The 42,853-nt window shown below is 47.1% G+C and carries 30 protein-coding genes and 1 pseudogene (1 of these 31 only partly in view); 14 read left to right on the top strand and 17 right to left on the bottom strand.

Annotated elements, in window-relative coordinates:
- The first annotated feature begins 243 nt into the window (after window positions 1-243).
- Window positions 244-570, top strand: coding sequence for a hypothetical protein (locus tag ACK8OT_RS02165; protein WP_410194854.1), 327 nt, complete (start codon window positions 244-246; stop codon window positions 568-570).
- A 35-nt stretch (window positions 571-605) separates the two neighbouring features.
- On the opposite strand, the gene ACK8OT_RS02160 is transcribed toward ACK8OT_RS02165, so the two are convergent.
- From ACK8OT_RS02160 to ACK8OT_RS02135, 6 genes are all read right to left on the bottom strand, one after another.
- Window positions 606-3,059: an SEL1-like repeat protein gene (locus ACK8OT_RS02160; RefSeq protein ID WP_410194853.1), complete on the bottom strand. Its 2,454-nt coding sequence runs from the start codon at window positions 3,057-3,059 to the stop codon at window positions 606-608.
- Between the two features lie 345 nt (window positions 3,060-3,404).
- Window positions 3,405-4,667, bottom strand: a complete 1,263-nt coding sequence (locus tag ACK8OT_RS02155; protein ID WP_410194852.1) for an AAA family ATPase — start codon at window positions 4,665-4,667, stop codon at window positions 3,405-3,407.
- Entirely contained in the window at window positions 4,664-5,305 is a 642-nt protein-coding gene (locus ACK8OT_RS02150) for an RNA ligase family protein (RefSeq protein ID WP_410194851.1), read from the bottom strand. The genes ACK8OT_RS02155 and ACK8OT_RS02150 overlap by 4 nt, the downstream gene beginning before the upstream one ends.
- 168 nt (window positions 5,306-5,473) lie before the next feature.
- Entirely contained in the window at window positions 5,474-5,818 is a 345-nt protein-coding gene (locus tag ACK8OT_RS02145) for a low molecular weight protein tyrosine phosphatase family protein (protein ID WP_410194850.1), read from the bottom strand.
- Window positions 5,818-6,471: a peptide chain release factor H gene (gene prfH / locus ACK8OT_RS02140; protein WP_410194849.1), complete on the bottom strand. Its 654-nt coding sequence runs from the start codon at window positions 6,469-6,471 to the stop codon at window positions 5,818-5,820. Before prfH ends, ACK8OT_RS02145 begins: the two co-directional genes overlap by 1 nt.
- Complete coding sequence (locus tag ACK8OT_RS02135) at window positions 6,468-7,658, bottom strand: RNA ligase RtcB family protein (RefSeq protein ID WP_410194848.1); 1,191 nt, start codon at window positions 7,656-7,658, stop codon at window positions 6,468-6,470. The genes prfH and ACK8OT_RS02135 overlap by 4 nt, the downstream gene beginning before the upstream one ends.
- 400 nt (window positions 7,659-8,058) lie before the next feature.
- Here ACK8OT_RS02135 and ACK8OT_RS02130 point away from each other — a divergent pair, with 400 nt between their 5' ends.
- Window positions 8,059-8,928, top strand: coding sequence for a hypothetical protein (locus ACK8OT_RS02130; RefSeq protein ID WP_410194847.1), 870 nt, complete (start codon window positions 8,059-8,061; stop codon window positions 8,926-8,928).
- Window positions 8,929-8,994: 66 nt separating this feature from the next.
- Here ACK8OT_RS02130 and ACK8OT_RS02125 read toward each other — a convergent pair whose 3' ends face one another.
- Both ACK8OT_RS02125 and ACK8OT_RS02120 read right to left on the bottom strand, forming a co-directional pair.
- On the bottom strand, window positions 8,995-9,318 hold the full coding sequence (locus ACK8OT_RS02125) for a hypothetical protein (RefSeq protein ID WP_410194846.1): 324 nt from the start codon (window positions 9,316-9,318) through the stop codon (window positions 8,995-8,997).
- Between the two features lie 171 nt (window positions 9,319-9,489).
- A pseudogene (locus ACK8OT_RS02120) lies at window positions 9,490-9,786 on the bottom strand (2-nitropropane dioxygenase); the annotation flags it as partial.
- Window positions 9,787-10,025: 239 nt separating this feature from the next.
- Between ACK8OT_RS02120 and ACK8OT_RS02115 the strand changes: the two are divergent.
- On the top strand, window positions 10,026-10,718 hold the full coding sequence (locus ACK8OT_RS02115) for a hypothetical protein (RefSeq protein WP_410194845.1): 693 nt from the start codon (window positions 10,026-10,028) through the stop codon (window positions 10,716-10,718).
- A 102-nt stretch (window positions 10,719-10,820) separates the two neighbouring features.
- Here ACK8OT_RS02115 and ACK8OT_RS02110 read toward each other — a convergent pair whose 3' ends face one another.
- Complete coding sequence (locus ACK8OT_RS02110) at window positions 10,821-11,933, bottom strand: DUF6708 domain-containing protein (protein WP_410194844.1); 1,113 nt, start codon at window positions 11,931-11,933, stop codon at window positions 10,821-10,823.
- A 201-nt stretch (window positions 11,934-12,134) separates the two neighbouring features.
- On the opposite strand from ACK8OT_RS02110, the gene ACK8OT_RS02105 reads away from it, so the two are divergent.
- Complete coding sequence (locus ACK8OT_RS02105) at window positions 12,135-12,938, top strand: hypothetical protein (protein WP_410194843.1); 804 nt, start codon at window positions 12,135-12,137, stop codon at window positions 12,936-12,938.
- Between the two features lie 202 nt (window positions 12,939-13,140).
- Here the strand turns inward: ACK8OT_RS02105 and ACK8OT_RS02100 are convergent, their stop codons facing one another.
- On the bottom strand, window positions 13,141-13,773 hold the full coding sequence (locus ACK8OT_RS02100) for a helix-turn-helix domain-containing protein (RefSeq protein ID WP_410194842.1): 633 nt from the start codon (window positions 13,771-13,773) through the stop codon (window positions 13,141-13,143).
- Between the two features lie 88 nt (window positions 13,774-13,861).
- Between ACK8OT_RS02100 and ACK8OT_RS02095 the strand changes: the two genes are divergently transcribed.
- Window positions 13,862-15,022: a benzoate/H(+) symporter BenE family transporter gene (locus tag ACK8OT_RS02095; RefSeq protein ID WP_410194841.1), complete on the top strand. Its 1,161-nt coding sequence runs from the start codon at window positions 13,862-13,864 to the stop codon at window positions 15,020-15,022.
- A gap of 54 nt (window positions 15,023-15,076) precedes the next feature.
- Here ACK8OT_RS02095 and ACK8OT_RS02090 read toward each other — a convergent pair whose 3' ends face one another.
- From ACK8OT_RS02090 to ACK8OT_RS02070, 5 genes are all read right to left on the bottom strand, one after another.
- Window positions 15,077-16,615, bottom strand: coding sequence for a PfaD family polyunsaturated fatty acid/polyketide biosynthesis protein (locus tag ACK8OT_RS02090; RefSeq protein ID WP_410194840.1), 1,539 nt, complete (start codon window positions 16,613-16,615; stop codon window positions 15,077-15,079).
- 6 nt (window positions 16,616-16,621) lie between these two features.
- Entirely contained in the window at window positions 16,622-21,991 is a 5,370-nt protein-coding gene (locus tag ACK8OT_RS02085; RefSeq protein ID WP_410194839.1) for a hotdog fold thioesterase, read from the bottom strand.
- A complete protein-coding gene (locus ACK8OT_RS02080; RefSeq protein WP_410194838.1) occupies window positions 21,991-24,360 on the bottom strand; it encodes a PfaB family protein in 2,370 nt (789 codons plus the stop codon). The genes ACK8OT_RS02085 and ACK8OT_RS02080 overlap by 1 nt, the downstream gene beginning before the upstream one ends.
- Window positions 24,357-31,787 carry an SDR family NAD(P)-dependent oxidoreductase gene (locus ACK8OT_RS02075; RefSeq protein ID WP_410194837.1) on the bottom strand — a complete coding sequence of 2,477 codons (7,431 nt, stop codon included), beginning with the start codon at window positions 31,785-31,787 and terminating at the stop codon, window positions 24,357-24,359. The genes ACK8OT_RS02080 and ACK8OT_RS02075 overlap by 4 nt, the downstream gene beginning before the upstream one ends.
- A 68-nt stretch (window positions 31,788-31,855) precedes the next feature.
- Window positions 31,856-32,590: a terminase gpP N-terminus-related DNA-binding protein gene (locus ACK8OT_RS02070; RefSeq protein ID WP_410194836.1), complete on the bottom strand. Its 735-nt coding sequence runs from the start codon at window positions 32,588-32,590 to the stop codon at window positions 31,856-31,858.
- A 227-nt stretch (window positions 32,591-32,817) separates the two neighbouring features.
- Here ACK8OT_RS02070 and ACK8OT_RS02065 point away from each other — a divergent pair, with 227 nt between their 5' ends.
- Window positions 32,818-33,609 (top strand): 4'-phosphopantetheinyl transferase family protein, encoded by a 792-nt coding sequence (locus ACK8OT_RS02065; protein WP_410194835.1) that lies wholly within the window; start codon window positions 32,818-32,820, stop codon window positions 33,607-33,609.
- 107 nt (window positions 33,610-33,716) lie between these two features.
- On the opposite strand, the gene ACK8OT_RS02060 is transcribed toward ACK8OT_RS02065, so the two are convergent.
- On the bottom strand, window positions 33,717-34,148 hold the full coding sequence (locus ACK8OT_RS02060) for an acyl-CoA thioesterase (RefSeq protein ID WP_410194834.1): 432 nt from the start codon (window positions 34,146-34,148) through the stop codon (window positions 33,717-33,719).
- Between the two features lie 215 nt (window positions 34,149-34,363).
- Here ACK8OT_RS02060 and ACK8OT_RS02055 point away from each other — a divergent pair, with 215 nt between their 5' ends.
- Genes ACK8OT_RS02055 through ACK8OT_RS02040 form a run of 4 tightly spaced genes read left to right on the top strand, consistent with a single transcriptional unit; the run spans window position 34,364 to window position 39,017 of the window.
- Window positions 34,364-35,413, top strand: coding sequence for a 3-oxoacyl-ACP synthase III (locus ACK8OT_RS02055; RefSeq protein WP_410194833.1), 1,050 nt, complete (start codon window positions 34,364-34,366; stop codon window positions 35,411-35,413).
- Complete coding sequence (locus tag ACK8OT_RS02050; protein WP_410194832.1) at window positions 35,413-36,306, top strand: alpha/beta fold hydrolase; 894 nt, start codon at window positions 35,413-35,415, stop codon at window positions 36,304-36,306. The genes ACK8OT_RS02055 and ACK8OT_RS02050 overlap by 1 nt, the downstream gene beginning before the upstream one ends.
- 34 nt (window positions 36,307-36,340) lie before the next feature.
- Window positions 36,341-38,002, top strand: coding sequence for a fatty acid CoA ligase family protein (locus ACK8OT_RS02045; protein WP_410194831.1), 1,662 nt, complete (start codon window positions 36,341-36,343; stop codon window positions 38,000-38,002).
- 16 nt (window positions 38,003-38,018) lie between these two features.
- Entirely contained in the window at window positions 38,019-39,017 is a 999-nt protein-coding gene (locus ACK8OT_RS02040) for an NAD-dependent epimerase/dehydratase family protein (protein ID WP_410194830.1), read from the top strand.
- A gap of 32 nt (window positions 39,018-39,049) precedes the next feature.
- On the opposite strand, the gene ACK8OT_RS02035 is transcribed toward ACK8OT_RS02040, so the two are convergent.
- Window positions 39,050-39,535, bottom strand: a complete 486-nt coding sequence (locus ACK8OT_RS02035; protein WP_410194829.1) for a hypothetical protein — start codon at window positions 39,533-39,535, stop codon at window positions 39,050-39,052.
- Window positions 39,536-39,821: 286 nt separating this feature from the next.
- Between ACK8OT_RS02035 and ccoN the strand changes: the two genes are divergently transcribed.
- The 4 genes in view from ccoN to ccoP are tightly spaced (at most 14 nt apart) and all read left to right on the top strand, a layout consistent with a single transcriptional unit that may run on beyond the window.
- Window positions 39,822-41,249 (top strand): cytochrome-c oxidase, cbb3-type subunit I, encoded by a 1,428-nt coding sequence (ccoN, locus tag ACK8OT_RS02030; RefSeq protein ID WP_410194828.1) that lies wholly within the window; start codon window positions 39,822-39,824, stop codon window positions 41,247-41,249.
- Window positions 41,250-41,262: 13 nt separating this feature from the next.
- Complete coding sequence (gene ccoO, locus ACK8OT_RS02025) at window positions 41,263-41,901, top strand: cytochrome-c oxidase, cbb3-type subunit II (protein ID WP_410194827.1); 639 nt, start codon at window positions 41,263-41,265, stop codon at window positions 41,899-41,901.
- Between the two features lie 14 nt (window positions 41,902-41,915).
- On the top strand, window positions 41,916-42,107 hold the full coding sequence (locus ACK8OT_RS02020; protein WP_410194826.1) for a cbb3-type cytochrome oxidase subunit 3: 192 nt from the start codon (window positions 41,916-41,918) through the stop codon (window positions 42,105-42,107).
- Window positions 42,107-42,853 carry the 5' portion of a cytochrome-c oxidase, cbb3-type subunit III gene (ccoP, locus tag ACK8OT_RS02015; protein WP_410194825.1) on the top strand. Its footprint extends 225 nt past the window's final position, so the window shows 747 of its 972 coding nt (coding positions 1-747); it begins with the start codon at window positions 42,107-42,109; its stop codon lies off the right edge, out of view. Before ACK8OT_RS02020 ends, ccoP begins: the two co-directional genes overlap by 1 nt.

Raw genomic sequence — 42,853 nt, 5'->3', positions numbered from 1 at the left:
CGGCCGTTTAAAAGAAGACATATTAAGCCCACCCGCCAAACACGTACGCCTAACTGATGAAGACTCTGACGGGAACTGGGCACGAAATATCGGACAGCCACCTAAGAGCACCAAAGCTGGGCCAGCCAGTATTATGACTACGACCCCCTTGGTCGCGTTAAGCGCTGGCAATTACCGGATGGCCAGCAGGTTGACTATGAATTTCAACAAGGCCAACTAGCTGGTATTAACCTTAACGGTGAAGTGCTCACCCAACACCTGTTTCATCATGGTCAAGAAATCAAACGTAGCCAAGGTGCCCTCACCAGTGAATACCAATACGATGAGCAAGGCCGCTTAACCCAACATGCACAGCTGCAACAACAGTCACAGCATAAGTTCCATCAAGGCACCCGAGCCAGCGTCAAACAGCAGCGCCAATATCAATATTATGTGGCCGGTAACCTCACTCAAGTCACCGACAGTTTAAAAGGCGACAGGCAATACCATTACGACCCCCTCGCCCGCTTGTCTCATGTGCACGGCAATATCGATGAGCATTTTAAACTCAGCTACTATCAACGCGAGTGAAGTTCTTACATCACTCTAGCAAAACGCCCGCCAACTTAGTCAAAACTTAAACACCTTAGATGTGGGGCTTTTTCCTCCTCAAATCCAACGCTATAGCCTTGGTTTTGCGCTGCGAGCTCATTAATGGCGCGCTCATAACCCAGCGCGGCGGACTTTTCTAAATGTTGTCGCGATTGGGTGAGATCTTTAGTGAGCCCTTCGCCCAAATAATACATGCTGGCGAGTAAATAATGACAGAACTTGCAATCCTGATCGGCGCCAGCAAACAAATAGCCGATGCCATGACTGACTCCTGATTCTTCCACTGCATTTTCCAGTAAAAAGCACGCTAGGTTAAAATATGCCTTCAAAGCATGGTTTTTTCCGGCTTGTTCATACCAATGTATCACCTGCTGGACGCGATCTGGATCATCGCTGTCCTCTTGATAATACAAGGCTAGCGTATATTGCGCCGCGACCAGATCATGCTCTGCAGCTAGGGTTAAGTACGGCTTAGCGGCGTGTTTATCTAAAGGTAAAATCTCGCCTAAATAGTAGCGTGTGCCCACCACTTCACAGGCATATGCATCGCCAAAATCGGCCGCTTTAAGCATTAATTCTGAGCTTAGCTTTTGATTGTATTTTGAAAACTCAGGCTGATTATGCAGTAAGGCCAAGTTATACAAAGCCCATGTGTCTTGGGGGTCATCGGATTGAATGTAACCTTGCAAGTAATCATAAGCGCGCTCAGGATCTTGATATCGGTGCAGGTAAATGGCGCCTAAGTATTCCTTGGCTGCACTGACTTGCGCTTTGGCTTGTTCCAAATGATGCACGGCGGGCTCATTTTTTCCCTGCTCGAAATGTAACACCCCTAAATGATAATGGCTAAGCTTATCGCCCTGCTCGGCGGCTAACATCAGCCAGTGAGCCGCTTGTTGATGATTGGCAATCACGCCAATGCCGTATAGCAAACAATGGCCTATGTTCGCTGCCGCTTGAGTCCAGCCTAATTCATAGGCTTGATTAAACAGTTGCCACGTATGAAGCTTGCCTTGAGGATGGTCAAGGTCACAGTACAACCGTGCAAGTAAGTAATGGGCCTCGCCGGATGTGTGCGTTAAAGCTTTAGTCAGGTATATTTGCGCTTTATTAAGTTGCTTTTCACAGCCGCGGCCATGGTAATAGCAAAAACCAAGCTCTAAGCACGAGCTCAAACAATCGGCTTCATCGGCGGCTTTATGAAACCAAACCAATGCCTGTTGTTTCTCTTGTTCATCATCGCTGTTGGTGAGCGCCATCGCGTATATATTTTGACAAACGTGATGACCTAACTCGGCGGCGCGTTTTAACCAGAAGTCACTTTGCTCAAGATCAAGCTCGGTTCCCGTGCCATCTCGGTACATACAATAAAGGTTATGGGCAGCATCTTCGTCTCCTGCCGTCCCTGCTCGTAAATAATACTTAAAGGCTAAGGCGTCATTTTTTGCGACACCGCGGCCTTCATAATATGCAGATCCTAAGGTGTACATGGCATTCGCATCGTTTTTTGCAATGGCTAATGTCAGGTATTTAACCCCAAGCTCAACATTGGCAGGGGTGAGTCCAAGGTAGAGTTTACCCAGCAGCCATTCTACATCGTCAAAATAGCCTAAGGCTTGGTGATATAAGGTGATCGCCTTTTGCGGATCTTTTTCAACACCTAACCCCAGCATGTAGATCCGCGCGAGGTTGTAACAACTTGCCTCATCTTGATCTTGCTCGATAGACATTTCATACCAACGAATAGCTTGTTGGTAGTGATCATCATCTTGGCAATGATTTACACTGTGATAGCCAAGCTGAAATAAAATACTGCCCTGTTGATGGCCATGCTCGTAAGCGTGATGTAACAATTCAAGGGCATACACATTATCTTGCTCGACCCCTTTGCCATCACGATAGCATTGGGCTAATAAAAAAGTCGCGGTGGCATTGCCACCTTTTGCACCTTGCAATGCATGATAACAGGCGCGTTTTGCATCAATCTCAATCTCGTCTTCACCATAGTAAAAAATATGGGCTAAATTTTTGTGCGAAAGCGCATTACCTTGCTTGGCCGAGATTTCGTAATAATAGATGGCAGCCTCTAGGTTTTTGTCTACGTATTGCCCATTTTGATACATGGAACCCAGGTTATTGATGGCCCAAGTATGATGGTCAGCCGCAGCGATGGAATACCACATAAAGACATCTTTAGGGCTGTATTTGGCTTTTAAGCCATGCTCTGCCATCCAGCCCATCGCAAAGGCCGCCCAAGTGTGACCATATTGAGCTAAGGGCAGTAAATAGCTTTCAGCCATGGCAAAATCTTGCTCTACGCCATCGCCGTTGTTATATGCCCAGCCAAGAGAAAACTGCGCTTCAATGTCGCCAAGGGCGTAGGCCAGTTGCAGGCTTTTAATATTCTGGGTTTCGCCGTTAAGGGCAAATTCCCTTAAACCTGACGCAATTAAATCCGTGGTCGACATATTTACCTCTGCAGCAGAAAAACATTGTATTAGGTGCCTCGCTTAGAAGCACACCTTAGGACGAAATGAAGGGCTAACCCTAGCTTGTCACTTTGACCCCGATTAGAGTCAATCAGATAGCTCGGGGATAGAGGGGTCTTAAAAAAGCACAACAGCTCATTTATATCACAAAAACCTCAATAACCATTTAATGAGAAATCATTATTTTGTTACCAATTTTCAATTTTGTGATTTTGCATAATGACGCCAAGAGGCGCTCTAAGCGCTTGCCAAACAAGCCTCAAGTCGCAGCGGGTTTCTGGCAAACTCAAGGCTTACAAACAGCAAAACAGCGTACTTTACTATTTACTCAAACGTCCCTTGTCTAAACAGCTCCTTGCCTTTTTCGCCGATAATCAGCATGCGGTGGCCTTCGGTGAATGAAGGCCACTCTAACTTAGCGAGTTGGCTTGTGATGATGTCATCGCCAACCACATGGCGCCGACTCTTGTTATCCCGGCGAAGCGTACTTTCCTTTACCTGAAAAGCAACTAGGGTGATCAGCGCCCCGTAACTCAGGCCCAGATCGCAAATAATTTGCCTGAAGTCTTTACGGATATTAGTGGCATCCCACACAACATTTTGCTTTTTTGCTAAGGCAGTTTTTAGTCTGGATTTAGCCAGTTGTAACACTTGGCCGCGATGTTTTTGGCAGCTTCGTTTGCCATTGAGCGTTTCACGGATCGTGTCTAACGAAATCACCTCAAACCCGTTTAGGTTTTGCTCAATCCAAGTGGATTTACCACTACCGCTGACACCACACATAACGTAAAGATGGCTATAATCCTGTCCGCCTTGATAATTCTTCGCCACCCCTTGCTCGACCATATTGATCTGTTCAGTGGCAAGCTGGCGCAGGGCATAACCATTCAAATAGACCTGCTCGGCACGAGAGGCCTTGATCTGAATCGGCTTTAAAATCGCCTCAACGACGTCATCCTCACCCCATAGTTGGTACTCTTGGGCAAACATTTTAAACTGATCAAGCAAATCGATTTGTAGCGACTGATCACTGCAAGTTCGCCCTTGCATATCCGCAAGTTCAAGCCAATAGAGAAGCGCTAAATCTAGGTTCAAAGCCAAGTGTAAATAGTGGCTATAACCCATATTTTTGATTACCAGCCTCTTGTTCATCTGATGAAACCCCACCAGCCCAATAATGCCCCTGATGGCTTGGTGCTCAAGGGGCAACTCGGGCAGTTTAAGGGCTAAATAGCTCGCCCCTATCTCCTCGTGTTTTGGCGCGACAACACGCTCAATCCCTGACATTAGCTTACGCTTGGTGGTTATCGGTTTGGCGATGTCATGTAGCAAAGCAGCTAATATCAAAATTTGCCGATTGACGCCGGTGATATGCTTAGCGTCCGTGCTGAGTATGTTATACAGTTGGCTCAGTACCATATCGGTATGAATGGCCACATTTCCTTCGGCATGCCAAATGTTGTCTTGCTCGGTGTCGCTAAATTGGTGCAGTAACGGAAATGTATCCCCTAAATACCCAACACATTCAGCAAAAGTAGGCGTATGCGATATGGCTAAGCTGTTGAGCCAATTAGCAAGTTTGCTCATTTTAACCTCCCAGTTTTATGGCTTAAGCCATTGGGCACAACGTCTGCATGCATCCAGTGCTTATCACAGATCACATGATTTGGCCTCACCCATTTTGCAACACTTTGGTTAAATTGTGAGAAATGAAACGCATCTGCCACCCTCACTACGTAACCTTCTTGATGCTGGGTATCCAGCACTAGGTTTTTTATGGTGGTTTCACACCATGGGCCAAGGTACAACTCTGTTGGTGTGATCAGGCCAAGCTCTGCAAAAAATGCCTTACTGTCTTGCCAACTTAAGCATTCGTTGTGCTCATTCCATAAGGAAAAAGCCATAAAGTAGCTTGCTAATGCGTCATAACTAATCGAATGCCTTGCGTATAGATTTTCGCCGCAAATACGCCACCCCTTTGGTATGCGGTAACCAATCTCAGCTTGTAACCCTTTAACCCAAGCTCTTGATGGGTGAAACCGACTATCTAGCGAGCGGGCATGGATAAAGTCGTGGTAAATAGTGGTATTTTCGCCATCCATTTTTTCCGTAACAACAACTTGGCGATTTGCCAAACCACTTAAATTACCTTGGCGTATGTCATCATAGGTCGCCCCCGGTGACCAAGGTAAATGCGGGGTGCGAGGGTATTTTACTCTCATCATGTAACTCCATTGCTTATTGTTGTGATTGAACGCAACGTTCAATGCTTTGATCGTTTTAAGCACCGCATAGCCGCCCCCCATACTGAAATGGCGAAAAAACATGCGGTGTGGAGATGGAATTACATGGCTCTGTCCTCTACTGATCTGAACTCATACAACTAATACAACTTAGGTTAAGCCTAAATAATGGCTAACACTTTGTTTTATCATGCTTACTAACTCGTCATCCATGTATTGATAATCGTCGGTGATATCTAATACTTGAATGTCCTTATAGATTAATAACTTATTGAAGTTCGCCTGTAACCTCTCTTGGTGTTTTTGCTCCATAACAAAAATAACATCTGCCCATTGAATTATTTTGGCGTTCACCACTTTGTTGGCTTTAGGGCTGGTGCCCGCTGATTTAACGGCTAGCGCAGGATGATTTTTCCATACCTGCTCACCCGTTGGGCTTCGCCATTGGTTACGACTGCAAATAAACAGTACATGGGTAACTTGATGCTCCTTCATTAATTAGCGCCTCCTAGTTCGCCGCGCTCATGGCTTATACGAAACTTGGCGCCTTTAAAGGTTTTTAGCGGATCGCCACGTTCAACTTGCCAATGCTGTTGCCAACGGGCCTTTTCTTGTTGCGTTATTGTCGCCATTTGGCTGGCTTCAACCTTTTGCAGTAACATGGCCCTTGCCAAGCGTTTATTGGCATGTTGGCTGCGCTCACACTCAACCCGCACCGAAATGCCCGTTGCCAAATGCGTTGCTCGCACTGCTGAATCAGTGGTATTGACGTGTTGTCCGCCCGCGCCCGACGCGCGACATGTTTGAAAGGTCACGCTGTTATCCAGTTGGCTATCATCAATGTCGTACACTTGGCCGTTAAAAAACCAGTTTTTTCGTTTATGCTTAGGCCGATACTGACTTTGACATACCCATAACATGGCGCCCTGCCATGACAGTGCCAGTTGTTTCGCGCTCTGCTCTGGCGTTGAATCAAGTTGCAACAAGACTGATTTATAGCAATCACGCTCTGTTGCAGCGATAGCTTCAACCACATCCAGCCTGATACCTTTTTCGGTACTTTGTTTAGCGATCATTTTCAGCGCCAAGCCCACGGCTTGACAGCATTCCATTGGCCCTTGCCCAGCAGATAGTTGCAATAAAATCATCCCGCGCACTCCCCGTTGGTTTTAAAGGTTAAAACGGGGCGCAGTCTTGCCACCACCTCAATGAGACCCGCGTCGACCATATCGCTGATCACAGTTTCACATTTTTTATAGGCTTGCGGGGCTTCGTCAAATAACAGCTCTTTATTACCACACACCACGCGACTGCCTAATGGCGTACGGTATAAGTCTTCACGCTTGTATTTATGACCAAGACGACCATGACATTCACCGCGCTTCCACTTACGCCCCGCGCCGTGTGCGAGTGAAAATAAGCTAATGCGGCCCTTTTCAACTTGGCTTAAGTCATCCCCATTTGAGTTAACAAAAAGGGGGGTAACCAGATAACTGTGATCCCCCCGTGAACCCGGAATAACCACATAGCCTTTGTCACTGGGAGTGGCGCCTTTTCTGTGTAGCCAGCCATCACTGCCTTCGAGGTTTTTGGGCGAGACAAGGTTATGGTTAATGTCTAACGCACAATGGCCATTAGCGCGGATTGCTTCTAAAAATCGCATGGCAATTAATTCTCGGTTTAGCTCGGCAAAACGCACGGCTTCATCATGCTGGTGCATGTATTTTACGAAGTCGGCATCACTTTCAGATAAGCCATCGTGACAGTATTTTGCGATATGCGCCGCTAAAATAGATTGCCCTAATCCGCGTGAGCCCGAGTGCACCAAAAGCTGCAGCTGCTTTTTATTCAGCCCTAACTCATCTAAGACTGCTTGATTGTAAATCTCATCAATGGCCTGAAACTCAGCAAAATGGTTACCCCCTCCGATCGTGCCCAAGGCGTGATCATACCCTTGGATATGGATGTTTTTTTCGGCTTTTCGAGTGTCAATGACCAAGCGCCAACGCTCATCGAGAGGCTGTTCAACATGGGTAAATTTTTTAACTAACTTATCTAGATTGACTTTGGCAACCTTGGCAGAGGTTTGCCACAGCGTCATGCCACAACCTATGTCGTTTCCCACCAGCGCAGGGTAAATTTTACCGGTGGTAAAAAAGGCCGCCCCGATGGGATAGCCTCGGCCAGGATGTAAATCCGGCATACCGGCAACGCGCAGCATGCCCTCTAGCTGTGCTGTTTTGGTCAGTTGTTGTATTGCCAGCCCTTCAATCCACGTATTTTTAGACGCAATCAGGCTAACATTTTCAGAAATGTGTTGGACGGATTTGCCCATAATACCAATTCCTTTTTCTTGATTAGAAAAACAGGATTAAAACGAAAATCGAATTGGCAGGTCTGGATCTATTTTGAAATCAAAGGAAAGGAACGAGATTACGCAGTATTTGGCGAGATATACAAGATGTATAAATACGAATTTAAGCGGCTCGTTTCTTAACGGATAAGACCTGCAAAGGATGCTAATGTCAATGTCATGTTATTTACTCCTTTACAGTTAGTTGATAAATCGAGTTGATATCGAGCATTGTTGATAAGTGCTCATTAATTGCACGGCATGGTAGTCAGTTTTTGTGAGTAAAGCAACTGCAATTTTAGGTTAATTTGATTTATCATTCGGCGGCTTACGCATAGTTTATCCCTTACCCCTCATTACTTGCCCATTGTTGGAGAGCTGTATGCCCTTTAAAACGTTTATTTTTTGTTTTTTCAGCTTTTTCTTGATTAGCTGCGACGCCAGTCCCGACTACTTGGCCGAACTGAGACGCTATAAAGACACGGTAGGCAACTTTGTAGGCAAAGGCTTAACCGTTGCAGAGCGCGATGCGGATCTTGATTGGTATGTCGCAGACTTTCATAGCACAGCCCTAAAAAATGCCTCTCTGTTTGAATTTGCGCCTGATAATGATTTTAAGTTTGTGCGTAGCTACAAATTTTACGACGGCACTGGCCTGCTTTGGTCTTGGACTCATTCAGGTCGCCAGTTCAATATGATTTATAGCTTTGTCGGCCCAGGCACCGATGTCACCATAGTTGAAAACACCCATCACCTTACGGACGATGAAGTCATTATTGCGCTGTACTTTGAAGACAAATATCAAGCCATGTTAAATGTGTTTGAAGCACCTAAATGGCGTATTGTTGATCAGCCAATCACCTACCAGCCCGAAGCGCTGGGCTTTTTACATCTCGTTGGCGACATTTTTCAGGGCAAGGTTGCCACCCTACCTTATGTTCAAATTGAAAAATCGGGCTGTGCCTATTTACAAAACAATCAAGACATATGCACCGAGCTGCCCACGCCTTTCAAGCTATGGTTAAACGAGCATGCAACAAGTTTGTTTGGCGATAAATCCAAAGCCGGATTTGGCCTCAAAGTGGTTTACAACGATAAGGCAGAGTTTAGCGAGGTAATTGCGGCCTATCACTACAGTGAAGTGTACGATGAAAATGGATACCGACTTCTTAGTGACATCCAACTGCCTATTGCTAAAGGCTACCTAAATGAAGGCAGCCGGCTTAAGCTGCCGATTGGATACAGGTATTAGCAAAGGTTTGATTTTAGCTTCTGACGATCTGAGGCTGCTAACCTTATTTATTGAGTGTCATTCTTATTATTCGACAATCTTGCTCCCTGCTTGATGAATACAAGACACGATCTTTCCACCATAAACTTGTTGTTCATCTTGGGTCAGCTCAGTGGGTAAATTTAGTTTGTTAGGCTCTGCCAAACAATTTTGATACAGCTTGTTGATTAACTCTTTACACTTCTTCGTTGTTAGCGCTTTACTATAAAGGTAGGACTGATCCCTAACACTACACAAATGGCTACTTAAGACAGGTTCAAATGAAAGTAACCATTGCTCGGTTGCCAATTTATCAGCGTTGGCGCCACTACTGATTAGTAACGTCATGACTAATGATTTATTCAGTTTCATCGTTTCCCTTATTCACGAATAATCAAATCAATCGGCAACTCATCGTGCTGGTACTCAATAATCTTCAAATGATTAAACAGATAAAGGATATTGCTAAGCACCAACAAAATGGAGCTGACATATCATCAAGTATTCATTACACCCGATACTGCCCTAATTCAGGCGCGAGCATCAGGCCTTGGTTTTCAAGAATTGAATACGCTGTAAATAGGCAGCGCCTGTCATCAAATGACTGACCACATCCACGACCTTGCGGTTTTAGTATTCTGCGAGATACGTTCCCTTGGTCCACGCATTAAAAGCGCCCAGTGCGGGCCCTGCCCATATTTGATAGTCCATTTCACGCCCTACTTTGCCTTGATTTGACCAGCGGCTCGATAGGCCTAAATACCAGCGAAAGATCAGCGCCATTTTACGCTTTGGATTGTCTTGAGCCCGTTCGATTTGTTTCGGGTCGCGGCTATTAAACTTAATTAACTAACTCACTTGACTCCCCTGCTTTAACAACGAAGTGTAAATGGCAATAGTCACAAAAAGATAAAGGATTGTAATCCAACGTTATTGACAATGAAATCCATAAAAACCTATTATCGCGAGCTAACGCATTGAATTAATCGCAGGTCACCTTTTCGGGTTGGCTAATCACCCCGTTCGCAATACACAGGCAGTGAGCCCGCGCCGCCCAAACTCTCCGATAAGGATCGCAAATGCAAAAACGCCTGCTGCTCACCCTATTTATCACCTTGTTTAGCACCCCTATGCTGGCTCAATCCACGGCAAAATCGCGCTATCAACAAGGCCATAACGATGAACTTATCATCACCTTGGCAACCGGCGACACAGTGATAACCAATATCTTCTCAGCACAAGAAACCGGCGCCGAATTCAGCGTTTTGACCGAGTTTAATGGCCAAGACGCGGTTTATTACAGCAGCCGAATGGACGAGCTTTACTTCACCTTCAGCCGAACAAACCCTAAACGTATCGACTGCGTTTACGCCAGTTTACACACCCAAATTAACGTACCGGTGAGAAAGTTTCGCTGTGGCTTAAACGAAACCATCTCACCTAAGCTATTTGAGCAACATCGTGATGACTTTGCCCATACACTGCCCACACTCGCTACCGACCCGAACATTGCGGCGCAAGTTAACAGCAAAGGCAAGGTGATCATTCCCGTTTCACAAGGCAATGGCTTTGAAGTGCAAGCCGTTTACACCACACAAAACCTCGCCGATGGTCAGCCGGATCTATTTATTATTCAACATGGCGAATCAACCAAGATCAACGCCGAGGCGTTTTATGTGGAATACCTTGGCAAGGCAAAAAACCTTAAAGCGAACAGGCTGTTTAAATCCGTTAACAAGGAAAACACCGAGTTCGCACCGGTCACGGAATAATAAAGAGATAAACAACCATCCGAGGCAGTCACCCAACAAAATACAAAGCATCAGCATAGATATAAAGACCCGCCCCATAACCACCTTCATTAAGGGCTTACCTTAATAAACCTTCACATCTTGGTTTTTTTCAGCGTCGTTATTGGCTTTAGCCAGCAGCTCAATATCACCAATGTTTAATAGGTTTTTGCCATAGTAGCGATACTCGCTGTTAACCAGTTTGTTAGCTTGTTGCAGTTCTTCCGAAGGTTTGGCCCATTGGTCGCGCGGGAGCGGCTCGCTCCAAGCTTGCATGGCTGGGGTGACGCCGCGGTGGATAACATATTTAAGGCGGTAGTTGGTTAACAAAATACCAAAGGGGGTGCCGTTCACATACCACCAAATCTTGATCCAAAGGGGAATGTCTTTTTCTTCGCAGTTATGGCTTTCACAATATTCACGGCGAATAGCGGCGAAGCTTTCGGGGCTGGGCTCGGGGATGTCATCGGGGCCGTATTCCATAAAATGTCGGATCATTTCCCATTGCGCCGCCGCTACTAACATATTGCCCGTCCCCACTTGCGCTGCTGACCAAAAATGACCGTGATCGTCTTCATCGTTAGCACCAATAAACAAGGTAGCACTGTGCACCATGGCATGGCCGGTAAAACCACTGCCTTGACCCACTAAGGCCACCACCTTTTCCCAAGGCACCACTTTGTATTCGGTTTGCTTTAGCTTTTCATTCCAGCGAGAAAACATCACCTCGCGGCGCTGGCGGTGAAAGCGAAGGGGGGCGGCGCGAGCTATATCTTTATTACTGCTGATAATTATTCCAAAGGTGAGTACTAGCCCTAAAATAATAACGGGGCTAGCATAAGCAAAAGAAGTAAAGACCTCTCCCCAGATAATAGCATCCCAAGACACGTCTCGGAAAAAATAGGAGTCAGCACCCTCCTTCCATTCAAACCAGTTGTAGAAGCTGATACCAAAAGTAGCACTGTAACTTGCCCAGCCGAATACAATAGCTAAGATAAGTACATATTGCGCCTGAAAAATACTGCCCTTCGCCCCGCCAATATCAATATAATGCTCACACTTCTTTGCTAACAAATCACAGGCATTGGCCTTAGGTATGTTAGTGGCGACCGGCAAGGGGCTTAAGGTGATGCGTTGACCTCTGCCTTGTACTTCGCTGCGCCCCGCTTTAAAAGGCATTTCTTGTTTATCTGTCATGATTGCTCTCGTAAAATGGCGGGCCTTGAGGCTCGACTTACCTCACCTTCCAATATCACAAAAACATAAAATTCTAACTCATTTTAATTGATAGTTATATCTCTATTACTTACTATGGCGACTAATTTATTGAATCTATGAATAAATAATTTTGCGAATACATCGATGTATTCACTACCTAGGGCAAGAGCAAGTCAATCAATGAAACGCCTTCTTAAGCATCGCAAAACGGGGATGATTCAATCAATCCGAGTGCTCTTCTACAAACTACAACCCTATTTAACCGAGAAGTTAAAAACCAAGCAGGGCAAAATTGTCCTTGGCGTTGCTTTAACTACCATTTACTTATCTTATAAGGTGTTTGCCGACGACATTGCTTTTTGGTGGACTAAAGGCATACCAGAGCATTATATAAAAGTAGGCAATGCCTACCTGTCCGACGTATCCACCGAACTCAAAGGCGTTGACCTAGTCAGCAACACCCTTACTTTTCAAGGTGTAAAGCCCAAAGGCTGGCAGGTTAAAGCTGAACTAAAATGGTCTTCATCTGGCCGAAAATGCACTACACGTTCAAGTTGGGCCGAAAATCCGGTATACATCCCCACTCGTTATAATTCAACTTTTTATGGTATCGACTTAGGCGAACGTTATATTATCACCCTGCCACAGACCACTAACTGGCACATCAACCGCTGCGACGATAAATTAAAGCAAGTCTATTTAACTTTTTATAACAGAGAAGCCCATTCACCAGGCACTCGGTTACAGTTTTTTGGTCGTGATATACCGATTAATAAAAAGAAGCATGGGTATATGGCTGATGAACAGTGGTTTTGTACCAAAGAAGATAATAAATACACGTATAGCGAGCAAGCCCCCTATGAACTCAATTGCCGTATCAAAGGCGGTAATTACAAAGGGCAAATTCACCATGATGAGATAACTGACCACACCATCAACTTCGATATCTATATCGATGGTGAAAACTGGGATGCTGATGATTAGTGATCCCTACCACTACTTTTGGTGTGCTACCTAACATCTTGTCGATTTGTAAAATCAGGTTATTAATTGTTTGTATTTTTATCGCTGATTTGGTCAGGGCAAACGCATGAATGTTTTTTGAGCGTTTAGTGGTGTTTTCTTAGACGAAAATCTGTCGCAAGGATGCGGCAGTTAAGTCATCACCAATTATTGAGGGATGATTTCACGACGTTTCGTATAAGAAAATTCCACTTTGTTCGCTTGGTTGATTGCATTTTGTACACTCATGCGCTCGCCCTATGATTTGGTAATGAATCACATTATGAAAAACGGCCTTTTCTGTTCCCAAATTTTTATAGCCATGAGGTTGGTTGGCGTTAAATCGAACGGCTTGACCCGCCGTTAATCTGTGCCACTCACCTGCAAAGAAAACAGCCATCTCACCACTAATGCAAAGTATGTGTTCTGTTACGCCTAAATTATGAGGTTCAGATTGGTGCTGATAATGAGGTGCCAAACTAATTTCAAAAATTTCAAAGCCAAGGGTTTGTTCAAAAGGGAATAATAGGCTGACAAAGAATCCCTTATTTAAGCTTTCTTGGCGCAACTCGGCGGCATCTCTAAACATACTCTCAAGTATTTCTGTGCCTGGCGGGGCAATAAAGCGAGAAAAAGACGTATTAAAACCTGATGCGATTTGCCAAAGCTTAGCCACAGTGGGGCTCGATTCTCCCCGTTCAATTTGACCTAACATCGCTTTACTGACGCCTGTCGCTTTCGCTGCAACGTCTAGACTCCAGCCTTTTTCTTTTCGTAATTGTCGTAGGTTTTCCCCAACTGATTTATCCGGTTGCATATTATTCCTTAATCTTTTCTTGTGCGTTATAACGCACAAGTGTTATGTTGTTTGTATGTTATAACGCACAAACAGTAATGGAGAAAGGATGAAGATTAAATTTTCACACATTAGTACCGGATTTATTGCCGTTTTTATTGGTTATGCCAGTGCCGCAGCCATTATTTTTCAAGCAGCAACCAGTGCTGGCGCCTCCCAGGAGCAGATCACTTCATGGTTTTGGGCCTTAGGCATCGGTATGGGCGTATCGACTATTAGTTTGTCATGGCATTTTAAACAGCCAATTGTTACTGCTTGGTCAACGCCCGGGGCTGCGCTATTAGTGACCTCATTACAAGATGTGACAGTTGGGCAAGCGGTGGCGGCTTTTATGCTTTGCTCGGCATTGATCACTTTGGTAGGCGTGTTAGGCTGGTTTGATAAACTTTTATCGCAGATCCCAACCGCCATCGCATCGGCCATGTTAGCTGGGGTGTTGTTGCAATTTGGGCTGGGGATATTCACAGCGTTACTCGATGAATGGCTGATAGTGGTGGTCATGCTCGCGGTTTATATCATCGCTAAGCTTTGCTGGGGGCATTATTTGATCCCTGGGATCATGGCCATTGCAATTTTGCTCAGTGCGCTAACGGGTAAATTAGATACTTCAATGATGGAAATAGGCCTATCAACGCCAACCTTTATCATCCCTGACTTTCAGTGGCTTACTCTAGTCAGTGTCGGCATCCCTTTATTCATTGTTACTATGGCATCGCAAAATTTGCCAGGGTTTGCGGTATTAAAGGCCAATGGATATCAGGTTAATGCATCGCGTATTATCACTGTAACCGGACTAACTGGTTTAATACTGGCTCCTTTAGGTGGGTTTGCATTTAATCTAGCAGCACTCACAGGGGCGATTTGTATGAGTGACAATACAGATAAAGACCCCAAATTACGCTATTTAGCTGCTATCGCAATGGGCGTATTTTATTTGTTAGCTGGGGTATTTGCAGCCAGCTTTGTATCGCTGTTTACGCTTGTTCCGAGTGCAGTGGTCATAACCTTAGCAGGTTTAGCTTTAATGCCAATTTTGTGCCGCTGTTTAATGAATGCGCTGGTGGATTCCACTGATAAAGAGCCTGCATTAATGGCGTTTTTATTAACGGCGTCTGGCATTAACTTATTGGGGATTGCCAGTGCATTTTGGGGGTTATTGCTGGGGATGATTTGCTACTGGTTACAACAAAAAAGGGTGGCTGTCGTATAGATGTGGCGTGAGCGTTTCAAACCGAAACCCTCACGCTTTTTCTTTTTAAGGCAGTTAGAGGCGATACTGCCCCAACTCAGGCGCTAGCATCAGGCCTTGGCTTTTCAGTAATTGAATACGCTGTAAATAGGCAGCGCCTGTCATCAAATGACTGACCACATCCACGACCTTGCGGTTTTGGTATTCTGCGAGATACGTTCCCTTGGTCCACGCATTAAACGCGCCCAGTGCGGGCCCTGCCCATATTTGATAGTCCATTTCACGCCCTACTTCGCCTTGATTTGACCAGCGGCTCGAAAGGCCTAAATACCAGCGAAAAATCAGCGCCATTTTACGCTTTGGATTGTCTTGAGCCCGTTCGATTTGTTTCGGGTCGCGGCTATTAAAGTGCGCCACCGTGTCTTGCCAAATTTGCTCTAGGGGCTTTCTAAACACTTGCGTTTCTAACTTTTCACGCTCAGCGGCTGGGATAGCGTCGATGCTGTCATATTGCTGATACAGATCGTAAAGCTTTTGTGCGCGCATTGGGAACAAGGTACCGCGTTTAACCACTTGTAGCTGCACGCCCATTTCAAACATATCGGCCGCCGGTGCCATGGTTACATCGGCCATTTCGGTGGTGGCTAATAACTTTTTAGTATGCTCACTGGCGCCCGCCTCAATACAGGCTTGGTTAACCGAGCCGGTCACGATAAAGTCGGCGCCCATAGCAAAAGCGGCTAATGCCGCACTTGGCGTGCCAATACCGCCCCCCGCGCCCACGCGCACAGGCTGAGCAAATTGATATTGCGCTTGGAGCTGATCGCGAAGGCTTATCAATGTGGGCAATAAAGTCACTAAAGGACGATTATCGGTATGGCCACCCGAGTCTGCTTCGGCGGTGATGTCATCGGCCATCGGCACCTGCTGCGCTAATTCAAACTGCACTTGGTTAATCAGGCCTTGAGCCAATAAGCTTTGCAGCATTTTAACCGGTGCTGGCTTGATAAATTTTTCGGCAACTTCGGTTCGTGATACCTTGGCAATTACTTTATTGGCGATCACTACCTTGCCCTGCCCATCTAGGCTTAAACCGGCCGCGCGATAACGCACTATGTGCTCGGTTAGGCCTAAAAACGCCGAGGCTTCTACGGTGTGCACGCCATGGCGAAGGTAAAGATCAACACAGCCTCGCTCCAATGCGGGCTCACTTGGGCTGTGGATCAAGTTAAACGCATAAGGGCCATTAGGCAATGCGGCTTGAATGGTGTTAATGGCTTGCTCAACCCGAGCGGGCACTAAACCGGCTGCGCCAAATGAGGCCAAAAATCCGGCCTTACCTAAGGCAATCACCATCTCTTCTGAGGCAATACCGTTGGCCATGGCACCGGCGTAATACGCATAATTGACGCCGTGACAGGCTTTAAAATCACTGCTGCCTAATTCGGACGCGTCGCCCGCTGGCGCAAACGCTAATAAGGTCGCCGCCTCACAGCCATTGGCATCAGGGCGCAAGCTAATGCCATTGGCATCGTTAAAAATAAAACAGTTTTGCGCTAACTGGCGCAGTGCCGTTTGGTTAGCTTCGTTAAATTCGATGGTATTGGTTGTCATTGTTTATTAACCCTTAACTGCGACAGCGTCTGCTGCGTCTAGCTCGCTTGCTTTAAGGCAAAGCGCAATGTCTGTGACTTCATAAATGCGAAGGCCGTCTTTGGATAAGTCGGCATTGGCCACCAGCGTGACCTGATTTGGCTCGCGAATGATCTTGGTGATATGCACATTGATGTTCATCAGTGTATTCAGTGGATTGATTTGACCACGGTATTTCCACTTCACTTCACTGAGTAGCGCCGTAAACTTAGGCGATGCCAGATCGGCTCCTAAATCTTTTTTCAATGCAAATACTTGCATCACTTCAATGATGGCTTCGACGCCGAGCGAGCCCGGCATCACCGGATCTTGATGGAAGTGAAATTGGAAGAACCAATCACTTGGATCTATGGTGCGCTCGGCGTAGCAATAGCCTAATTGGTGGCTGCCACTGTTTGCCAATAAATACACGGTATCAACAAAATTTAAGCGCCCACCCGCTAAGCGATAATGAGGACGCGCAGGATCGATGGCAAACAAGGCATGCTGTGGATCGGTTAAATCAATGCGCTCAGGCATTTGGCTGGTGCCTAGGGTTTGCGCATCTTGCTCTAAATACCAAGCTTGGCGCACCTTGCCGTTATCTAAACCAAGCTGATGGGTTAATGCTTCGGCTTTAAAGTAGCCAAATACCGCGCTGCCTTGATAGAAAGGCTCACCGTCGGTGGATAGCACAAAATCAAAGCTTTGAATGATGTTGGTGCCCGCAATCACGGTGGATTTAAGCAAGGATTCGTTAACTATGGTTTTGCCGCGCAGGTCAACCTCGCGCAGCAACTTGCCTTGACCGTCCAAGTTTCTAAAAAATAGCTCGGTGCCGGGAAAGCCGAGTGTTGTGCCCATGTAGCCCGAAATAAAGCCATTAGGCTGCAATGAGATTTCCATCAAGATGGAATACGGCATATAGCTGGCATGGGTGTTGGCTTTAAAATACCACGCATCGGCGGGCACGTCGTACTCGGCGACACAAGATGCCGGATTTTTCAAATCACCACGCTGGCCTTGCACATCAATGACGCGAGTGGTCAATTGCAGGTCGCCACACGGGGTGCGCGGTGGGATGAGGCCATCGTAGATGCGGTAATCTTCGCCAAAACACTGACAAATATCGCCGGTCGCAAACTCGAATAGATGATACGGCGTAAATGGCAAGGTATCGGGCGTGCGGTTTTCACCTGCGACGAAAGGTGCTGGTACGTGCTTTAATGGCACCACGCCTTTGATTTTTGCTGCTGTTAAATCGGGGACCTGTGCCATTAATGGCGCACTGGTTAACGGCGCAGTTAAAGTGCGTTTGGCCACGCCCTTGATCATCACGCCCAAGTTTTTAAAGTCCACTACCACCTTGCCGTTTAGCAAAATATCTATGTTGGCTTTGGCATAAGGCATGGGCGTTAGGCCAATTTCGGTCACCTGCATGCGATAGACCAAGGTGCCATGTTGCGGTAACACTTGCCCTCGACAGCGCACTTTTTGCGGCTCATTGGCCATTGGCTGAAAGCGTCCTTGCTCGACTAAGGTGTGCAGGCCTAAATACATCATATAAAATTGCAGTAATTGGCCACAGCCTTCTGCCATTAAGGAGCCCGCCATCACTTGATCATCTTTAAAGTGACAGGGGAAATACCAGTGATCGGGGGCAAGCGCTTTCTCGCCTTGTAATTCCCCTAGCCCCCAAGGACCACCATGAATGTCGATGTTGGAAACTTGTTCGATCATTAAGAATTTTTCAGACGAAAAACAAAGTGATGAGTCTTTGTCGGTGGCGTAATCTGGGCCAAAACAGGCCGCGACATCGCCTTGGATCAGATGACTGATTGCTTTGCGATCAAACGCCTTGGCGCTATGAGTTAACAGCGGCGTAAAGCTTTGCTTTTGTACCTTGGCAAGGGCGTTTAATTCATCTTGGGTTTTGATCACGCCTTTGCCATCGGCCAACTCTTGGTCGGTGAAAAAGCCAGCGCAACCGCCATCCATTTTCAGCACCATTTTCTCGCCGACAAAACACTCGTAAGAGAAGAAAAACAATAAGGTCTCACCGTTGCGCGCAAAGTGGTTAATGCTGATGTCATAGCGCAGCGTATCACCGCCTTTGGGCAAGTCATCTAAAAACGTTAAGGTACAATCAAGCAAGCGATACACCCGCTCGCCTTTGTTTTCAAGATCGATACCCAAGTAGCTGATCAGCATTAAGTCGCATTGGCCCGATTCCACCGCCACCGCCCATGGGATCTGGCCGTCGACCAAATACGGCGCATCCACGGGAATATCGTATTCCGTGGTCATGGTGCTGGGTTTGTATTGATTAAGCTGCGCGTTAAGCTTGGTGACCCGCGACACCAATAAGTAATCCGTGGTGGGCAGGCGCACGCGTCTGGGGTAAGTGTCAATAATGGCGTAATCAGGGCCAAATACCTTAGCGATACTGCCTTCTGAATATTCCACCAAGTCTTGATAATTCCAGATTTCCCCGGCTTTGGGTTGATACTCAGCGCTAGCTTTGTGCGCTTTTTGCAGCTGGCCGCCTCGGCCAAAATTAGGCGTGCGCTGCGCTAATTTTGCAAACGCTTGTAAGCCTTGGCTGCGGGTTTGTTGTAACTGCTTGGCAGCCTCGCTAACGTCAGCGACACCAAAAGCTGCGGATGATTTAAGTTGCTGTGACAAGGTGTTTCCCTGCTCTATGATGGTTTGAATAATCGATGGCCCGCCCAAGGTAACGGCTTTGACTAAGCCGACTTTATCTACCCTTGGCTCAGTAATGACTTTGGGCTGTACAGCCCCTTGAATGTAAACTTGGCTGACGCTGTGATCAATGGCTTGCACGTAGCTCAGCGCGAGCTCACCTTGCGCTGTTTGATTTAGCTTCACTAATTGGCTCAATAGGCTAAACATGCCCGATGCCGCGTAGAGATGGCCCGTCTGCTTAGCACTTTGCATTATATTGGCGTGAGGGTGACGCGCCTGCACGTTTTGCGTAAGTTGCTTGATCCCAGCCGCGCTGTCACTGCCACAGACGTCAACGAAACGGACATCGTCATCAAGATCTTTGCGCGTTTGTTCACTGAGTAACGCCGCTGCGCTGTAGTTTAACCCTGTGATGCGGCCGTACTCATCAGCTTGGCTCATGAGATCACCGCCGTGATCATTTGCCAACCGCAGCACAATCGCCCCTGCGCCGTCACTGACATGGCCGACAAAATCTGCGCTGATTTGCTGGCGCAGCGCAAAGTTTTCAGCGCTGCCCGCTAAATCAACCGCCGCAATCACCACGGCATCAACTTCGCCGTTGACCAGCATGTCCTGCGCCACTTGTAAGCTGTGATAGACCGAGTTTTCTTCGTTGGAAATCGTAAACGCCGGGCCGTTAAAGTCCCATAGCGAGGCAATACGCGACGCCATGATATTGCCAATAAAGCTGGTGTATTGGTTTAGCTTGGCCGCCCCTAATACGCTGTCCATGGCAATTTGTTGCAGCTGCGCTTGTTGTGCTGGGCTTAGCTCAATCCCAGCTTTGGCTAGACTGGCGGGCAGCTGAGTAGATAAATTTACCCGGCCACGAAACTGATGGGTTTCTGGCTCGGCCGTCATGGCCACCAGCACGGCGACATTATCACCGACTTGAATTTGGGCATCACGCAGCGCTTGATCGGCCACCTTCATCATCAATAACTGCTGTGGGATCAAGGCATCATCGTCATTGGGCGGCACTTTAAAATGCATAAAATCGAGCTCAAACTCGCCAATAAAGCCGCCATTGATGTTAGCTGCGCTGCTCAGTAAGGTTTGCTCCATGCCCTTCCAACGCTTTGCTGGCAAGGGCACAAAGACATCTTGCTGCGCCGTAATCATATCGGCAAACACCTTGATATTAGCCGCTTTGCCTACGTGACACGCCATGCCGGTGATCGCTAATTCTGCTTGGTTTTCATACCGAGTGGTAGACGCATTTGCGTCAACGGGTCGATTAGCATCATAGCTCTGTAACACCAAATGAGCATTACAACCACCAAAACCAAACGCTGACACCCCCGCGGTTTTAACTTGCTCAGTACGAGCTGGCCAAGGCTGGGTATGAGTCACTAATTGTGGCTCGCCCCACCCTTGATTGGCCGAGCTAATGGCCTGTTTAATCCCGATACTGGCCGGGATCGTCTCATGCTCCATCGCACATAAGGCTTTGATAATACTTGGCATGCCAGCTGCGGTTAGCAAGTGCCCTATATTACCCTTGACCGAGCCAATGCGCGGCACATCGTCGCCATTACCAAAAAATTGCGACATGGAATTAAGCTCAACTTTGTCACCCAGCGGTGTGCCCGTGGCATGGCATTCAACGTAATCCACATCCGCTGGCTGTAAATTAGCTTGTTGGTAAGCGCGCTGGTACGCCAGTACTTGGCCTTTGCTGTTGGGACTAAGTACAAATTGGCCGCGGCCATCGTTCGACAAGCCCACCCCTTCGATGGTGGCATAGATCTTGTCTTGATCGCGTATGGCATCTTCAAGGCGTTTGAGCACTAACACCCCTGCGCCTTCACCGGCAAACAAGCCTTGGCTTTGCTGATCAAAGGGCGCAGACACGCCATTGGCCGGATAGGCTTGGAAAATCGAAAAACCCATGTTGATAAAAAATGGATCTGAGCCCGACACGGCACTGGCTAGCATCACATCGTTACGACCCGCCAACAGCGCATCACAAGCCAGTTTTACGCTGTATAAAGAAGAAGCACAGGCCGCATCCAAGGCATAATGACCGCCGCCAAGTCCCAGCGCCTGCGCCACTATGGAAGCACTAACCCCCGCGCCGAGAGCTAGCTTTGCTTCGGGCGCACTGACGTATTGTGACTCAAAGCCGGCATCAAAGGGCTCGAGTTTAAAATCAGCGCCAAGCACATCTTGTAGGCCGCGCTCTAGGGCTTGATGATAAAGCGGCAAAAACACCCGATTTGACTGACTGGTTGGGAATGACAGCGCCCCTAGCACTAAGCCGGTTTGTTGCAGCAAGCTTGCATCTGGCTTGATACCCGCATCATTCAGCGCCTGTTTGCATACCTGTAATATCCAGTGCTGGTGACAATCAAGGCCAGCAAGTTGCTCAGGCGAAAGCTGATAGCCTTGGCTATCAAACACAAAGTCATTAATGTAGCCACCGCGATGGCAATAATGCTTGTCGTTTTGTCCTTTTTGCCCAGCAAACAATTGCGGTTCAGCGGTTTGACGTGCAGGTTTTACCTCAGTGCGTGAGTCCTGTTGCTGGATCAGGTTTTGCCAAAATCCATCACTGTCTTGGCTATTAGGAAATACATGGGCGACGCCTACAATGGCAATACTGGTCATTAAATTACGCTGTCCTGTGACTGAGAAATGGATTGATAATCATAGGGGCCAAACAAGGGGGCTAAGTTTATCGCAAAACCTAGACTAATAAGTTGCGCTAGAAGCCCAAGTAGGCTGCGCGACATTGTTTGCCCTTTGCTATTAGTGGCAAGGCATAAGTGGGGTAAATCGGCATAGATTTTATCTAAATAGGTGGTACACGCCCTGCCCGCGCCCACTTCAATAAACACCCGCGCCCCCGCTGCGTGCACTTGTTTGGCCAATTTTTCAAAATCCAGCGGCTGACAAAAACAGTCGCTAATGCTTTGACTGATGGCCGATGTGTTGATGGCCACCCTTTGATATTGGCCGCTTGAAAACAGTTGTATCGGCTTGCTACTGCTTGCCATGGCGTGGCCTTTATCGGCCAGATCTAAGGTAAAAATTGTTTTAATTTCATCGTGATAAAACTGTGCCGCTGGGGTGTGCATGGCCGTGACAAAGCCGACTTTAACCGCGCGACAACCACTTTGGCTAAGTATTTGCGCGCACCGAGCGCTATCACCTTGCAAAATACCGCTGTCGCCGTGATTGATGGCCAACCAAGCTTTATCATTTGGTGCTAGCCAAGGGGCAAGTTTTGCTGGGCTGCGCACCGAATAGCTGGCCCAATTGATTTTTCTATCTAGAGCTTGGCCCCATAATCGCGCCACCCCTTGCAATGCCCCGGTAATACCTTGGGTAAACGCCGCTGAGCTGCGCAATCGCTCGCCCAGTATTTGCGGTGACTGCCACAGACCTAGGCCCGCCCACATACTGACCTCACCTAAACTGTAACCAAATGCAAAGCGCGGACTGATTTGCCACTCGTCTTGTAACCATTGGCTAAGTAGCCAAGCACTGCCCACGCCCGCTTGAGCTAAGGTGGTTAACTGGTCTGTACCTTGGCCATCGCGGCCAAAGTGTTTATCCGCGAGTAATTCGGACAAGTCACCTTGACTGTCTAAGCGCTGATACAAGACGGGAAAATAGCGTGATAAACCATCAAATTGGCCTGCATAACAAGTGCCCACGCCGGGATAGACAAAACACAAATTAGCTGGCGTTAAGCCGTTTGCTAGACTCTGAGCTAAGCTGCGACAAACACTGCCATTGGGCGTAGTGATTGGGTCAAAGGTGATTGGTGCAACATAGCCATCGCAGCCTTGGTTTTGTGACTTTTGTGGCTCCTGTTGTGCTTTATCTTGCTGGATCAGGCGCGCGAGTAAATGAGATATTTCATCGCTCAAATGTTCAACTTGCTTAGCGACAAGCACGGCCACACAAGCTCGCGGCACTGCCTTATCACTATCTGCTTGATTAAACGCAGCGGCAAAAATGGGCTTAGAGGCCTGGCTAAAATGAAGAGCGGCCGATTTCAGCTGCGCCATCAGCTGATGGGGGGCTGAGTCTTGCCATTGAGCTTGTTGCAATTGAGTCAGCAAAGCAGTTAATTTCGCGATCAACTGGGCCTTACTGCTGGCTATGACAGGTAAAAAACCTTGCCAGCCAATCGAGCCTGCGGGTTCAGCTTGAGCGAGGTGATCAGCGCTTGCCAGCCATGGCCAAGGCGTTGGCGCTTTTTGGCCTTGTTCAAATTCTATTTCGACGGCGCCGCCAAGGCCTGTATCCACTATTTCTAATCTCACAATGCGGCTCATTGGCTGGTTAGATGCGTTTTTTGCGTACCAATAGCGGCCATCACTGTGTTGGCGCTGTTTTAAACATTGTAATAAATGAAAAATAGCCTCGGCCAATTGATGAATAGCTGGCTGATGCAGCCTTTGCGTATGCACATCTTGATTGGCTAATTTGTCTGCCGAGTCATTCATCTGTGTTTGCGTAGTGGCTAAGCATAGACGCGCCACAACGGGTAACCCTAGCTTTAACGCCACTGGCATCGGCGCAAAATCAAGGGCTAACGTTAGTTGCAGCGTCTGCGAATTAACCACGTCTGTCTTAAGTTGGCCTAACAACCAAGCCGGTAACTGGGCGGGTTCAAGAGAGATAAATATAGATGATCGGGTGTCATTATCTTTAGCAAGCAGCGCTTGACTATTCCACTTGGCCAAATCAAATGCCGAGCCCAATAACTGAGAACAAAAAGTAAACCACTGCGCTGCGCTGTCAATCACAGGGCCGCCAACATCCGCAGCTGAAACCGGCTCAATACGCTGCCACGCCTTGGCGCGAGCTGGCAATTGGGCTAAAGCCAAGCAAAACTCTTGGCTTAAATCCATGACCCGTAAAGAGTTAAATTTAGCGCCCGATTGGCCATCGCCGCACACGAGTTGCATGCGGGTAATGGCCCATTTGATCCGGCTGCGGCTGTTGCTTGGACTGGCTATCAAGACGTCTGGCTACCTTGTGTGGCCAGTTGCTTAGCTTGATTTCCTTGGTTTCCTAGTGCATCGGTTAACACTACCTTGCCCTGCTCCATTTTAACCAACAATTGTCCCTGCTGATCATAAATGGCCACATCGGCGACAAGTTCACTGCGTTGCACTTGCGGTTCATGCAGATAAACAAACAGTGTCTGATCGGCTGCTGGCCTTTGGTAATAATGCACCTTGGCCGCCGCCACCGGCAGACTGGCTTTACCTAATTGGTATTTAGCCCAAACTAACATCGCCTGATATAACAAATCGTCTGCCAGTAAGGCACTGCCTGTCACTTCAGCGTCCGCTTGGCTAAAATCACCAAAGTAGCCATCTCGACTTGGCGCTATTTTAGCGACAAACACACCTTGGCGTTGATCCAAGTGCAAACAGCGTTTTAAGCCACAAAAGTCATGTTGATGAAACAAGGTGCCATCTTGATACCAAGTATTAGCAACATCATCGCTTGCTTGATCAGCCTGTATTTGCCATTGGCCAACAAACTCAGTGCGCGGGGCCGCTGTTGATTCTGCTTTGCTCGCTAGAGTTAGCGTTGCACCGTAGTGAAACACGGTGCGCATTTGCTGTTGCCCTGTGCGCTGGCCTTGACTTGAAATCCTTGCTTGCAATTTCAGTTGCGGCGAGGTGGCTAACACGGTCAATTCCAATTGCAGAGTCATGTCATCTTGATTTTTTAGGATCACGCCTTGAAATAGCTGATAGTCGCTGATTTCAATTACGCGATGATCCCTTAACCAAAGCTGTGCCGCCTGCGCCATCCAGCCAGTGGCAAACACGGTGGGTAGCACCGCATGGCCAGCTACTTGATGGTCGTTGACAAAAGCATGGCGTAGCACACTGATCGCCTTGTGCTCTGTATGTACATTGCCAAGCGCAGGTTTAACGTGCAACAAGCCACTAGTGTGATTTGCTTGCTGCACCTGTGGCTTTTTTACTGCGATCTCTTCGCCAGCGCTGGCGTTCATGTCCGATCCAACAATCACTTGCACTTGGTGTAAATCGCCTTGCACCATCTGGCTGGCAAACAGATTTGCGCCGCCATCAATCGGGATCACATACACGCCGCGTTGCTCAAACATACGCTTAAGCTCAGGCGTTACCATACCGCCATCCCACGGGCCCCAGTTGAAGCTAAGCACTCGTGTTGTTGGATAGGTTTCCGCTAGGCTTAACGCGGTTTTATTTAAGATTTCATTGGCGATGGCATAATCAGATTGGCCTTTATTGCCATAAAAACCTGCCGCCGATGAAAATAATGCAATGTGCTTAAGTTGGCTAAGATCAAGCGCCGCTAAGATGGCACTTAAGCCCTCAATCTTGGTGTTAAACACCCGCTCATAGTCACCGAGCTTTTTGTTTTCAATTAAGCCATCGGCCAGTACGCCAGCGCCGTGGATCACCCCAGTGATCGCCCCAAAGGTCATTTTGGTTTGCTCAACCACGCGCGCCATTGCCTCGGCGTCGGTGACATCGGCTGCCACATAGTCAACCACACCGCCCGCTTGTTCAATGGCGGCCATGCCCGCGTTTATCTCTAGTTGAGATAGCACCGGCTGGATCATTTTTTTCAAGCTCGCTGGCGTGGCTTTTTCGCCTTGCTGTTGGCAATAAGCTAGCGCGGCTTGTTGTAGTTCATTGGCTTGGCTTAACCCTTGTGCCCATTGTGGGATGCTGATCGGCTCAGAGCGACCCAGTAACACAAATTTCGCGCCGCTGCGCTTAGCTAGCGCCGCCACACACGCATTGGTTACCCCTTTTGCGCCGCCACTGACTAAAAATACGTCATCTGCGCTTACCGGATGGGCTTGGCTATTATCGCTTGTTGCCTCTAGTGCGGACACTGGAATCAGGCGAAAACGGCCTTGACGGTTAACTGCCACTTCACATAATTGGGTGTCTAAATCCAAGATTTCTGCCACCAGCAAGCGCGCAAAATCACTGCCCTCGATGGCGCTGTCAATGTCCACCACGCGACATAGGCTTTGCGGCCATTCTTGCTTAAGGGTTTTACACAGGCCAGCAAGGCCCATTTGCATGCGCTCTTTATTGGCCATACCGGTGTGATAGCCTAGGCCACCGTCGGCGCGGATCACGCTAATAAAGCGCCCCTTGCCTTTCGCTAGCTGCACTTTTAAGTGCTTGGCAAATAAAAATACTCCTTGCAGCACTTGCTTACTTGGCGTAGCGAAATCAACACTGACAAAATCACTTGGCTGCAGGTGAACAAAGCCGTTGACCTGATCATATTGATTGGTGAGTTGCTGGCATAACTCACGAATGCTGTTTTCACTGTTGTCGGCTAAGGTGAATCGCTCGATTTTACTGTTAAGCGCCGAGCGGGCTTTCACGGTTTCTTTCGGAAATGCAATCACCACGGGCGTGAACCCTTTACTCAATAGCTTCTCTGCTACGCGGCCGGTATTATGGCCGTCGTCGGTCAGTAAAATCACCTCGCCCTGATGCGCACTCTCAGCTTGCTTTGGCGCTGAAATCTCGCTCATCAGGGCATATTGAAAAGGGATATTTTGCTCCTCTTCCATGTCTTGTGATTGTGGCTCAGCTGACAATTGGCTTTGCATATACTGAACTATGTCACCTAAGGTGCGCAGCTCTGCTAAATCCTCTGGATTTAACGCGGGTAAACTGGGCAGCTGGTCTTGCACCGAACCCAGAATTTCAACGCGCTTAATAGAGTCGATACCTAGGTCGGCTTCCATGTCCATAGTTAGCTCTAACATATTAGCTGGATAACCGGTTTTATCGGCCACGACACTGAGCATGGTTTGCTCTATGGTGGTGATATCCAAATCATTGCTAGACGCTGGCGCTACTGCGATTGCTTGGGTCAGCGTGGCTGGCAATTTTGCCTGCATATAGCTCACAATTTCACCTAAGGTGCGCAGCTCGGCTAAATCTTCAGGGTTTAGCGCTGGCAGGCTTGGCAGTTGGTCTTGCACTGTGCCAAGGATTTCAACGCGCTTAATAGAGTCAATACCCAGGTCTGCTTCCATGTCCATGCTTAGCTCAAGCATATTGGCGGGATAGCCGGTTTTATCCGCAACGACGGATAACATGGTTTGCTCGATTGTCGCTATATCCAATCCAGCGTTAGCGGTACTTGGGGTAGATGCAATCGCTACCTCGCCCAGTTGCGCCTGCATATAGCTGACGATTTCGCCTAGGGTTCGAAGCTCGGCTAAATCTTCTGGGTTTAACGCAGGTAGGCTTGGCAATTGATCTTGTACCGTGCCTAGAATTTCGACGCGCTTAATGGAATCAATACCCAGGTCGGCTTCCATGTCCATGCCAAGCTCTAACATATTGGCAGGATAACCGGTTTTATCGGCCACTACGCTTAACATGGTTTGCTCGATTGTTGCGATATCCAGTGTTGGGCCATTATCGGCTGTTGCGGATACAGCGGCCACCTCACCCAACTGCGCCTGCATATAACTGACGATTTCACCTAAGGTGCGCAGCTCAGCTAAATCTTCCGGGTTAAGTGCTGGCAAGCTTGGCAGTTGGTCTTGTACCGTACCTAGGATTTCAACGCGCTTAATCGAGTCGATACCCAAATCGGCTTCCATGTCCATGCCAAGCTCGAGCATATTGGCAGGATATCCTGTCTTATCTGCGACAACTGAAAGCATGGTTTGTTGTATGGTCGCTAGATCGAGCGAAGCATTAACTGGCGCTTCAACCGCGCTAGCAGGAGCTAAGTCACCCGACTGCGCCTGCATATAACTAACAATTTCACCTAAGGTTCTTAGCTCGGCCAAGTCTTCCGGGTTAAGCGCTGGCAAGCTTGGCAGTTGGTCTTGGACCGTACCGAGGATCTCGACGCGTTTAATCGAGTCAATGCCAAGATCGGCTTCCATGTCCATGGCAAGCTCGAGCATATTGGCGGGATAACCGGTTTTATCGGCCACCACATTAAGCATGGTTTGCTCAATCTCAGCCAAGGTTAAGGCTGGCGTTGATGACGTCACTGCAGCAGCGCTGCTATTCACTGGCGCAACAGGTACATTCACAGGGTGCGCAGTTGGCATTTTTGGCTCTGGCGCAATAAAAGCTGGCTCAGATGCTGAAACTGACGCAGCAGCCGATGAAGTCTCTTGTGGCTGTATCGCAGGGGCAATCTGGCTAGGTGCAATCGCCGGAGTCGATACCGGCGCTTGACCTGATAAAGTATCAAGCAAGCGGTGACTTAACTGCGCTTGTTGCTCTAAAAATTGCTTTTGCAATTCCATGCTTTGCTGCTGGTATTGCGCCATACTTTGGCTTAACGCTTGCTGCTGAGCCAAGATGGCATCCGCAATTGGATTTATCGCTGACGTAGTTATTGACGTAGTCGCTGACGCATTAACTGGCGCAGCTGTTGTTACGCTTGCTGACGCAGTCTGATTTGCCGCGGCTACGGGCACTTCTTTGATCACTTCTTTTACCACTTCTTTCACCACTTCGATGGTTTTAGGCTCGCTTTGGCTAATTTGGCCTTGGGCTAATGCCTGCTGCATTTTGGTTTGAGTTGCTTCACTTAAATAGTTTTGACCGCCTAACTTGATGGTTAATGGCGATTTCGCCTTGCTTGACTTCTCCTTTGGTGCCAAGGCATAAGTGTCAATTGGGTTTAACGGGGCGCCCAGTACAGCCAGCTGTAAATGCGCGAGCTGTAATTGCTTATCACTGCATTCACTGTTGCCATTTAAGGCAATACAGATCACATCCGACTCGGGTAAGATCTCTTGGACTAAACGGGTGAGTATATTTTTCGGGCCAAATTCGACAAAAATGCGTGCACCTTGGCCATAAAGATCTTTTATTTGATCGGTAAAGCGCACCGAGCTAAGCATATGTTGCTGATAGCTTTGCTTTATCTTAGCAGCCGATTTGGGGTAGTTGTTCCCCGTACTATTAGCGCTAAGGACATTTTTAGCTGGGTTAAACTTAACCGCTTCAATGGCTTTGGCATAGGGGCCTTGTGCAAATTCCACCAGCGGGGTATGAAACGCTGCCGATACCGGTAATTTAACCGCTTTAATGCCTTTGGCTTTTAACTGTGCCAAACCCTCATCGATGGCTTGGCTTGTCCCCGCCACCACAATTTGGCTTGGCGAATTGTAATTGGCAAACCAAAGCTTATCGTTTGCATCAACTATGTCGGTCAAAGTTTGATGATTAGCGGCTAACTCTTCACCGGCTTGGCCTTTAAACACCACCGCCATCATGGCGCCACTATCTTGATCTGCTGGGGTTGCCGCCATAGCACTACCACGTGCAACACACAATTGTAAATAATCGGCTTCGCTGATCACGCCACTGGCGGCTAAGGCTGTGAGCTCTCCAAAGCTATGACCGGCGCAAAAATCCGCATTAAAGCCCGCTTGCTGCATTAGCTTGTGTAAGCTCCAGCTAAATGCGCCAATGGCTGGCTGAGCATATCTCGTGTCTTGCAGCGCCGCCGCTTGGGCTTTTTTGTCGCTGGCATTAAATACCGGGATCGGCATCACCTTGCTCGATAAGCTAGCTTGGCCTTGGCTTGTTAAAAGCGCATCAAACTCGGCTAACACATTGCGATACTCAGGGTAGTTTTGCGCGATGCTTTGGCCCATGTTGACGTATTGTGAGCCTTGGCCGCTATAAAGCGCCGCCACTTTACCGCTTACATCTGTGCCCTGCTGTCGATAAAACACATTACCTTGTTGCCAAGTTTCACCTTGCTGGCTTTGCAGCGCAGTTAATGCTTGCTGTAATTGCGCGGTAACATCTTGGTTAACATCAATAAACAAGCCCAATCTTGCTTGCTCTGACGCCAGCGGCTGAACCGCATATTGCGCTAGTAACTGGCCCAGTTGTAGCTCACCTTGCTGGTATTGCGCGACGACTTGGCTTAGCTCGGTAATCAGAGATTGGCGATCACTGGCGCTAAACAACACGCTGGATCCCGCACGATGTAAACGATACGCCTGCTCATGCTCGCTGGTGTACTCTTCAAGGGCGACATGGTAGTTAGTGCCGCCAAAGCCAAAAGAGCTGATCCCAGCGCGTCTTGGGTGTTCACCTTTGATCCATGGTCTGGTTTCGCTATTAATATAAAATGGCGACTCGGCAATGTTAAGCTTTGGATTAGGCTCATTGACATTGATGGTGGGCGGTAAAATTTTATGGTGCAATGCCAACGCAGCTTTGATAAAGCCAGCCGTGCCTGCGGTGGATTTAGTATGACCGATTTGCGATTTAACGCTGCCTAAAGCGATGCCTTGCTTCACCGGATTGTCTTGTGAAAACACCTGACGCAGGCCTTCAAATTCAGCCACATCACCGGCGGCGGTGCCGGTGCCATGAGCTTCAATTAAGCCTACCGTGCTGGGCGCGAAGCCTGCATCGGCGTAAGCACGATTAAGGGCCTTGGCTTGACCTTCGGGACGCGGCGCATAAATACTCTTGAATTTACCATCCGATGAGGTGCCAGTGCCTTTTACTACGGCATAAATACGGTCACCATCGCGCTCGGCGTCGGCCAAGCGTTTCAGCACCACCATGCCGATACCTTCGCCTATCATCATGCCTTTGGAGTCTTTATCAAAAGGTTGGATCACCGAGTTTTCGGTAAAGGCAGGCGTTTTTGAAAAGCTCATATACATTTGCGGTGAGTTATCGGTACATACGCCACCGGTGATCATCACATCGGCACGTCCTTCCCATAATTCACTTAACGCCATCTTGGTCGCGGCCAAAGAGCCTGCACAAGCGGCATCTACCACACAGTTCATGCCACCTAAGTCAAAGCGGTTGGCGATCCGTCCAGCGATCACATTGCCCAATGAGCCCGGAAACGAGTTTTCTTCCCAATGCACATATTGGCTTTTGAATTTCTCGACCACCATGGTGGCATCGGCTTCACTGACGCCGCTATTAAGCAGGACTTTCTTAAGTACCGGATAATGCAGGCGCGCGTTTAAGCTGTGATTTATTTTTTGACCACCGCCAACACCTAACACCACGCCTATCTTGTTACGCTGCTCGGCACTGGCGTCACTTAAGCCCGCATCGACCAGCGCGTCTTTAGCAACCACAAGTGATAACAGTTGTGAGGTATCGGTTAGCTCGAGGATGTTAGGCGGTAAGCCGTATTCCATCGGGTCAAAATCAATATCGGGAAGAAAGCCACCACGGCGACAATAAACCTTATCGGCTGCTGTTTTATCGGTATCAAAATAGTCGTCTATGTGCCAACGACTTGCCGGTACATCAATAATGGCATCGATTTTGTTTCGAATCAGATCCCAATAGGCATTTAAGTTAGCAGATTCTGCAAACAAAGAGGCCATACCTACAATCGCGATAGGTGATTTGTTGTCTTGCTCAATTGTCGACATTCAGTTTCTCTTTCTCTTGTTCGCAGTGCGAACTTATTCTTATGGGTGCAATTAAGCTGGCTGCACCGTTAATTAAAAATGGTTTGATCGCCAAATTTTTCTTTAAATACATGATAATTTTTGGCTAAGGTGCGCCGCATATGAAATGGCGCATGACGCAACACATATTCCATGTATCGGGTTGAGGCCGCTTTGGCGCTGCCTTGATAGATATCTACATACGCCCAATCACTGTCTGGATCACTGGCCACAAACATATACAAACGCTCGCCGCTGGTGTATTGGTCGGGGATCGGCTGTGCCATCACATGCACCACGGGCTGTTTAGCATCGCCTGTTAACTCCAAGGCATGGGCTAAGGTTTCATGGTTAATGGAAAAATGCTGGCAGTTTTGCGCGGCTTCACCAATATGCAACTGGTCAAATTGGCCCGAACGGATCTGTGGCGGATGGGCATCATCTACTTGCGATACCCCATGGCGTTTTAAGCAACGAGCAAGCCCAGAGCGCGACACTTGTGCATTGATGTGTCGCTGTGTGACAGATAACAGTTTGTTTAAGCTAAATTTTAAGATCAACTTCAGCTGTACCACCACATATTCTTGGGCAGGAGTGAGGGTTGTGTTCAATTTTGACGGAATATTCGATGCGTCTTTAACATTTTCGCGTTTTTTCCATTTACGTACCGTTGCTTCACTGATATTTAACAAGCGAGCAAGTTTTGCAACAGGTAAATCCGAGGTTTGGATAAACTCACGCATTTCAGGCGTGGTGGTCGCATTAGCATGGCGCTTATCTGTCATCAGACTGCTTTACCTGTTGTTTGAAAAATAAATACATCATTCTAGCTATCGAAATCCGTTGGTTTTGCCGTTCTTTGCTAAAGTTAGCTAAGCGGTGGCTTTTTATTGGAATCAGTTGATCATGCCACATTTGGCCGTCAGATTACCTGAGACACCGGCACGAAACAATGTGCCGGAACAATCCTAAGCGACATTCGTCGGATTGGGTGCTTTTCTAGGGAGAAATAATGTCAAAATATGATCTAGATCTCGCCAGAGTAGAAGTTATTTACTCTGATTTGAGCAAAATTTCCGCACAATCATTAGAAGAGCTATCGGCAATTTGGTGCACACCTGAAGAGATAACCGAACTCAACCAATCGCAAAATCAAGGCAAAAATCAATCTCGGTTACTAAGTCGTATGCTACTTCGCTATGCCCTAAAGCTGATGCATCCGAAGATTAATCATTTACATTGGCATATCGAAAACAATGCTATGGGACAAGCGGTTTTACAAGGACGCCTTGATCGGCTCAATAGCCTAAAACTGCCTCGATTTAGTTTTTCTTATAGTTATCCTTATGTTGCTGTTGCATTTCATCGAGAAGCGATTGGACTCGATATCGAAGTGCATGATGCTGAGCTTGATTATCGCAGTATTGCCGAAAACTTTTATTCCCCCAGCGAAATCGCGTTGATGGATTCATTGCCAAAATCAGACAGGCAAACCTTTTTTTATCATTTATGGACGATTAAAGAAGCCAGCGCGAAAGCCCTTGGCAGTGGTTTACGCATGAAGTTAACCAATATCAATGTCGATCACGACCCGAAAGATCTTTTAACCGAATATGGACATGTTCCTGTGCGGATTTTTGACAAAAAAGAAGTGTTTGATAAAAGTACCGGGATGAAATTACGCAAACGCGTGATGGTAAAAGAAATGTACAGCCAATGGTTTATTATTAAACCAAATGTGCACTTTGCCATTACTCAAGATCACGCCAACCCCATTGCACTGGAGTATATCGAGTGGGATTAAGGCTTTAAACAAAGGGCGCAGTTTAATTCCATTGCGCCTTGAGCTTTTTTAACCTGAACTTCGGTTAAGCTAATAGCGGCATGACTGCAGCTCCCACAAAGCTGAGCTTATTTAGATTCCAGCAATTGCAATACTTCTGACGGTAACGGACACAAAGCTCTGGCTTGGTTCATACATACCATTTCAATTTCAGCGGTCACTGCGGGCTTAGTGCCATTGGGGCGCCAAATTTCTTGTAACCAGATAGAGCGGTAGGGCCCGTCAAAGTAAAATTGGGTTCGCACATCTATCACATCAGCAAACTCAACCCCTTCAAAACAGCCCATATTGGTTTTGTAAACGGCAAAGCCTATGCCTTGTTGTTGCCATAGTTGCGCCAGCATTTGCGCCCCGATCACGTGCTCACGCGCCCGTTCAAAGTATTTTAAAAAATTGGGATGATAGACGACGCCAGAAAAATCCGTATCTTCATAATAAATTTGCACCGGGTAGTGATAGATTTGGCTTAACTGAATATGCTCAGGCAAGGTTCGCTTCATAACTAGGTTCAACACCGTGGCCAGTAAAAATAAGTTGACGCTTTATAAACAATCCCCTTCTCCACTGCAAGTGCTGCTTGTTTATGCAGCAATAAATCAAAGAATCTCCATTTGCATTGCATTTAACGGCACAAAACGTTGCATCTTATTTTTTTTCTTGTTCCAATGAGCCGTTTTTTTATCGACCGTAATAAGATAAGGCTTTTTCCACTCAGATGAATTACTCCAAGGTCTACGTTAACAGCATTGCTTACGAACTTGCGCCGATTGCAGTTTCCAGTGAAAGTTTAGAAACTAAACTGGCGCCGATTTATGACAAATTTCGCATCCCGAAAGGGCAATTAGCCGTGTTAACAGGCATTGAAGAGCGTCGCTGGTGGCCAGAGCATACCAAGGTGAGTGACGGTGCCATTAAAGCCGCGCAAAAAGCCATACAAGAAACCGAGATTAACATTTCAGATATCGGCGCTGTGGTTTACACCGGCGTTTGTCGTGACCAACATGAGCCAGCCACGGCATGTCGTATCGCAAGCCAGTTAGGCGTGGCCAATAAAGCCAGTATTTATGACATCAGCAATGCCTGCTTAGGCGTGTTAAGCGGCATGCTCGATATTGCTAACCGCATTGAACTTGGCCAGATCAAGGCCGGTCTTGTGGTGTCATGTGAATCGGCGCGCGATATTGTTGATACCACTATTGCCAAAATGCTAGCAAACCCAAGTATGCAAAACTTTGCCGCGGGTCTAGCCACCTTAACCGGTGGCTCTGGTGCGGTTGCTGTGCTGCTGACCGATGGCAGCCTTAATTTAGCCAATACTCGCCAGCACAAACTTGAATCTGCCACCACCCTCGCCGCGCCTGAACATTTCGATTTATGTTACTGGGGCATGGAAGAAATTGCCAAAGGGGTGTTTAAAGAAAACATGCGCACCGATGCGGTGTCGTTACTTAAGCATGGTGTGGCGCTAGCTCAGCAAACTTGGCAGGAATTTCTATCCAATGCGAGTTGGCAAGCCGAGCAAGTAAATAAAGTTATTTGCCATCAAGTAGGATCGGCCAATCGTAAAAATGTGCTTGAAGCACTTAATATCAATCCCATTAAAGAATTTCCAAGTTACCAAAAGCTGGGCAACATGGGCACGGTTTCATTACCTGCCACGGCGGCCATTGCTCATGAACAAGGCTTTTTACAGTCGGGCGACAAAGTGGGCTTTTTAGGAATTGGCAGCGGCTTAAACTGCATGATGTTGGGGTTAACTTGGTAATGAAAACAGCAGCTCAATACTCGCCTTATCAAGCTCATTTTCTCGATCGAAATGGCCTTAAGTATCATTACATTAATGAAGGCCAAGGCAATCCAGTGGTGATGGTTCATGGTAACCCCAGTTGGAGTTATTACTACCGTGATCTTGTCGCCGCGCTCAAGGATAATTATCAAACGATAGTGCCTGACCATATAGGTATGGGTCTGTCGGATAAACCAAATGATGACGTTTACGACTATACGCTAGACTCGCGCATTGATGATCTTGAAGCCCTACTGAAACACCTTGGCGTTAACAAAAACATTACCTTAGTGGTGCACGACTGGGGTGGCATGATAGGCATGGGATACGCAGCGCGCTATCCTGAGCAAATCAAAAAGATTGTTGCTTTAAATACCGCAGCATTTCACATGCCAACAAGTAAAAAATTACCAACACGTTTATATCTTGGTCGCAATACCAAGCTAGGCGAGGTATTGATCCGCGGCGTTAATGCGTTTAGCTCCCTTGCCTCTTATATCGGAGTCAAACGCAAGCCTATGCCAGCCGAAGTACGCAAAGCGTTTGTTGCACCCTATAACAATTGGCAAAATCGCATCGCGACAGTGCGGTTTGTACAAGATATTCCATTACAACCCGGCGATAAGGCTTACGCGACGGTCAGCAATATTGAAGCCAGTTTGAGCCAGTTTAAGCAATTACCCGTTTTTCTGGGTTTTGGTTTACAAGATTTTGTTTTCGATAAGCATTTTCTTGACCGCTGGCAAAGCTTTTTCCCAGATGCAGAGGTTCATGCCTACCCTGATTGTGGCCATTATGTGTTACAAGATGCGGCGCAAGAGCTTATTCCCCTGATCAGTAACTTTATTCGCCAAGAACATTCATCAAGCTAGGCTCCGGCCTAGCGTGACTCAGCGCGGTAACATTATGACTCAAGCAAGCAATAATGCAGTTAATATTGCTAATCATCTCACCACCATGGCCAATCAACATCCTGATAAGCTGGCCATTGCGATCCAACAGCATTCACTGTTTGGTAAGGTAGCGCATTACACTGAGTTAAATTTTGCTCAACTTGAAGCAGAAGCTGACTTGTGTGCTTGGGCACTTCATCAACACGGGGTGCAAAGCGGTGATAAAGTTGTGTTAATGGTTACCCCCAGTGTGGATTTTTTTGCCCTTACCTTTGCCTTGTTTCGCCTTGGCGCGATCCCGGTTTTTGTGGATCCGGGAATGGGAATAAAAAACCTTAAACAATGTTTTGCTGAGGCTGCACCCGATGTATTTATTGGTATTGATAAGGCGCATATTGCAAGACTGTTATTTGGTTGGGGACGCGCATCAATCCGCATCAATATTACCGTTGGTCAATTGGGTTTTTGTGCAAAACTCGCTAGGTTAAAGGCCAAAGTTAGTGCCACATCTTGCTTCCCCGCGGCTGTTGCCGCCTCGAAACAAATGGCAGCTATCTTATTTACCAGCGGCAGTACCGGCATTCCAAAAGGCGTTGTTTATAGCCATTGTATGTTTAATGCGCAAATTGACGCATTACGACAAGATTATGGCATTAGTCCCGGCGAGCGCGATCTGGCTACTTTTCCATTATTCGCTTTATTTGGCCCTGCCCTTGGCATGGCATCCATTATCCCTGATATGGATGCGAGCCAGCCGATTAAAGCAAACCCAAATTATATTTTTGCCGCCATTGAGCGTTATCACTGTAGCAATCTGTTTGCCAACCCGGCATTAATGGAAGTGTTAGGTCAGGCCGGACAAAAACAAAATGTGCGTTTGACGAGTTTAAAGCGGGTCATTTCAGCAGGCGCACCGGCGACGCCAGCCTCGATTGCACGCTTTGAAACCTTGCTTAATGACTCAACACAAGTGTGGACTTCTTATGGCGCGACGGAATCATTGCCCGTCAGTAAAATAGGCAGTCATGAGCTGTTACGAGATACGCAGGTGATCACAGATCAAGGTGGCGGTATTTGCGTGGGGTATCTTGTCGGCGATTTAAAAGTTCGGATTATTGCCATTACCGACGAAGTGATCCAAACCATGAGCCAAGCGCAACCATTGGCAACCGGCCAAATTGGTGAAATATGCGTCCAAGGTCCCGTGGTATCTGAGTCATACTATCAACGCGTTGGCGCCACTGCGTTAGCCAAAATAGCCGATGGTAAAGGCGGTTTTTATCATCGCATGGGCGATGTTGGTTACCTAGATGATGCTGGACGACTGTGGATGTGTGGTCGTAAAAGCCATCGCGTTACCTTGCAAAATACCGAGCTTTATACCTTAAGTTGCGAGCGCATCTTTAATCTTCATCCGGATGTCAATCGTACTGCCCTAGTAACAGTTAAAGTGGCTGGCATAAGAAAGGCTTATCTTTGTGTTGAGTTAAATCCAGCTGCACAAGTGAACCAAGATGAATTATTCATGCAATTGAAACAATTAGGCGAGCAATATAAGCACACTAGCGAAGTGGAAGGGTTTTTAGTTCACCCTAAGTTTCCGGTCGATGTACGCCACAACGCAAAAATATTTCGCGAGAAATTGACGGTCTGGGCACAGGCTAAACTAGGCTAATAAAATAGGTTGATTAATGAAAAAAGTGTTAGTAACCGGCGCAGGTGGTTTTCTTGGCTTAGCATTGGTGAAGTTGCTAATATCAAGAGGAATTAGCGTTCACGCATTGATCCGCCGTGATAATGACCAGCTTAGTCAACTGGGTGTAACCATCTTCAAAGGAGACTTAACCGATTACGCCGCCGTTGAAGACGCTGCGATTGGCTGTGACACGGTTTTTCACGTTGCGTCTAAAGCGGGTGTTTGGGGTGACGAAGCCGATTACATTGCCTCAAACATCACAGGCACAAAACATGTTATCGAGGTCTGTGAAAAATTAGCCATTTCAAGACTGATTTATACCAGCACCCCAAGTGTTATTTTTTCGGGTAAAGATGAAGACGGCGTAGATGAGTCCGCTCCCTACAGTTGTAAACCTCTAAACCACTATACAGCCACCAAAATTGCGGCTGAAAAAATGGTCTTGGCAGCGAATTCGGCCACTTTATATACCACAAGCTTACGCCCACATTTGATTTGGGGGCCAGCCGATCCGCATTTGATCCCGCGCGTGATCAGCAAGGCAAAAGCCAAACGCTTAGCCTTAGTTGGCCACCAAGATAAATTAGTCGACACCGTCTATGTTGACAATGCCGCACTCGCCCATTATCAAGCAGCGATTGAACTCACTCAGGGAGCTCGCTGCGCTGGTAAGGCTTACTTTATCACTAATGATCAGCCTGTTACCATGGCTAAGATGCTAAATGACATTCTTCACGCTGCGGGCTTGCCGCCAGTGAAAAAAAGAGTTAGCAGCCAATTAGCTTATGCTGTTGGTGCTAGCTTGGAGTGTATATATGGCGCGCTGCGCCTGCGCCAAGAGCCAGCCATGACTCGCTTTGTCGCCAAACAATTAGCGACGGCTCATTGGTTTGATATTAGCGCCGCTAAAAGGGATTTTAATTACCAGCCGCAAATCAGCATGGCACAAGGGATGACATTACTCACCGAGTATTTAGCAGCGCAAGAAGTCTGATCTCACGGCAAACGCCAATCGTATAAAAATGCTTAGTGATTACGCATTTCAAAATCGAACACGGCGCTGCCCGTTTGTTCATTTTGTGTCAGCTCTAGTGTCAGCTGCCAAATCATTTTTTCGGTTATACAAGCACCTAGAAGCAACTCGCCTTGATATTGGTCGGCTTGCTTTTGCTGATTAAAGATAACCGGTATGGTGCCCATAAACATGTCCTTGCCCTTTAAATAGGCTTTACTTATTTGCATGCCCGGAGCGAGCGCCAGTTCAAGTTCAATGGGGGTTTCGGCAATGATCTTGGTCTGCGCGGGCGCTTTAATCTGTATCTCAGTAGCAAACACTTGAGCTGTACAGCCTTGACTAAAATCACACAAGTTAGATGATTGCGCTTGCGTAGCTTGGCCCGTCTGGGTAACCGATGGCGTTAAATTTGGTGTTAAGGTTCGATAGACAAAAGCCGCAATTAACACAGATAAAACCACTAAGATTTGGATGATGCGTTTTAACTCTAACTTCATGTCAAATAATTCCTATTAACCCTATTTTGTGTAGGTTTTAATCAATTGCTGTTTTTGTTAGCAGATTTAGTTAACAAATTTGTTCGCCATTAACAATTTAGCTGCACTGCGGCTGTCATTGTAACGTTTTCTGCAGTAGAATTCGCATCGAATATTGTGTTTACAAAACTCCTTGCTTAACTAAGTAGGGTTAGCCAGTTTTGTAATTCGACACATATTTGCTAATTGTTTCGTGAATAACGCTAATTTACGTGGTAACAATGGACAGCAGCGGAAGCATAATAAAATGACAAGCCATATAGAAAATCAACCTGACTACAACTATACAGTTGTACGCCAATTTACCGTGATGACTATCATCTGGGGTATAGTTGGCATGAGTCTCGGTGTGTTAATTGCAGCCCAATTAATTTGGCCAGCATTAAACTTCGAGACCCCTTGGCTAACTTATAGCCGTTTACGCCCTCTTCACACTAACGCCGTTATTTTTGCTTTCGGTGTCTGTGCTTTGATGGCAACTTCCTTTTACGTGGTACAACGTACCTGTCAAGCAAGATTGTTTGGTGGCCCGCTAGCACAAGTTGTGTTTTGGGGTTGGCAGTTGGTGATCTTATTGGCAGCCATTACTTTACCTTTGGGTTACACCACAAGTAAGGAATACGCCGAGCTAGAATGGCCAATCGATATTTTGATTGCCGTAATTTGGGTGATTTACGCTATCGTGTTCTTTGGCACGATTGTTAAGCGTAAGACATCGCATATTTACGTTGCTAACTGGTTCTTTGGTGCGTTCATCATTACCGTTGCGGTACTCCACATAGTAAACAGTGCAGCAGTGCCTGTGTCTATGATGAAGTCTTACTCTGCCTACTCAGGCGCAGTAGACGCTATGGTGCAATGGTGGTATGGCCATAATGCGGTAGGTTTCCTACTGACCGCTGGTTTCTTAGGTATGATGTATTACTTCGTTCCTAAACAAGCGGGGCGCCCTGTTTATTCATACCGTTTATCGATTGTTCACTTCTGGGCACTGGTTTCTGTGTACATTTGGGCGGGTCCTCACCACCTACATTACACTGCGCTACCTGACTGGGCTCAATCCCTAGGTATGATCATGTCACTTATCTTATTCGCTCCATCTTGGGGTGGTATGATCAACGGTATCATGACGTTATCAGGTGCTTGGCATAAACTTCGCTATGACCCAATTTTACGTTTCTTGATTGTTTCGTTGTCTTTCTATGGTATGTCTACCTTTGAAGGCCCAATGATGGCAATTAAGACGGTTAACGCATTATCACACTACACCGACTGGACTATCGGCCACGTACACTCAGGTGCACTCGGTTGGGTTGCCATGGTGTCTATTGGTGCGGTTTACCATCTGATCCCGAACTTATTTGGCCAAGGCAACATGTACAGCACTAAGTTAGTGAACGTGCATTTCTGGTTAGCAACGGTCGGTACGGTTCTTTACATTGTTGCAATGTGGATTTCAGGTGTTATGCAAGGTCTGATGTGGCGCGCAGTAAACGCTGACGGTACATTGACTTACAGCTTTGTAGAATCACTACAAGCGTCTTACCCATTCTACTTTGTTCGTTTCTTAGGCGGCGCAATCTTCCTAAGCGGTATGCTAATCATGGCTTACAACGCTTACAAAACGATTGTTGCACCAAAAGGCTCTTTGCAGCCAGAACCGCAAGCAGCTTAAGGAGTAGCCTAGAATGAAACATGAATTAGTCGAAAAGAACATTGGTTTAATGGCTATCTTGATTGTGATTGCAATCAGTTTTGGTGGCCTTGCGGAAATCACGCCGCTGTTATTCCAAAAAGAAACGACTCAGCCTATCGATGGTTTACGCCCTTACTCTGCTCTTGAGCTTGAAGGTCGTGACATTTACATCCGTGAAGGTTGTAGTGTATGTCATAGCCAGATGATCCGTCCTTTCCGTAGTGAAACGGAGCGTTACGGTCACTACAGTGTGGCAGGTGAGCACGTTTGGGAGCACCCATTCCTTTGGGGTTCGAAACGTACCGGTCCTGATCTAGCACGTGTAGGCGAGCGTTATTCTGATGAATGGCACCGTGCGCACTTAATCGATCCTCGTTCTGTGGTTCCTGAATCGAATATGCCTGGTTTCCCATGGCTTGAAGAGAATGAACTCAGTGGCGAGCTAACAGCGAAGAAGATGGAAACGTTTAATATGCTAACCAAAGGTAGTTGGCATACTGACGAGCAAGGCAATGCTATCCCACTGTACTCAGCTGAGGACATTGCTGGCGCATCTGATGCGGTTAAAGGTAAGACAGAAATGGATGCATTAATTGCATACCTTCAGTCTCTTGGTCATGCACTTAAATAATTGGGGTGGTTAATATGGATTACGGAACATTCAGTGGCTTATATACCGGATTTTTAATTGTAATCTTTATTGGCATCATCGCCTGGGCTTACAGTAGTAAAAATAAATCGTCTTTCGATAAAGCCGCCAATCTGGTTTTTGCCGATGATGAAGCCATTGCAAGTAAGCCAAGTGCCGACAATAAAAACGCAGGAGCGAATTTATAATGAGTACTTTTTGGAGTATTTGGATAACCGTGATCACCCTAGTGGTCATCATAGGTTGTGCTGTTCTTTTGTACTGGTGTGCAAAAGATAAAATGGGTGTTGAAGAAGGTAAGTCCATGGGACACTCCTTTGACGGCATCGAAGAATTGAACACAGGCTTACCTAAATGGTGGGTGGGATTATTTGTATTTACCATCGTTGGATGTGTAATTTACGTTTTACTCTTCCCTGCTTTTGGTGGTTTTGGTAACGGCCTGCTGGGCTGGACCAGTGCAGATCAAGATATCGTTTCTAAACAAGATTCGATTGAACGTGCTGCCACATCAAACTCGCAGTATCAACGTGAAGTGAACAAGGCAAATGAGCTTTATGGTGAAGTGTTTAAAGCACTGACCCATAATGAGCAAGGCCAGTACATTGCCGTTGAGCAAGTAGCGCAAAACCCAGAAGCTGTAAAAGTAGGTCAACGTCTGTTCTTACAAAACTGTGCTCAGTGTCATGGCTCAGACGCCAAAGGCTCAACTGGCTTCCCTAACCTAACCGATAACGATTGGTTATATGGCGGCACTGGCGACATCATCAAGACTACCTTAATGGAAGGTCGTAAAGGTATGATGCCAGTGGGTGGTTTATTAACACCTGAGCAACTTGAAGGCGAAGGTCTGCAAAACATCGTTTCTTATGTACTTAGCTTAAGCGGCCGTAAAGTAAACGCGGTAGAAGCGCAAAAAGGTAAAGAAATGTTT

Origin of the sequence: Motilimonas thetidivivens, from assembly GCF_046452435.1 — a bacterium.
Taxonomy (GTDB): domain Bacteria; phylum Pseudomonadota; class Gammaproteobacteria; order Enterobacterales; family CBDFNC01; genus Motilimonas.
Note: the sequence above shows the minus strand (reverse complement) of the source record. Positions and strands in the feature narration are given on the sequence as shown.

What these genes read in the sequence shown, in the direction of transcription:
- ACK8OT_RS02160 (WP_410194853.1), bottom strand. Translation starts at nt 3,059, where the DNA reads ATGTCGACCACGGATTTAATTGCGTCAGGTTTAAGGGAATTTGCCCTT.
- ACK8OT_RS02155 (WP_410194852.1), bottom strand. Translation starts at nt 4,667, where the DNA reads ATGAGCAAACTTGCTAATTGGCTCAACAGCTTAGCCATATCGCATACG.
- ACK8OT_RS02150 (WP_410194851.1), bottom strand. Translation starts at nt 5,305, where the DNA reads ATGATGAGAGTAAAATACCCTCGCACCCCGCATTTACCTTGGTCACCG.
- ACK8OT_RS02145 (WP_410194850.1), bottom strand. Translation starts at nt 5,818, where the DNA reads ATGAAGGAGCATCAAGTTACCCATGTACTGTTTATTTGCAGTCGTAAC.
- prfH (WP_410194849.1), bottom strand. Translation starts at nt 6,471, where the DNA reads ATGATTTTATTGCAACTATCTGCTGGGCAAGGGCCAATGGAATGCTGT.
- ACK8OT_RS02135 (WP_410194848.1), bottom strand. Translation starts at nt 7,658, where the DNA reads ATGGGCAAATCCGTCCAACACATTTCTGAAAATGTTAGCCTGATTGCG.
- ACK8OT_RS02130 (WP_410194847.1), top strand. Translation starts at nt 8,059, where the DNA reads ATGCCCTTTAAAACGTTTATTTTTTGTTTTTTCAGCTTTTTCTTGATT.
- ACK8OT_RS02125 (WP_410194846.1), bottom strand. Translation starts at nt 9,318, where the DNA reads ATGAAACTGAATAAATCATTAGTCATGACGTTACTAATCAGTAGTGGC.
- ACK8OT_RS02115 (WP_410194845.1), top strand. Translation starts at nt 10,026, where the DNA reads ATGCAAAAACGCCTGCTGCTCACCCTATTTATCACCTTGTTTAGCACC.
- ACK8OT_RS02110 (WP_410194844.1), bottom strand. Translation starts at nt 11,933, where the DNA reads ATGACAGATAAACAAGAAATGCCTTTTAAAGCGGGGCGCAGCGAAGTA.
- ACK8OT_RS02105 (WP_410194843.1), top strand. Translation starts at nt 12,135, where the DNA reads ATGAAACGCCTTCTTAAGCATCGCAAAACGGGGATGATTCAATCAATC.
- ACK8OT_RS02100 (WP_410194842.1), bottom strand. Translation starts at nt 13,773, where the DNA reads ATGCAACCGGATAAATCAGTTGGGGAAAACCTACGACAATTACGAAAA.
- ACK8OT_RS02095 (WP_410194841.1), top strand. Translation starts at nt 13,862, where the DNA reads ATGAAGATTAAATTTTCACACATTAGTACCGGATTTATTGCCGTTTTT.
- ACK8OT_RS02090 (WP_410194840.1), bottom strand. Translation starts at nt 16,615, where the DNA reads ATGACAACCAATACCATCGAATTTAACGAAGCTAACCAAACGGCACTG.
- ACK8OT_RS02085 (WP_410194839.1), bottom strand. Translation starts at nt 21,991, where the DNA reads ATGACCAGTATTGCCATTGTAGGCGTCGCCCATGTATTTCCTAATAGC.
- ACK8OT_RS02075 (WP_410194837.1), bottom strand. Translation starts at nt 31,787, where the DNA reads ATGTCGACAATTGAGCAAGACAACAAATCACCTATCGCGATTGTAGGT.
- ACK8OT_RS02070 (WP_410194836.1), bottom strand. Translation starts at nt 32,590, where the DNA reads ATGACAGATAAGCGCCATGCTAATGCGACCACCACGCCTGAAATGCGT.
- ACK8OT_RS02065 (WP_410194835.1), top strand. Translation starts at nt 32,818, where the DNA reads ATGTCAAAATATGATCTAGATCTCGCCAGAGTAGAAGTTATTTACTCT.
- ACK8OT_RS02060 (WP_410194834.1), bottom strand. Translation starts at nt 34,148, where the DNA reads ATGAAGCGAACCTTGCCTGAGCATATTCAGTTAAGCCAAATCTATCAC.
- ACK8OT_RS02055 (WP_410194833.1), top strand. Translation starts at nt 34,364, where the DNA reads ATGAATTACTCCAAGGTCTACGTTAACAGCATTGCTTACGAACTTGCG.
- ACK8OT_RS02050 (WP_410194832.1), top strand. Translation starts at nt 35,413, where the DNA reads ATGAAAACAGCAGCTCAATACTCGCCTTATCAAGCTCATTTTCTCGAT.
- ACK8OT_RS02045 (WP_410194831.1), top strand. Translation starts at nt 36,341, where the DNA reads ATGACTCAAGCAAGCAATAATGCAGTTAATATTGCTAATCATCTCACC.
- ACK8OT_RS02040 (WP_410194830.1), top strand. Translation starts at nt 38,019, where the DNA reads ATGAAAAAAGTGTTAGTAACCGGCGCAGGTGGTTTTCTTGGCTTAGCA.
- ACK8OT_RS02035 (WP_410194829.1), bottom strand. Translation starts at nt 39,535, where the DNA reads ATGAAGTTAGAGTTAAAACGCATCATCCAAATCTTAGTGGTTTTATCT.
- ccoN (WP_410194828.1), top strand. Translation starts at nt 39,822, where the DNA reads ATGACAAGCCATATAGAAAATCAACCTGACTACAACTATACAGTTGTA.
- ccoO (WP_410194827.1), top strand. Translation starts at nt 41,263, where the DNA reads ATGAAACATGAATTAGTCGAAAAGAACATTGGTTTAATGGCTATCTTG.
- ACK8OT_RS02020 (WP_410194826.1), top strand. Translation starts at nt 41,916, where the DNA reads ATGGATTACGGAACATTCAGTGGCTTATATACCGGATTTTTAATTGTA.